The sequence below is a fragment of the Breznakia blatticola genome (assembly GCF_004365815.1).
In the GTDB taxonomy this organism is placed as follows: Bacteria; Bacillota_I; Bacilli_A; order Erysipelotrichales; family Erysipelotrichaceae; genus Breznakia; species Breznakia blatticola.
Genome location: NZ_SODD01000014.1, coordinates 1 through 45736, shown reverse-complemented (window position 1 = coordinate 45736; position 45736 = coordinate 1). Strand labels below are relative to the sequence as shown.

Below are 45736 nucleotides of genomic sequence, written 5' to 3'. Positions count from 1 at the left end.
ATTCGTAACAATCAAGATGAGAATTCATAATAATATAACAAAAACACTAACAAATATGATGACTATGACAGTTGCATTAAGAATGCCATTCTACATAATACAGGAGCAAATACAGGATTAATTCTTAATGTTGATCCTACAAAAGAAGAATCTAAGAAATTAAGTGTTGGTGTAATGGATTACAACCCATCATCATTGACGGTTGTTGCTATTGCAACTCCTGCTACTGTAAAAGAAGCAAATACACTGGGTTCTGGAACGAAAACAAATATCACAACTGTTGTAGTTAGTGAAGATACATTTAGTAAAGTAAAAGCAGAGGTAAATTCAATTACTTATGCTTCTCAAGATCCAACAATTGCGACAGTAAGTTCAACTGGTGAAGTAACGGGTGTAAAAGCAGGTACTACAAAAATTGTTGTAACTGCTACAGATATGTTTGGTAATACAATAACTAAAGAAGTAGATATTACAGTTAACTCAAACAAATTGCCAGAATTAACATTATCTACAGCAACAGCTACTCTTGAAGTAGGAGATGCATTTGATCCACGTTCATACATTACAAGTGCTACAGATGTTGAAGATACTGCATTAGCTACAAGCGATGTAGTAATTACAAACTTAACTGATGCATTGGTTGATAAAAATAACAAATTAAATGATACTGGATCATTCACATTGAAATATAAAGTTACAGATAGTGATGGTAATAGTGTAGAGAAACAAATTGCATTTACTGTTGAAGATAAAACAGTCCCTACATTTACAACATCAACAAAAGAGTTAATCCTTGAATTAGGAGCAGCTGATAAGTATACAGTTGCGGATGTTGCAGCGTTGTTAAGTGATGTTGTGATTGATGACAATAATCCAAACTCATTACCTATGACAATTCAAGCGAAAAACTTTGGTGATATTAAACAAGATGAAGTTGATACAGTAGGTAAAAAAGTAGTATTCTTTGTTACAGATGCAGCAGGATTAGAAACTAAACAAGAAGTACTTGTGAAAGTTGAAGATACAACTGCTCCTACATTTGATGTAGAAAACAAAACAGTAACAATTGAAGCTAGTGAAAACATTGATTTAGATGCGTTTGTTACTAAATACTTAGGTACTATTACAAACACAGATAACGATAAAGCATATGCTGGACAAATTGAGTCAACTGCATTTGCAAGTCTAGATCAAACAAAAGTAGATAAAACAGGAAAAGATATTATCTTAACTGTAAAAGATGCTTCAAACAATCCATCTAGCGTAACTGTAAAAGTTAAGGTAGGAGATACACAAGCACCTACATTATCTAAAACTAAAGATGACTACGTATTGGAAGTTGGAAAAACTATTGGTTTAGCTGATTTAATTAGTGCATCTGGTGTTACAGCAAGTGACAATGATAAAGGATCTACACTAGAAATTAAATCAGACAACTTTACAAAACTAAAACAAGATGAAGTTAACAAAAACGGTACAACTGTTATTCTTTATGTAGCTGACAATTCAGGTTACAAAGCAACTACTGATGTAGTTGTGAAAGTTGTTGATACAACTGATCCAAAATTCACAATCGAGAAAAATAAAGCAAGATTGGAATTAGGAAAGAACTCAACACTTCAAGATGTAATTGATCAACTTGGAACAATTACAAAATCAGATAATGATCTAGCATCTACAAATAGCATGGATATTACATCTGCTGAATTTGGAAGTATTAATTTAGATGAACCAAGTGTTACAACTATTTATGTAACTGTGACTGATAAATCTGGAAACTTTACATCACTTCCAGTTGAATTAACGGTATCTGATACTACAAAACCAACATTCGATGTTGAGAAAAAAGATATTACAATTGAAGCGGGTGTTGTAACTACAGCTGCTGAATTAGAATCACTACTTGGAAAAATTACAATCGAAGATAATGATCCAGCGATGGTGAAAACAATTGATTACTCTGATTTTGCTAAAGTTGATCAAACTCGTGTTGATAAAGTAGGAAAAGATGTTACGTTAACTGTAACAGACCCAACAGGTAACAAAAAATCAGTAACAATTAAAGTGAAAGTTGAAGATACAACTGTACCTACATTAACAGTAGATACTAAAGAATATGTATTAGAAGTAGGAGATACAATTACTCTTGCTGATTTAACTACAGCATTAAATGCAGTATCTAATGATAATGATGAAGGTTCTAAACCACTTGAAGTTAAATCTGCTGACTTTAAAGATTTAAAACAAGGTGTAGTTAATGAAGATGGTACAAAAGTAACATTATATGTTGAAGATAAAGCTGGACTAACAGCAACTGTAGAGGTAACTGTAAAAGTTGTTGATACAACTGATCCAGAATTTACAATTGAAAATGATGAAGCAAGATTAGAATTATCAAGTGATTCAACACTTCAAGATGTACTTGACCAACTTGGAACAATCACAAAGTCAGATAATGACCCAGCATCTACTGATGACCTAGAAATCACATCAGTTGATTTCAAAGATATTGATTTAGATGTAGTGGATGAAACAGGAACAGTGATTACATTAACTGTAACTGACAAAACAGGAAACTCTACATCACTTTCAGTTACTGTAACAGTAACAGATACAACAGATCCAACGTTTGAAGTTGAAAATGAAACTGTTGAATTTGAAGTGAATACAGAAGTAACTTATGAAGATTTCTTAAAAGCAGTAAATGTTACAAAAGCTGAAGATAATGATGTCTTAGCAGATGTAAACGTAAAAGCTACAAACTTTGCTGACTTAGATACAAGTGTAATCAAAGATGGAACGGTAATTACATTATATGTAACTGATCCAACAGGAAATACAACATCAATTGATATTACAGTAAATGTAATTGATACAACTGCACCAGTTGTTGATAGTGACTTAGTAACTATTTCATATCGTGCAGAAAGCGAAGTAACTGAAGCAGAATTCTTCGAACAAATCGGATTAGTAGTAAGTGATAATTCATTATTAGCACCAACTGTTACTTCTGACTTTGCTAAAGTTGACTTCAACCCTGAAGATTTAAAAGAAATTAAACCATTCCTTGTAACAATTACAGTAACTGATTCAGTTGATAATGTTACAACTAAAACAGTACAAGTGAATATCGTGAGAAAAGCACTTTACTATATTGAAGGAAATGACATTACATTAGAAATGAGTGAATTAACTTCACACATTGAAGATGGAACAGTTGAAGCATTTATTATTAATAAAGCAGGAGCGAAAGCTTGGAAAGATGATTATTTAGATGGAATTACAGATTTACCTGTATACATCAAAAACATGGATGCTTTAAAAAATGCAAAAGCTGGAGAAGATGTAATTCTTGACTTAGTATTAACAAGTCCTACTTCTGCTAAAGCAGCAAGAATGCTTGTTAGTGAAGAAGATCTTGAAGTTGTTGTTGGACAAGTGAAAGTAACAATCAAAGAAGAAGTAAAAGCAAATCCATCAACACCAGGTAAAGATAAAGACAAAGATACATCAGGTGATCCTGCAACAGGAGTTAATTTATCATCAACAATTAATGAAATGATGGCATTACTATTAATCTCTCTTGCTGGTATTGCAATCTTCACAAGAAGAAGACGTACAAACAAATAGTCATTTAACATAGATCCTATACTAACTATGTATGATGAATGGTGATATTCACCAATACCCAAAAGGTTGGCACTAGTGTCAACCTTTTATTGGATTTGTAATACAAATATGGAGATTATAAAGTTTTTGTGAAGTGCGTGTCAGCAAGAGTTGATAATCCGAACATTACGCAACAAATCATCATTATTCTCACTGAAATACAATTGAGTGCATTGGCGAGGATATTTATGATTTATATAGTGGGGTTGCAAATGAGAGAATTTGTTTACTGTATGTGTAAAAAATTCTATTGTTGGCAAGTAGAACGCATATCGAAAAGTGTGTGTATGTAGATGATAGTTCGATGTATTATCTAGGAAAGGAAAGAAGAAATGAAACGAACGCAAAGTAGTTTTATTCGCAAGCTATTTACGGTAGCAATTATTATGTTTGTGGTAATAGGGCAAGTAAGTAACTATTCAGTAATGGGTAAAGCGAATGAGGAAGTGGTTGAAGAGAATCCACAAGAAGAAGGTACTCCAGAAAATGGAAGTACTCTTGGTGAATCGGAAACAGCAGAAGAGATTGTTATAGTGGAGGAAGAAATAGTTGATGAACCAATAGAAATTCCAGCACTAGAAGATGAGATAAAAGAATATGAAGAAAAGACGGATGCACAAGATTCATCACAAAGTGAAAACAATGTAGAAGAATCAAAAGAAGGTGCAAAAGTTAAACAAGTCAACACGGGTGATGTGGCTAGAAAAGTTCAACCAAGAACTGGGGTTGTAGCAGAAGCTGATAGTGTATTAACATATACATTTTCAACAGATGGTACTAAGACAGCAACAGTAACGGGAACAAAAGATGCTGCATATGCTGGAGATTTGGTGATTCCATCAAAAGTTTTAGCAACAACAGATGGTGAAGAATATACAGTAACTAAAATTGGTGCGATGGCCTTCTATAAAGATACTGGAAGGACTTTTACTGGAAGCCTTGTATTTCCTTCAACAATTACTGAAATTGAAGACTATGCATTTACTCTTGTAAATGGATTTACAGGAGACATCGTAATTCCTAGTACAGTGAAGAAAGTTGGAGACTATGCATTTTATTGTTTTGGTAGTTATAAAAAGCCGATTAATGGGAACGTGACAGTAAATAGTGAAACGATATCTGAGCAAGCATTTTATGGCAGCGTTTTTACAGGTTCATTAACTATTGGTCCTGAGGTAAAGGATATTGGTGAGTATAGTTTTAGCTATACAGGGTTTACAGGAGATTTTGTTCTTCCTAGTACAGTAACTTTAGTCAATAAGTACGCATTTTATTATTTTGGGTATTATGGGAAGGTGCAAAATGTTGATATAAATTGTTCACTTCCAAAGTCAAATGTCTTTCAAAGTGCAAATATCAATGGAAAAGTGACCTTTGGGCCAAACGTAGCGTATATTGGAACAGAGGCTTTTCGCCAAGTGAAAAACGCTACAGGAGATTTAGTACTACCTTCCACAGTTAAAGGTGTTGGAACGTACGCGTTTAGAGAGTTTGGAGTTAATGGAAAACCAGGAAACTTAACAGTAAATTGTGATTTGTCTAAACCAGCTGTTTTTTATCGTAGTGGATTTACAGGTGCGTTAACGATTGGTGAAAGTGTAAAAACTATTGAAACGCAAAGTTTCTATCAGGCAACAGGGTTTACAGGAGATTTAGTGCTTCCTTCAACTCTTAGTTTAGTAAAATCATGGGCGTTCTATCAATTTGGAACAGTTGGAAGACCAAACAATTTAACAGTAAACTGTAATCTTGATGAAACTGCCGTGTTTCAAGAAAGTGGATTTACAGGAACACTAACAATTGGTAACTCTGTAAAGACTCTTGCAAAGCAATCGTTCAGAGGGGCAACGTCATTTAGTGGAGACTTAGTTTTACCTGAGACTTTGACATATGTTGGAGAGTTTGCATTTGAAAAATTTGGAACAGTTGGAAGTCTAAACAATTTAACAGTAAACTGTAATCTTGATGAAATTGCCGCGTTTCGAGAAAGTGGATTTACAGGAACATTAACGCTTGGAAATGCAGTAAAAACAATTGGGCATTATGCATTTGCAATGACAAAGTTTACTGGGGATTTGGCATTACCTTCTAGTATAGAGTATGTCGGAGAAGCAGCGTTTCATCAGTTTGGTAAAAATGCGACAGTTAAACCACGAAACTTATTTGTAGATTGTGACTTGACAGAAAGATCCATCTTTTATGAAAGCGGGTTTACTGGAACTTTGTCCTTCGGTGAAAATGTTGAACATATTTCAGGAATATATATTTTTGCATTTTGTGATTTCACTGGAGAACTAGTTATTCCAGAAACAATAAAAACTTTCCATGGACGTGCGTATGAGGGATGTTTGGGTATATCTAATGTTATTCATAAAAAATTAATGACATTAACAGGAAGCCTTCCAGATGTTAATACACCTCCGGTTGGATATCCTGAGGTTAGTGGATATGAAAGTACTGCGCAAAACTATAGTGGAGATGTAATGCTGCAGTCTTCTGCGAAGTGGACAAATGATGCTTTAAATGAAGCAGAACTTCGTGTGGATTTTGCACGTTCTAAATTAAATACGAGACTAGATTATGTATTCGTGCTCGATTATAGTGATTCTATGCTAGTTCCAAAAAACATTTCGGGTACAGATGATAAGTATCCTAGATCATTAATTATGGAAGATATTTTATCTGATGCATATGATATGATTTTGGAAAAAAATGGTGAAGGATACGACAATAGAATCGCTTTAACAGCTTTTGGAACAGATTCATTATGGAGTACAGATGGATTCCTTGAAGATGGAGATGCGTTAAGAGCAGAAAAAAGAACGTTGATTGAAAGTAATTATACAAATTACTCGGAAGGTTTGCTTGCGGCAAAAGAATTGATTGATAATAGAGAAGATACAAGTAGAGAAGCAGTTATTATTTTCATAACTGATGGAATTCCAAATGTTAAGTTAGAAGATGGAACAAAACTTCCAAAAGAAGAATGTGATGGTGTGGCTGAAGCTGCAATTTTACGTGATGCAGGTGTCAGGGTATATCCTCTTGGTATTGCTTCAATTGAAGCAGAATACGAAAAGAACTTGAAAGATATTTCATTTGATAACGAAACATTCTATCTTGCAAAAGATGACAACGAATTTACAGAACTTCTATCAGAAGCGATTCAGTATATTAATGAAGATGAACTTCCGATTACATCTCAAGTAGAAGTGGATTTATCAAAATACTTTGACTTCTTGAGTGGTACAGATGCTGATATAGATGTTCTTACTGAAAATAGTTCAGCAAGAATTGAAGGAAATAAACTGATTTGGGATATCGTTGAAGCTAAAAGTGGTACAGTAAATTCAGTTACAGTACAACTAAAACTAAGGGATGGAAAAGAAGATGCAACGGGTAATCTTCCAGTAACTGCTAGTGTTGTTGGAGATAAAATAGCTGCAAAAAATCATCCGAAATTAAATAGATACTATGCATATCATGAATTTGTAAGTGTTACAAAAGGAAAAGAACTTCCTGAAAGTATTAAGAATATGGCGCCAGAAGCATTAGGTGCATTTAGAACAGGAACAACAGTACACGCTACAGAATTTAGTAGTGATCCGATTGTAATCGGAGAAGACCGTTGGATATTCCAAGGGTGGAGTACAACTAGTACAACGCTTGAAAACAGTAACTATATTTTTGCTGGTGCATGGAAGTGCGAGCGTGATGATTACCAGGTTGTATTTGAAAAAGGTGACAGTGGTATTTTGGTTGGCGATGATAATAAGGAAGCGGTAACAATTGATGAGCGTGTGTTATTCAACACATCTGTCTCATATGTTCCAGTTGTAAAGCCAAACGAAAGATACAAGTTTGTAGGTTGGTTGCTTAAAGGAACTGAAGATGTATACAGTAGTGAGAAAGTTAAACAAATGTTGATCACAGAAGATGTAACATTTATTGCACAATATGAGAAACTACCAGAAGACAGTAAACCTAATGTTGCAACTAGCAACACAGTGAATTCAGGAGATACTACTGATGTAAACGTGTATTTGTTGCTTGGACTAGTAGCAGTACTTGCTCTAGGTGGATTTGGATGGAGTAAAATAAAACGTTCTAAAAAATAACAATAGAGTGAATAAAGATAATGAAATGTGGGGTGTATACAGTAGTGTATACCTCGCATTTTCAATTAAGTAGAAGTTATGGTTCATAAAACACATAAAACAAACAAGAAAAAACTTGTTTGTCAGCGATTATCTTTATACACTTATGATGTTGGAGTCTAGATTTCTAGACATAGAGATAGAGATAGAAATGAAGAGAGGAACATAAAATGAAAAAGATTATAAGTGTTGCACTTGCAGTGGTTATTGCATTTGCAGCGATTTTCACTGTTGAACAGCAATCAATACGAGCAAGTGCTGATGTGATTAAAACATCAGACTATAGTGCTAGCAGTGTGTTTAATTATAGAAGTGTATCAGGAGGGATAGAGATTACCTCTTTGAACAAAAGTTGGTACATTTCGGTTGCTGGTAGTGAATCTACCCTAAAAGATGTGGAACTAACAATTCCAGATGAAATTAATGGTTCGAAAGTAGTGTCTATAGGTTCGTTTGCATTTGCAAGAAATGGAAGCGTTCCAGGTTGGACTGGCTCATACATGCCATATACAATTACAAAGACAGATATGACACAACCAACAAAATTAACTACAATCAACTCAAGCGCGTTTAATGCACAGTATCAAATGACATCTTTAGAGATGTCGGATAGCGTGACAACATTACAAACAAAAGCCTTGCATCAAACTGGTTTGAAGCAAATTACTCTGTCAGATAATATTACGTTTATTGGCGAGTTAGCATTAGGTTCCATTGGTGCAGTAGAATATATAAAGGTCAACGGAAAAACCACAACTTCAGCCATTACTTTACCGTCTAAATTGGTGACAATCGGTAATAACGCATTTTCTTTTCAGATGATACAAGATGGAAGTTCAGTGTTTTTTGCGATTCCAAGTACAGTTACTTCTGTGGGAAATGAAGCGTTTAAAATAAATACGATTAGTCCATTCAAAAGTGTTCAAATCATAAGTGAAACAGTTGGGGCTTCCTATACATCTACATCTTTTAATATAAGCGGTACGAGTTCTTCTGCGGTTGCAAACAGCATGGTTGTTTTTTCAAATAAGTCTGAGTTTGATAGAGTAAATGCGCTTTCAGGAACTGATGCAAATTTAAAGAAGCAATTTACATATGAAGTAGAACTTCAAGCACAAGATACAAATGGAACAGTACTAAGTAGCGAAAAGAAACTATATAATCAATCACTTCAGTATACGAAAAATACAACAACTTCTTTTTGGGAAGTCAACACAGCGTATACATTACCTTCGCTTGATGGTGTAACACTATCAGCTGGATATCAAGCGAAGTGGTTATATAAGGACACAGCAAAAAAAGTAGAAACGACAGATATATTATCTGGGACATATCTTGATGCAGCTGGAGTTGTAGCTCTAACGCCTGGAGTGTATCCAATCGAACCTGTAATTAAGCCTACGGTAAATGGTCAAATTGTTGACGCAATAGGAACAGGAAATATTACATATGATCTTAATGTTCAATTACAAAATGGAAATCAGAAAGTTGGAGTCGACGTTTATCATCCACTTCTTTTGAGTGAGTCTGGAAGTTTAACAGGTGGATATGTTGAGTTTGAATATTACTGGATAGATATTCAAACAGTTGCAATGGGTGGTTCGTGTTTCTTAACGAATGGTACTCGTAACTATGATTATACTGATGGGTTTAGTAAACTAACAAAAATAAACGAAATTAAAATACGTAGTGAGCAGGATCTAAGAAGTTTTAGACAAGTGACACAAACATGTTCTGGAGACGAATTTTATCGAGTAGCTATACGTGGAACGTATTATGATGGAAGTGGTGCAAAAGAAGTATTCTATAATGCAGGTACGGGAAGTATAGGTGGCAATACAGTAGGAAATACTACCAATACACATTTTGATTTAATGGTATACGATCAAGTAGTAGTTGCTGATATTACATATGATTTGAATGGTGGAAATATTGCAGGTTCTGAAGCAGATGTAAAATGGACACAAGTGACAGACTATGAAACTTTAGGTGATTATGAAACTGCAATGAATCCAACTCCAGACTACAAACAAGTAATAAGAGAAGGTTATCGTTTAGTGGGATGGGAAGATAAAGCATATGGAGCAATTATTTACCCAAAAGCAATGGACAAACAACCAATTGTTGGTAATAAAACATATACAGCTGTTTGGGAGAAAAACGGAACGGCGACAGTCATATTTAACTATGATGGTGGAATTGATGATAATGATGAGAAGATTACAATTGTAAGTGGTGAACCAAATGAAACCTATACAGTTCCTTCAGTTACGAAGGAAGGTTATGAATTCATCGGTTGGAATGTAGAGCCAACTAAGAAATTTGGTGATGCAGGAAGTACAACAATTTACACAGCACAATGGAAACGATTATCATATAACGTAACATTCAAACAAGGAGATAATGGTACACTCAGCAATAAAACGGGAGATACGGCCTCTACAGTATCAGAAAAAGTAAAAATTAGTGATACAGTCACGTTTGTGCCAGGTGTTACGGCAAATACAAATTATGAATTTGTTGGTTGGAAACACGCGGGCACTGGGAAAATCTATTCTAATGAAGCGATTGAGAAATACAACGTAACTGAAGATGTGACATTCACTGCAGTATATAAAGAAATAGATAATGCAACAGTTATCTTTAACTACAATGGTGGATTAGATGATGACTCAAAATTCATGAAGACAATCAATGGAAAACCAGGGACAGCATATGCTACACCAGTTCCAACAAGAACAGGTTATGAATTTGATGGATGGAATGAAACTCCAACATTAGTGTTTGGTGAAGCAAATAGTATAAGTATTTATCATGCACAGTGGACACCAATTTCATACAAAGTTACCTTTGAAAAAGGAGAACATGGTGTACTAACAAATGAAGCAAATGATACTGTTGATACAGTGGAAACAAGGGTAGTATACAAAGAAAAAATTACCTTTGTTCCATCAGTGACATCTGATGCTTCATACAAGTTTGTTGGTTGGTCAAAAGATGGAAGTGAAATATTATACACAAGTGATGAAGTTAACGATCTAAAAGTCACAGGTAATGTGGTATTTACTGCAATTTATGAAGAGATTGGCGAAGTAACAGTTATCTTTGATTATAAAGGTGGAGTTGACGATAACTTAGAATATATGAGTGTAATCGTTGGGAAACCAGGAACAGCGTATATATCACCTTCAATCATAAAAGACGGCTATACGTTTGCTGGGTGGGATAAACAGCCTACATTAGTATTTGGCAGTGCTGGTAGCACAAGTGTTTATACAGCAATTTGGGAAACATCATCTCTTGAAGTAACATTCCTACCAGGTGAATATGGAGATATGTTTGATGCGGACGATGCAAAAATTGATACATATGCAGAAGACGTGAAATATCAAGATACAGTAACATATGTGCCGGAGATTAAAGTATACGAGGGACATACATTTAAAGGATGGTCTTTAAATGGTTCAAGTACGTTATATGCTAGTGAAGATATTGCAAAAATGAAGATTACAAAAAATTCTGAATTTGTTGCGCAGTATGAAGAAGTAGACAATGCAACGGTAATCTTTATGTACGATGGTGGAGTTGATTCACAAGGAGCATTTGGAAGTTACGTAGAAGGAAAACCTGGAAAAGCTTATGAGGTTCCAGAAGTAACGAAAAAAGGATTCGCATTTACAGGATGGGATGTAGAACCTACAAAAGTCTTTGGAAAAGCAGGTAGTACAACTGTTTATACAGCAACATGGAGTGCAGATGAACTGCTTGTCGTGTTTGAACAAGGAGAACAAGGAATCTTAGTAGATGCTTCTGGTAATACAACAAATACGATGAACGAACAAGTAGTATTTGGAAATCAAGTGTCCTATGTTCCATCAGTAAAGAGTAATGAAAACTATGAACATATTGGATGGTCGATGAATGGATCGTCAAGTGTATATTCAAGCGAAGATATCGCAAAAATGAATATGGAAGAAAGCACAACATTCACAGCGGTATATCGTAAAATAGATGTTTGTAATAGTCTGCCAAATGAAGGTGGTAATACACCAGATAAACCAAGTGCTAATTTACCATCAAAAGATTCAAAACCAAATGGAAGTGCTAATTCAAATCAAACACCAAATTCAAAACCATCAATTGAAACTGGTGATACAAGTAGTGCATCGAAATTATTGCTTACGCTATTTATGGCAGCAGTTAGTGTTGCGTTATTAATACGGAATAAGGTGCGATCACTTTATAAGACTGAAAATTAGTTTATAAGACTTGCGAATAGACGCAATGAATCAACGTCTATACGTAAGTCTTTTTTTGCGAAAATCGATAAAATAAGTTGGAAAAAATGAATCTAGAATTCATCATTCGTTATCGTTGACAGTTTATATATAATAATTTTAAAATGTAAACATAACTTAGGTAAGGGGCTATGAATTAAAAAATATTTATTATGAATTAATTGTATGGATTGTTCAAAAAATGCGTTAAAAGACACAGAAATAACGTTGAGTAAAAACGAGAGAATCGATATAGTTATTCTATATGATTTTCGTTAATTAATTATGTTTAATAAACTTATTCGAGAATGAATAATGAAATGAAGGGAAAATAAATGAGCGAATTGAAAACAAAGAAAATGAAAAATACATCGACAAAGCACAAAGTGTTGACGATTGTAGGAATTATTATGAGTATCATCTTAATTCCGATATTGATTATCAATGTGACATTAATAGTTAAGAGTTATACAGAACCGGAAAAAGTACCAAGTATTGGTGGAATAGCACCAATGATTGTGTTAACGGATTCGATGTACCCTGAGATTCAATCAGGTGATTTAATTATCTGTAATGTGACAGATGCGAAGAAAGTTAAAGTAGGAGATATTATTACTTACTTTGATCCAAAAAGCGAAAAAAATGCAGTTGTAACTCACCGTGTAGTTGAAATACAAGATGTAGAAGGGAAATTGGCATTTATCACAAAAGGGGATGCCAATAATACAAATGATGCAGATCCAATACCAGAACAAAACTTAGTTGGAATTTATGATTTCCGTATTGGTGGTGCAGGGAACATTGCAATGTTTATGCAAACAACACAAGGTTTGATTGTCTGTGTTGTTGTTCCATTATTCTTACTTGTCGGATATGACATCTTTAGAAGAAAAGGTTTTGAAAAAGCAAGTGCTAATGAAACTGAAGCACTTTTAGCAGAACTAGAAAAGCTAAAAGCAGAACAATCTAAAGAAGATAAGTAATTAGTGTGGTTTCACCTGTTTTGCTCCACAACAAAACAGTGAAATATATAGTTTAAAGAGTAAAGGATGTATGTTTAATAGGAGGAAAAAAGATTAGATGAACAATTTGAAAACGAAAAAAGAATTAAAAAAGAATAAATCGATGCGTCTTGCATCAGGATTATTAGTTGTTACATTATTAACAACAGCGATTGTAAGTGGAACTTTCGCAAAATACACTACAACAGCAGTTGGTGAAAATACTGCACGTGTTGCTAAATGGGGTGTTGTGATGACCGCTGACAATAATATCTTTGGAACAGACTACAAAGATGCAGCGAATGGAAATACAATTACAACTGATGTAACTGATAACTCGATTAGTGTATCAGCATTAGCTAACTCTGATAAGACTAGAGATAATGTACTGGCACCAGGAACAAAAAATGATACGTTTAATTTGAATTTAACAGGAACACCAGAGGTTGATGGTGTTATTACTGGAGAATTGAAAACACAAAATTTCCGTATTCGAGGTGATAAGTATTTTCAAATGAAAAAAACAAGTATATCTACAGAAGCGGAGTATAAAGCGTATTCAGGCGAATATGATTTATATGTTCTTAGAGATAGCGATAGTTACTATGCGAAAACAAATGGATACACAAAAGATGGTGATGTTTTTTATGAAGCTGTAGAAATTGCAAACTTGGAAAAATCAGATGGAAACGCAGGTCCAGACTATTATCCGATTACATTTAAAATGACGAACCAAGATGGAACAGATTGGAATGGATTTACAAACCCTACAGGGGCGAGTGCATACCAACAAGATACGCTAGAACTGATTGCAAATAAGTTTAACGCTGTTTATAAGACTTCAGGTGTAAATTTTGAATCAGGTACTGACCTAAGCCAAGCTGCATTGCCTAAAATCACATGGGAGTGGGCATTTACACATGACGATTCAACTACAAACGGAAAATACGATAAAGTAGATACCATGATTGGAAATGTAATGGCAGCAAATAGAGGAGATACTGATTTTGATGTAAATTGCTTTGCTTCAACAGGATTTAATGGGATGCAAGGTGAGTTTATGAAAGAAAAAGGATTAGACGGTGCATATTTAGGGAAACCATTTGGTCCATCATCATTTAAAGTGATGTTTAATTTAAACCTTACTATAACTCAAAGAGACTAGTTTATAGTTTATGTTATATAGCCCTTGGTATGCGCTAAGGGCTATATTTAAAGAAATAGCAAACAATTGACAGATTGTTTGTTGCTTCTTTAAAAGGAGAACTATGCAAAATAGAAAAGGAAAGATTTGGCTATTGGTATGTGTGCTTTTCATCTGTGTTGCAATTACAGTAAGTGTGATAGGAAATCATCTTATTTACATATCACAGATTGAAAAAGAAGCAATTTCATTGTTTCCATCAGTTGCAGTGGAATCTGATGAAACAAACGATGAAGGCGGTAGTTCATCTATTGCAATTACAAACAATGCCAATGGGGTAGGAACACAACAAAATACAGAGGGGATTGAAACCTTTGATAATAAACAAACTTGGTCAACAGAAACAGATGTTGAAATTTTTAAGCTTACATATACAAATGATGATGGAAAAGTAAGCGTAGTAAGTTCAAATGGAGAAGAAGTAATCGCTCCAGGAACAGAAAATGAGTACACCTTTCATATCAAAAATAATGGATCAACTACTGTAAAATATCAAATGACCTGTGAAGTACTAACAAGTCCAAGTGATGTTGATTTCCCTGTAAACATTGCGATGAAAAGTTATACTGGTGACTATCTTTTAGGTAGTGATCAAGGAATGGAGCGTCTAGCAAAGGGCAGTTTTATTCGTGATGAAGCTAGTCTGTATGCTAAAAACTATGCGTATTACACATTGTTTTGGGAATGGCCATTTGAACAAGGTGATGATGACTTTGATACCTATTTAGGCAATCGTGCAGTCGATGAAGACTTAACTGTAACTGTCGTGATTCGTACCTATGCATGGAGTGATGAAAATTCACAAATTGCGGATGGTGGACTACGTAATCCAAACACCGGAGATACAACAAATGTAATGTATTATCTTATGTTAGGTGGAATTGCTGTTGTACTTGTAGCATGCATAATTTGGAAAAAGAAGAAAGATGGAGAACATGATGAAGAGTAGAAAATCACGCATTTTGCGTACACCAATTCTTATCATTGTTGGAATCTATATTGGATTTACTGTGTATTTATATAATGCACAGTCCATCGTAGGTAATGCACTACCAACTCCATTTGGTTATGGTGCATCCGTTGTGTTATCGGGAAGTATGCAACCTGCATTAGAAAAAGATGATCTTATTATCGTGAAAGATACAACAAATGTATCTATTGATGATATTGTGGTGTATCAAGATGGGTATGAACTTATCGTTCATCGTGTTGTAAGTATAGATGAAGATAATATTTACACCAAAGGTGATGCAAATGGAATGGTTGATGATCCAATCACAAAGGAAAACATCAAAGGGAAAGTCATTTGTAGTATTCCTTTTGTTGGAGCGATTATCAATGTGATGAAACATCCACTTGGAACCATAAGCGTATTGTTGTTAGCATTTCTATTATTAGAAATGTCATATGCAAAAGAAAAGCAAATCAAACAAGAGGATCTTGAAACGGTCCGTTTAGAAATAGAAAGATTAAAGCAAGCGAAAGCGGAAAGAGAGGTAAGCAGTGAATTGGATACATAAACATGCAAAAAAACTAGTGGCAATTATACTACTTGCCTCATTAATTGTATTACCCATAACAAGTGGGGTACTTGGTCGGTATGTGACACAAGAAGAAAATCAAAACTCTGCGCGTGTTGCATTATGGGGAACTGTAGCTACAGCTGAAGGTAAATTATTTACAACAAAAGACACGCTTGGTAGAAATATTGTCTTACCAGGAGAAAGTAATGATGATGGACTTCATATATCAATTGATGGAAAACCAGAAGTAGATGGTGAATTGACATATGAATTGAACCAACAAAATATATTCTTAGGAAATGGGTTTTGGGCAATGATGAAACCTGTAGATTTTATGCAATACACATATGTACCACAAACCTACTATGTTTGTGAAAACGATGCATGTACCTTAGATGAAGGTCCATATGATAGTGCAAAAACATACTATATGTTAGAAAATGCAGTACAAGTCACAGAGACTAATGGATATTGGCCAGTTATCTTTACTTTAAAAGGGGAAGGTATTCAAACATTTGACAGTGCACTAAGTACACAAAATTCATTAGGCACAATCAAAGAGCGTATGGATAAAGCACTTATTGATACTACATTTACACCTGGTGAAGATTTAGGAAAACTATACGGACTTAAAAACCAAACGCTTACATGGAAGTGGGATAACTGTATAGATGGTACAAATCTAAATACAATTGATGTACAAGATGGAAGTGCTACGTTGTGTGATGCATGTAAGAAAGATCGAATCTTACAACAACTGATGCAAGAGTATGAGACAAATAATACGTCTGTCTATGTTATGCATGATGCAACAAAAGGGTTTGTAAAACCAAAGGCAGCTACACAAGATGGAAACTATGCAAATAATGATTATCACTTATTTGTGAATTTCGATTTTAAATTATCAATACAACAAGTAGACTAAAGAAACATGGGTAAAACTGTGTTTCTTTTCATGTAAGGAATTATGAAAGGTGAGTATTCCATACTCATTTGAAATATCTCCGTATTCATATATTGGAGAAAAATTGTTAAAAAGAAGGATTTGTAACGTTGTATTATAAGTATATAGATGAGGTGAAAAGATGATAAAACAATTGATTAATGAAATTCAGGATACAATAAAAAATGATGAAAAATTTAAAAGCGAAATAATAAAACTAGTATTTTAATTATTCTAATGCTTGTGCTGAAGGGGTTAGAACAGATTTTTGCAAGTGTAAAGATATGCGAACATGTATTATTGATTATGGATCTTATAATCAAAATGCTTGTTTTAGTAATTTTTGTACTAGTTGTTTATATTGCTTTAAGATACATCGCTAAAATTACGAAGAGAGATATTTTGATTTCTACTACGTGTCTATTGATTTGGATTATTATAAATCTGTTGGATTTGTTTGGGAGAAATGCGGAACTTTATTCTTTGATCTTTTTCACAATAATTGGGGGGTTATTTGGTAGATATAGAGACATTAATTTTCAAACTAAGAAAAATGATATAAGTAAAATACAAAAGTTGAAATTGTCCTCGGAAGAGGAGTATAAGGTATATTATGAAAAAGAAACGTTTGATTTGGTTGGATTGTATTATATCATTGTACTTTTTGTGTTTGTTGCCGAAAAACTAACATATGGTAAGAACTGTCCGCTAGATATAACCATCTACTCACAATTAGAATATTCATTATTGAATGAGCTATCATTTATAATGGATAAGTCCATAAATACGATGTTTTGGGGTATACTTGCTGCTTTCGTTGCGACATTGTTTTGGATTTTCTTGCTTAAGTGTTTCATTGAAAGGAAAAAAGTTATAAAGTAGTTAGTTGGTGTAGTTTTGATCAAGTAGAAAAATGAAAAATATGAATATTTCAATATAGCCTAGTCATAAGACTAGTGGTTTAGTTTTTCTATATTTCCCAGGAAATATAGGTTTGATAATAAGCTGTTGCATTGTACAATAAGGATACTGTGAGGATAAAGACATGAATTATAAAGTAGTAGATATGAATGTATATAAAAGAAAAGATCATTTTACATATTTCAAAAGTTTGGCAAATCCATATGTAGGATTGACTGTACAAGTAGATATTACAAAGTTTATACAGGTGGTAAAAGAAAAGAAGTTACCCTTCTTTTTAACGTTTAATTATTGTGTGGCTAGAGCTGCAAACAGTGTGCCTGAATTTCGTCAACGTATAATGAATGATGGAATTGCTGAATATGCGGATTGCAAAACATCGCATACAGTTGTATTAGAGGATGGAACGTATTGTTACTGCACATTATCAACAAATATGCCTTTTAAAAAGTATCTTCCTTATGCTATAAAGGCGCAAGAAGATGCTAGAGAAGCAAGAAGTACAAGTGATGATGAAGAAGATGCAAACGAATTACTGTTCATCTCAAGTCTTCCTTGGCTTTCTTATATTGCATTAAGTAATCCAACGCCATCTCCTGCTGATAGCAATCCTCGGATTACATGGGGGAAATATACATCTCAAAATGGTAAAGTGGAAATACCAGTTACAGTACTATGTAATCATGCACTTGTTGATGGATTGCATATTGCTCAGTTTTATCAAGCATTGGATGAATATCTAGAAAATGTAATAAGTTAGTAACTTGTGAATTTTGATTTTGCTCTAGTATTTTATGTAGAAATTGATATACTAATAAAACGACTTTAGGAAACTTGGTTTTCTAAATTGAAGTAGTTGAAGTGGTGTTGTACAATAGATACATAACGGAGGGACGGATAAAGATGGCAAGTAAAGAACGCGCAATAATTACATCACGCTATACTGGGAAACCAGAAAAAGAAGAACTTGTATATGATCTAATTCGTTCCATTCGCTTAAAAGATGGACAAATTTCAGTGATTGTGCAAAGTGATTTGTCAGTGTCGATTGTGGCAAACAAGAACTTGAGCGTAGATGAAATCAATGAAATTGTATGTGTACAATATCGTGCCATTCAAGATGAAATTGCGCGGGTTCGTAGAAAGGGGTTAAAAGAAGAATGAAATTAATAGTTGGACTTGGAAACCCAGGAAAACAATATGAAAAAACAAGACACAATGCAGGGTTTATGGTAATGGATGAAATTGCTAGAAAACTCGGTGTTGAGATAAACCAAGAAAAGTTTAAAGGATTGTATACCCAAACCTTTGTAAAAGGGGAGAAAGTATATTTACTAAAACCGATGACGTTTATGAATAATTCAGGAGAAAGTGTTATTGCTATTGCAGATTACTTTGATATTCCTGATGAAGAGATATTGCTAATCTATGATGATTTAGATATGCCAGTAGGAAAATTACGATTACGAGAAAAAGGAAGTGCAGGAGGACAAAATGGTGTAAAAAGCATCATACGTCATTTAGGTACTGATGAACTTCGCCGTATTCGTGTAGGGATTGGACGTGATCCACGTATCCCTACGGTAGACTATGTACTTGGTAAAGTCGCAAAGGAAGATCAAAGTGATTTCCAACAAGCTGTATCAAATGCAGCAGATGCTGCAATTGAAGCCTGTAATAAAAGTTTCAATCAAGTCATGGAAACCTACAACAAGAAGTGAGGTGTGAATGAATAACTTACTAAAAGTTTTATCGCACAATGATGCCTTCAAAGCTTTTGCAGCCAAGAGTAATCAACTTGGAAATCTAAGCGAAGTTGAAGAGAGTTTAATGATTGCTTCAACTTACCAAAAGCAAAAAGAAAGCATGCTTATTGTGAAACATAATTTATATACAGCACAGAAACTTTACGAGCGGTTATCCCCCCTCTTAAAAGATAAAGTGCTGCTTTTTAGCGTAGAAGAAAGTATGCGAATTGAAGCCTTAAGTCAAAACAATGAGGTAGTAGCTAATAAAGTAGAAATCTTATATCGCTTATTACATGAAGATGACTTAGTAATCATTACACATGTAGGAGCTTATACTAAGTTTTTGCCAAATCCAAAGGTGTTTGCAGAGCATATTATCGAATTAAAAATTGATCAAGAAATTGGTTATGACAGTTTAAAACAAACCCTATTTGAAGCAGGTTATGAAAAGGTTGGTTATGTAGATCAACCACTAACATATGCAACCCGTGGGGGAATTATTGATGTATTCTCGATGAATTATGATTTACCTATACGAATTGAGTTCTTTGATAATGTCATTGATAGTATTCGCTTCTTTGATATATCCACAAAGAAAACAGTAAAACAGATTCAAGAAGCGACGATTATTTGTGCAAGCGACATACTATTCTCGCAAGCTGAAGAAACACGAATAATCAATCAACTATCTACAAAGTTTGCTGATGATGAATTGCTTGAAGACATTAAAGAACGAATTGGAAAGAAAGCATTTCAACCAGCAGATCGTGCATTATATTCACTGTTGGAAGAAAACTACAGTATCCAAGATTATGGAAACTTTGGATATCGTATCTTAAGTAGTTATGAGGACTGTGAAGAATATCATAAAAAGATATTTGGTGAAAATATCGGTTATATTCAAGAGATGAGTGAAATTGGTGAAATGTTGCCAATTTATACGATAGCTTACGAATTTTATACATTCACTAGAAAAGATATGAAAATTCATCGCTTTGTCAGTGTAAAACAACCAATATTTTCTAATATTAGTGAACTACAAACATTAGATATTCCACTCGAAAGAAAAGTAGAAGAAATACGCACATATAGTCAAGACTATGAAGTGTATGTAAGTGTAAGTGAAATGGAAAAAGAACTTCTCTTACAAATTGACAAGTCATTAGAATCCTTATTTGCTTCACTTCCATTAATTAGTGGCTTTGTTGCAACAAATGAAAAGATTGCGGTTTATACATCACAAGAACTATTTGATACCGTACACTATAAAGCACGTTATCAAAATAAGTTTAAAGATGCTGAAGTCTTACAACATTACCAAGACTTACAACCAGGTGACTTTGTTGTACATAAACTTTACGGAGTCGGACAATACTTAGGAATTGTCACGAAAGAAAAAGATGGTATTCATAAAGATTACTTAAAGGTTGTCTATAAAGGGAATGATATACTATTTGTTCCGCTGGAACAATTTCGTTTAGTTCGTAAGTTTGTGTCTAAAGAAGGAGCAAGTCCTAAACTGAATAAGCTAGGAACGAAAGATTGGGAAAAAACAAAAGAAAAAGTAAGTGCGAATGTAAAAGAACTTGCTGAACGTCTTGTGAAATTATATTCGTTGCGTGAAAAGCATATTGGTCATGCCTATGCACCAGATAGTGAACTTCAAAAATCATTTGAAGATGATTTTGATTATTCACTAACTGTAGATCAAAAAACGGCTACAGAGGAAATCAAAAAAGATATGGAAAGTGAAGTGCCAATGGACCGCTTGCTTTGTGGGGATGTTGGTTTTGGAAAAACCGAAGTTGCTTTACGAGCAGCTTTTAAAGCAATTACCGATAATAAGCAAGTTGCATTTCTTTGTCCAACGACGATTCTTTCTTTGCAACATGTAAAAACAGCAGTTGCTAGAATGCGTAATTTTCCAGTTACAATCAAAGTTGTAAATCGCTTTGTTTCAACAAAGGAAATGACACAAATCAAAAAAGACTTAGCAGAAGGGAAAATCGATTTACTTATTGGAACCCATCGTTTACTATCCAAAGATATTAAGTTTAAAGACTTGGGATTATTAATCATTGATGAGGAACAACGCTTTGGGGTAGAACACAAAGAAAAGATTAAAGAATTAAAAAATACGATTGATGTATTAAGTTTATCGGCAACGCCAATTCCAAGAACGTTACAGATGTCACTTGTTGGAATTCGTTCTCTATCACAACTAAATACACCACCAGTCAATCGCTTAAGTGTACAAACCTATGTAATCGAAAAAGATTATAGTTTGATTAAAGAAGTCATTGAACGTGAACTTTCACGCAATGGACAAGTATTCTATGTCTACAATAAAGTAAAAAATATTTATAGTGTAGCTAGTAAACTAGCAAAAGACATGAAAGGTGTTCGCTTTGGTGTTGCTCATGGGCAAATGTCAAAAGAAGACTTAGAAGATGTAATGCTACAATTTACCAACAAGGAATACGATGTCCTAATTTGTACAACAATCATTGAAACGGGAATCGATATTCCAAATGCAAATACAATTTTGGTTGAAAATGCAGACACCTTTGGGTTAAGTCAGTTGTATCAAATCAAAGGTAGAGTCGGACGAAGTAGTCGTTTAGCATATGCGTACTTACTATATGCACCAAATAAACAACTTAGTGAAATTGCGACCAAACGTTTGCAATCGATGAAAGATTTTGCAAAGCTTGGTTCGGGTTATCAAATTGCATTACGTGATTTAACCATTCGTGGTGCAGGAGAAATGCTTGGTCCAAAACAAGCAGGATTTATTGATACTGTAGGTATCGATATGTATCTAGAAATGCTAAATGATGCCATCAAGGAAAGTAAAGGAATCAAAATCGAACCAGAAAAGGAAATCATTCGTACCAATGTAAAAGTGGATGCCTATTTTCCTGAAAAGTTCGAAGAGGAAGATTATGAAAAACTATCTCTTTACCAACAAATTGATGGAGTATCAACATTAGGTAAATTAAATCGTTTATATAAAGATACGTCAGACTTATATGGAAAACTACCAAAACAAGTCGGTATGTTATTTGAGAAAAAGCGTTTGGATTTATTGGTGAATGAGAAACACGTAGAAAGTTTTAGAGAAAAAGATCGCGATGTCGAAGTCAATTTCACTGAAAAATGGAGTAGTAGTGTAGATGGGGTTAAACTTTTCCAACTAGCAACGACCATCTCCAAAGAAATACGCATTGCATATGTAAATAAAAAGATTGTAGCAAAACTACCAAAAGTCAAAAACTATTTAGAGTTAATCATTGAATTTATTGCCCAATGTGGCAAATTATAGGAGAACTATGCGATTAGATAAATATTTGAAAGTAGCAAGAATCTTAAAACGTAGAAGTGTAAGTAAAGAACTTGCAGATAAAGAAAGAGTTATGGTCAATGGCAGAAGAGCAAAGCCAGCGACCAATGTAGAAATTGGTGATACGATTACCATACAATTTGGAAATCGTGAACTTACAGTAAAAGTACTTGATACACCAAAACAAGTATCAAAAAACGATGCAACCTTAATGTTTGAAGTAATTGAGGAAAAACGAATTGAAATAAGAAAGGAAGACTATGGAAACTGAAGGAATGAATATTGAATATTTGATTAATGAGATACTCTCAATTCCGATGTGTACACAATCAAAAGATGAGTTGGAAAAAATGTCATATATCGAATTATTGGATTTACGTGATTCACTATATGGTGTAAATGTTGAATTCTTCTAATAAAACAAGTAAACTATAACTACATAAAAAGGAGGTATACATGGCTCAAGCAAAGAAAAAAAGGAAACCATCACATTATGTTATTCTTGCATTGTTGATGATTGCATCGATATACTGCATTGCCCAAGTTGTAAAAGAAGTGCAATTAACACTTACTTTGCGTGAAAATATCTCCGGTTATGAAGAAGAATTAAAAACTTTGCGACAAGAAAAAGCAAAGTTTGAAGATGAAAAAAGCAAATTGAATAACGAAGAATACGTTGTCAATTATGCAAGAGGTAAATATAACTTGACCAAGGGTGATGGTGAGCAAGTATTTAAATTACCAGAAGATTAACTAGAGGAGGAGAATATGTTTAATCGTCAATTAGCGAAGGTGAGAGCAAAAAATATTTTGCACCGTAATATACTGTTTTTAGGTGCATTAGCAGCCATTCCTATTATTTTTAACTTTGTAGCAAATTTTTTTACACCAACATTTTCGATGGGAGCTAGTGCAACGTATGAATCGTTGACACAATCACAAGCGAACTTGGTTGTAAAAGCATACTTTAATTCATTGCTTGTTACAATACCGGTATCGTTTTTAATTTCAACGGTTGTAGCTTTCTTTAATTATTTTTTAATGTTATCTGCAGGATATCTTTCAAAACATACAGCAAGCGATGCAGTACCGTTTTCAAGTTTGGCATCATTTGGAGGATTTATTAACTTTGTATTAAAGGTGTTTGTTAAAAATGTTATAATAGCACTTGGATATATATTATTAGTTGTTCCTGGAATTTACTTAACTTTCCGTTTCTATTTGGTTGAACAAATCGCCGTAGATCAACCAGAACTTGGAATTGGTGAAACATTAACGGAATCAGGTATTTTAAGTAAAGGAAGTAAGTTGAATTTCTTTGTATTAGATTTATCATTTATTTTATGGGAAATGTTGGCTCTTGTTTCTTATGGTATTTCAAACCTGTATGTATTACCATATAAAACACTTACACAATTTGATGTGTACGAACAATTAAAATCAAAACTTTATCCAGATCAAGACTATTCACAAAATGCAAATGACAATCAACAAGATGATTTCGTGAATACAGTAGAATTTTAATAGAACTAAGCTCGTTATTACGAGCTTTTTATATACGATTTTCTTATGTGTTGATTACTTGATATCCAAAATGTTCACACAGGTTTCATTGCTTTTGAAAAAAGATGGCGTATAATTAAAAACATGAAAATATTAAAGAAAATAATGGTACTTGTTGCTTGTGTGAGTGTGCTACTTATTGGTTGTACAAACAGTGAAGAAGCAACAGGAGAAAATGCCATTCAAAAGCTAAATCGTGCAATCGCTAAAACCGATGATGCGACACATACAACTGGAAAAAGTATTATGGGATTAGAAATCCTAAGTGATACGGATGAAAATATGTATGTACGTGTAGATATGGATTTTATCTTAAATAACTTAGCGGATACAAAAACTGGAGAAGCTAAAGTCGTAATGGAAACGGATAATTCAGGGATGAAAGATTCGATTACTATGTATTGCAAAGATGGGTATATGTATACAGCTGCTAGTGGTCAAAAAGTCAAAACCAAACTAGATGAAGAAGATGATTCAGTAACCGAAACCACAAAACTTCAAAGTTTTGGGAAATCCAATATGGAAGATTTGACCATTGAAAAAGATGGAACCAATCAAAAGGCAAAGGTGAAATTAAAAGATGATGTGGTTAAAGAATTTATTGCGGATAGACTTACTGAAGCCTTATCAGGTATAGTTGTTACAGATGATATGATTGAACTGGATACAACGGTAGTAGAATATCGTATTGATACAAATGGATATGTAGATACACAAGATTTATCATTTTCATTTACCTTGAAACAAAATACGCAAGAATTGAAAATGAAACTCTACTATAAAAATACCTACAGTAGTTTTATGAAGAAATCGATAGATTTCCCTGATTTTAGTGATTATGAAGAACAGTAGTGAAGGTGAATACACACTCGCTACTTTTTTCTTTTGAGATACTTGTGCAAATGTATAGGTTTCTTGTTTCTCTTTCATTCAGGTAGTAAAAATAGTAAAATAGAGAAAGGTATACATATGAGAAAAACTAGGAATATTACAGAAGGAGCAATGATGATTGCAATGGTTGCCATCCTTCTGATTTTAAATCGACAATTTGCAGGAGTGCTAGAGGAAATGATTTTCTGGCTACTTAGTATTCCTTTAATTGTATATATGGTACGCTATGATATACAAAGTGGGCTGATTGTGGCTATATCATGCATCCTTTCTTCGATTCTATTTTCTACCTTTACCGGTATGGTACTTTTGATATCCGCGATGGTAAGTGGTGTATGTTATGGGATTGGATTAAAAAAAGGTTGGAAGAATGCATATTTACTTATACTAGCTATAGTTTCACAGTTACTTGTCAGTGCACTTACTGTAATCGTGTTTGGCCATATCTTTGGCTATGATATCATTGCAGAAGTTATGGATCTAACAAAGATGGTGGAACAAGCAGGAATTGCAAGTGGCGCAAGAACCTTAGCAATGTTAGTAGTACTCATTGTATATATTGGCTCTGCATTTATGCAAGGGATTGTGATCCATGTGGCAAGCCATGTAATTTTGGCACGTTTACGTATTCAAGTAGCACCATTAAAACCAATTACCCAAGTACGTATTCCAAAACAAGTAGGAATGCTAGCAACCGTTGGGTTAGTGATTTATGCGATTAGTCAATTTGTTAGTGTACCTGCCGCATACGAAGATGCAATTCTTGTGTTGTATTTGGTATGTATGATGATCGCTATCACGATTGGAGTTATTGAATGTATTAGCTATGGTGTCAAAAAGAGAAGTAGAGCGATTGTGCTAGGTGCATTAATTGCCTGTTTTATTCCTGTTATACAAAACATTATGATGTGTTTAGGCATCTATGTAAGTTTTGGTGGACATATTGAAAAAATAATTGAAAAGTAGGAGAGGAACATGAAATATTTCGATGGGATACGAATGCAAGTAGTCGTACTACTTGTACTTGAAGCAGTTGCCCTGATTTTATTATTAGCTGTTGGGTTAATCGATGCCGCAGTACCATTGATTATCATCTTTTTAGTGAATGCAATATTCGTGGCTTGGATTATTAATTCAATTCAAAATGCACGTGAAAATGAAGCAGTTAATATTTCAGAAATTTTAGGAAGTGAAGCTGGTGGTGCCTTTTCATTTGGGAAGGTTGGAATTATTACATACAACGAGCAATTTGAAGTATTGTGGATTTCCAATTTCTTAATGGATCGTGGCTATCGTAGTTTAATCGGTAAAAAGGTTACAACCTTTGTGCCTGAAATTGAAGAATTGTTACAAGGTGGTCAAGATACAGTTGTTGGCCGCAAAAAAGAATTCACATATGAAATTAGTCGTAAAGGACAAGAACATGTATTGTTTGTTCGCGATATTTCAAAATATTCTGACTTAAAAGAAACCTATAAGAAAGAATCATTAGTACTTGGACTTGTACATATGGATAACTACCAAGACATGCAAGCCTTTGAAGATGAAACGACAATTACCAATGTGAACCTAAATCTACGACAACCAATTGTCGATTGGGCAAACAAACATGGAATTTGTATTCGTCGTTTACGTAGTGATCGTTTCTTTATGGTATTAGATGAAGAAATTTATGAACATATTCTTGGTGAGAAATTTGATATTATCAATTATGTGCGTACCAAAGCTGCAGAGATTGATGTAAATATTACATTATCGATGGCATTTGCACGTGGTAGTGAGAAATTAAGTGAGTTAGATGGAAAAGTAAATGACTTACTTGAACTCGCGCAAAGCCGTGGTGGAGACCAAGTTGCTAGTCAACTAAATGATGCAGATGTAAAATACTATGGTGGAAAAAGTGAAGCGAAAAGTACACGTTCAAGAGTACGTGTGCGGGTTATGGCTCAAGCAATTAAAGAAGTGATGCAAGATAGCGAACAAATCTTTATTACGGGTCATAAAGAAATGGACTTTGACTGCATGGGAAGTAATCTAGCTTTGTCTAGACTTGCACAGTTTTATAAAAAGAAAACGTATATCGTAAGTCAAAGTGGTGGAATTGAAAAACATACCAAAGAAGCAATGGTATACTTTGGTTCAAGTTTAGAAAATCGTCACACCTTTATTACGCAAGAAGAAGCGTTACGCTTACGTAAGAAAAATGACTTAGTGATTGTGAGTGATTATCACAATCCGGCTCAAAGTAATGCCCAAGAACTTGTTGAAAAAGCAGATCGTATTCTGGTGATTGATCACCATCGAAGAGGACCTGACTTTGTGAAAAAACCACTGATTGTCTACTTAGAAAGTAGTGCAAGTAGTACATGTGAGTTAATGACAGAACTGATTGCTTATCAACCAGGGAAAGTAGATATCAATGATGCAGAAGCAAGCATTATGTATTTAGGTATTGTGATTGATACCAACCATTTCCAAATGCGTACGGGATTTAGAACCTTCGAAGCCTGTGCACAATTGAAAAAATGGGGTGTGGATCCAATGCAGGTAGAAACCTTATTAAAAGAAGATTACACGGAATTTGAAGAAAAGATCAATGTATTAAAATATGCCAAAAAGTACAATGATAATATTCTAATATCGTGTGTAGAAGATAGTCGCATTATGACACGTTCACTGATGTCCATTGGTGCAGATGAACTGTTGGCGATTAAAAATATCGAAGCAGCATTTGTGGTTGCTCGAATTAATGAAAATCAAGTTGCGATTTCTGCACGAAGTAAAGGTGTAGTTAACGTACAAGTAATTATGGAGGATATGAAAGGTGGAGGTCACTTCACCGCAGCCGCCGTACAAAGAGAAGGTATGACAAGCGAGGCATTATGTGATGAACTAAAAGATGCTATTCGCAATTATTTGAATCAGGAGGACACAAGCTATGAAAGTAATCTTACTTGAAGACGTGAAGAAAGTCGGTAAAAAAGGAGAAGTCGTTGAAGTTGCAGATGGATACGGAAGAAACTTTTTAGTTGCACGAGGACTTGCTGTTGTGGAATCAAATACAGCAAAAGCTGTATTGAAAAAACAAAACGATGAACATGCAGCAACAGAAGCGCAAAAAGAAGCAGATGCAGAAGCATTAAAAGAAAAACTGAAGAAATCAGTTGTAGAATTTAAAGTGAAAACTGGAGAAGGTGGACGTGTGTTTGGTTCCGTATCAAGCAAACAAATCGTTGAAGGTTTACGTAAACAACATAACATTAGCATCGACAAAAGAAAATTAGTGGATGTACATAATGTATCAAGTTTAGGAACAACACTAGTAAAAGTCGATTTATATAAAAACAAGGTGATTGGTGAGATCAATGTTCACCTATCAGAGAAATAGAAGGCAAGATGATGAACAATGTTTACCCACACAGTGTAGATGCTGAACAGGCAGTACTTGGTGCATTACTAATTTATAATGATGCAGTTGAAGTTGCCTACGAACAAGGACTACAAGAAGAAGATTTCTATCAAGAAGCGCATCGCACGATATATCGGGTGATGATGGATTTGATGGAAGTTGGACAACCCATTGATCCAAACAACGTAATTTCACGTTTAGAAGATCGAAAAGAATTAGCACTTGCTGGTAATGCGGACTACATTATTGATTTAATGAATACTGCAATCAGTAGTGCAAACGTAAAATCGTATATTGAAAACATTAAAGATAAAAGTAAACGAAGAATGATGATCGCAGTTGCTGATCGTATTCGTACCGAAGGTTTTGATACTTCATTAGATTTAGAAGAACTTCTTGATCAAGCAGAAAAACAAGTATTGAGTTTAACGCGTAATCGTCGTGTAAATGATTTTCAAAGTTCAAAAGTCGTTGTAAAAAACGTAATTGAAAATATAGAAATGTTAAGAAAATCACCAGGTGGGATTACCGGAGTAGAAACAGGTTATACTGAATTAGATAGTATTACCAATGGATTTCAACGTGGGGATTTAATTATTCTAGCGGCACGTCCATCGGTAGGGAAAACCGCATTTGCCTTGAATTTAGGATTAAATGCATCCAAACGAAACCGCGAAAAATCTGGTGGAGTTGTGGCAATTTTCTCTTTGGAGATGCCAAACGAACAATTGATCCGTCGTATGTTAAGTGCGCAAGGAAGTATCAAAGGAGATACACTTCGTACCGGTAAATTAAACAACGATGAGATGAATCGATTATTTGAAGCAGCTCAAACCATTAGTGCGATTAATTTATTTACAGATGATTCTTCATCGATCAAGATGGCAGAAATTTTCTCGAAATGTCGTAAGTTAAAAGCAGATATGGATGATCGCCTAGATCTAGTTATTATTGACTACTTGCAGTTGATTACCGGTAGTGGAAAACGTAGTGGTGAAAACCGCCAACAAGAAGTATCAGAAATCTCACGTAGTTTGAAGATGTTAGCTAGAGAGTTAAATGTACCAGTTATCGCCTTATCGCAATTATCGCGTTCGGTGGAACAACGTACTGGAGACAAAGCAAAACCGATGTTATCGGATTTACGTGAATCTGGAGCGATTGAGCAAGATGCCGATATCGTTATGTTCTTATCGCGTGATGACTATCAAAAAACAGACGATGCACCAGCAGATGATGAAGATAGTATCGATGTAGAAGTATCGATTCAAAAACACCGTAATGGTCGTATCGGTAACTTCAATTTGAAATTCCAAAAATCAATCAACAAGTTCGTGAATATTGTGAACACGAGATATGAAGGTGGTTATCAATGATAAAATTCGCTTTATTAGCCAGTGGCTCTAAAGGGAATTGTTGTTTGATTCGCAATGGACAAACAAGTATTGTGATTGATTGTGGTTCAACCAAAAAGTATTTAAGTGGTTGCTTTGAAAGATTGTCATATGATTATCATCAAGCAGATGCACTTTTTGTGACGCACACACATAGTGATCATATTCAGCAACTGAAAATGTTTGCCAATGTTGATACCTATGCAACTTGTCAGTTAGATACACAAAATTATTACCAAATGAAACCCTTTGATCGTATAGAACTACCAACCCTTGAAGTGCAAGCATTGCCAACCAGTCATGATGCACAAGATTCATGTGGATACGTAATCAAAAGTAATAGTGAAAAACTTGTATATATTACAGATACTGGATATATATCAGAAGCGATTAAACCGTATATTAAAAATGCAGATTATTATATCTTTGAAAGTAATCACGATTTAGAAATGCTAATGGCAACAAGTCGTCCAATCTTTGTAAAACAAAGAATTATTGGTGATATGGGCCATTTGTGTAATGAAGATAGTGCAGAGGTGCTAGCAGAAGTTATTGGAAATAAAACCAAAGAAATCGTGTTAGCACATATCTCAGAAGAAGGAAATACATACAAGCAAGCATGTGATACATTAAAACAAACATTAGTGGCACATGATGTTGATATTTCAAGCTTACGAATTGTTGCTGCACCGCAATTTGAAATCGTTCGCGGAGGTCATAACTAGCACATAAACACATATATGTTATAACAAACAATATATCTATTGTTTGGATTGCATGTCCTAGCCAAAATTGTTATATTCTATAAGAACAATATTGGAGGTAGGACCCATATTGTTTATGTATGCAGGACCCTTTCGCCTGCTTTTCAATTCCCTGCCCATCAATACATATTGGTGGGCTATTTTTTTATGTTGCGACGCAAAAGACGCAAATGCAACGCAAAAATTTACGTCGCATTTGCGTTGCAACGAAAAGTTATGCATGATACTATGTAATTGAGGTAAGTGAAATGAAAGAAAGTAGAACGATTGAATACAAAGAAAAAGTAAGCAATACATTTTTAAAAACCGTCTCTGCATATGCTAATTACGGAAGTGGAGAAATTATATTTGGAATTACAGATGAAGGAAAAACTGTTGGACTATCTAATCCAGAAGCTGTTTGTTTAGATATAGAAAATAAAATAAATGATGCAATAAAACCTGGACCTACGTTTACATTAACAATTAATCAGACAAATAAAACAGTAACATTATTTGTTGAAGAGGGAATTAGCAAGCCATTTTTGTATAAAGGAAAAGCGTATAAACGAAATGATACATCAACAATTGAAGTAGATCATATTGAATTGAAAAGATTAATAATGATTGGAGAAAATGTTACATTTGATGAGTTGCCATGTATTGAAGAGAATTTGACATTTGAATATTTGTACAAAAAGGTACAAGCAATCTTGGGTGTTGAAAAAACTAATGTAGATACCTTAAAAACACTTGGATTATTTGCCTCTTCACAAAAATACAATAATGCGGCGGAGTTACTAGCGGATAATAATAATTTTCCAGGAATCGATGTAATCCGAACCGAATCAAGTTTGAACAAAATAACATTTAGAGAGACGATTTCGAATGTCTCAATTTTAAAACAGTTTGATCGTATCGACGAAATATTTACTAATTTCTACAAAATAGAAGAAATTGTTGGTATGCAAAGAAATGAAGTATATATGGTTCCAAAAGAAGCATTTCGTGAAGCAATAGCAAATGCAATAGTACACAGAACATGGGATGTTAATGCACATATCCGTATAACAATGTATGAAGATAAAATTGAAATTATGTCACCTGGAGGATTGCCAGCTGGTATTTCGAAAGAAGAATATTTAAATGGATTTATTTCTACTCCAAGAAACCCAATTATTGCGAATGTTTTCTTTAGATTACATATTATTGAAATGTTCGGAACTGGGATTAGAAGGATTAAAATGTTATATAAGAATATTCGTCATAAACCAATTTTTGTGGTATCGTCGAATAGTATTTCTATTACACTTCCAAGCGTATATATGAAAGAACAGTTGTCAATTGATGAACAAATTATAGTGGATTTGTTATCAAATGGTTTACGCTTGTCAAGTAGTGAGATAGCAAAGAAAGTTGAATTTAGTAAAGATAAAGTTGTAAGGTTAGTTCATAATCTAATTGATAAAAACTATATTGTAAAAGAAGGGACTGGAAGAGGGACGAAATATCGTATAAATTAAAATATCCTTATAGATTAGTAAGGTAGTAATAGACATTTCATGCGACGTAAAAGATGCGAATGCAACGCAAAAATTTACGTCGCATTTATGTTGCAACGATATTTAGATTTCTCTTCTGCTTAAGGTAGGCTATAATATAAACATGATAAAAATAATCGCAATAGGAAAATTAAAAGAAAAACACTTATTAAGTCTATGTAATGAATATGTGAAACGAATGCAACCGTATCATAAACTTGAAGTCATAGAAGTGAAGGATGAAAATCTAAGTAATCTATCTTCAAAAGAAGAAGATTTAGTAAAAGAGAAGGAAGCCCAAGAAGCACTCAAAAAAATTAAAGATGGGGAATTTGTCATATTGCTAGACTTACATGGAAAAAGTATAGATAGTGAAAGCTTTGCCAAATTGATTGATGATACACTGACATATAAGACAAGTAACATTACATTTGTAATTGGTGGAAGTCTAGGTATCGGACCATCACTATATCAAAGAGCAGATTATCGTTTGCAACTTTCCAAGATGACGTTTTTGCATCAAATGACACGTTTGATCTTGCTTGAGCAAATTTATCGCGCATTTAAAATACGCGCAAAGGAGACCTATCATAAATGAAAGAGAAGATACTTGTTAGTGCCTGCTTATTAGGAGAGAATTGTAACTATCGTGGTGATTCCAATTATGATGAAGCGGTTATTAGCTATTTAAAAGATAAAGATATCGTTGCCGTATGTCCCGAAGTGCTTGGTGGATTATCTACACCAAGAGCCCCCAGCGAACGCATTGGAAATAAAATCATCAACAATCTTGGCGAAGATGTCACCAAAGAATTTTATGCTGGTGCAAATGCAGTTATCAAAATCGTGAAGGAACAAAACATCAAGAAAGCCATCTTGAAAGATTGTAGTCCAAGTTGTGGACTTGATGAAATCTATGATGGTACATTTCAACACAAAGTCATCCGAGGAGACGGTATTTTGGTCGAGATGTTAAAAAATATAGGTGTAGAGGTCATAAATTGCAAAAAAATTACAAATTAACATCAATTTGTTTGTAAGTGCTATCAAATTAGGTTAAAATAGGAATGATAAAATAATTAGGAGGATTACATATATGAAATCAATTACAGTAACTGTTATCGATCCAGTTGGATTACACGCTCGTCCTGCAACAGTGGCAGTACACGCAGCTGGAAAATTTAAAAGTGAAGTAAATATTTCTTACGGTGGACGTGAAGTAAACATGAAATCAATCATGGGTGTTATGTCTTTAGGAATCCCAACACAATCAGAAATTACTATTTCTTGTGATGGTGAAGATGAAGATGCAGCTATTACAGCAATCGAAGATGTATTACGCGCACAAAAAATTATTGGATAAATAATCTATTAAAAAGATGGCGTGTCCATCTTTTTTTAAACCTTGGGGAAAACATACTGGAGGAGAGGAAACATGTATAATAAACAAGAAGATAAACAGTATTTACGTTGGATTCAATCTGACAATCTAGACAAAAAACTAAGAAGTGAATTAGAAACTATGAGTGATGAAGAAATCCATGATAGTTTCTATACAAATATTGAATTTGGAACGGCAGGAATGCGTGGACTATTAGGTCCAGGAACCAATCGTATCAATGTTCATACAATCGCAAAGGCAAATGTTGGATTTGCCAAATATATTGCTTGCCAAGGGGAAGAGGCGAAAGCAAGAGGGGTTGCAATTGGCTATGATAATCGTCACATGTCATATGAGTTTTCAATGATTAGTGCACAAGTACTTGCAACGTATGGAATTAAGTCATATGTATTTGAAAGTTTACGACCAACACCAGAACTATCGTTTGCTGTTCGTCATTTAAACTGTTTTGGGGGAATCATGGTGACAGCAAGTCACAACCCAAAAGAATACAATGGATACAAGTTATATGATGAAAAAGGATGTCAATTAGTTCCTGAACTGGCACAACAAGTTATTGATCGTGTAAATGCAGTTGAAGATGAACTTGCAATTGATTTCCATATTGATGCAAAACAAGAAGAGTTAATCTCGATGATTGGTAGTGAAATCGATGAGATTTACTACAAAGAAGTATTAGCAATTCAAATGGCAAAAGACGTGAAAAAAGATGATGTAACAATTATCTTTACACCACAGCACGGAACTGCAAACATTCCAGTTCAAGAAGTATATAAGCAAGCAGGATATCACTATATTCCAGTTTTGGAACAATGTGACCCAGATCCTGATTTCTCAAATACAAAAACACCAAACCCAGAAGAAAGTGCATCATACGATTTAGCTATCGAATATGCAAAACGTGAAAATGCAGATATCGTACTTTCATGTGACCCAGATGCAGACCGTATGGGTGTTGTTGTAAATCAAAATGGAGAATTCATCTTACTAACAGGAAACCAAAGTGGTGCTTTACTACTTGATTATGTATGTATGCAACATGTAAAAAATAATACAATGCCACCAAAACCAGTGATGTTTAATACCGTAGTTACTGGTGATTTAGGTGAAAAAGTTGCAGATGCGTATGGAGTGGAAACAAAAAAGACATTAACTGGATTTAAATTCATTGGTGAGAAAGTAGCGAAATACGAAATCAACAATGAAAAACAATATGTATTTGGATATGAAGAAAGTTATGGAAGTTTAATTAAACCTTTCGTTCGTGATAAAGATGCAGTACAAGCCTGTTTATTATTAGCTGAAGCTGCAGCTTACTATAAAGCACAAGGAAAAACACTATATGATGTATTGCTTGAACTTTATGCAAAACATGGATTCTATGAAGAAAGCCAAGTTGCATTATCATTAGAAGGAAGTGCAGGAGCACAAAAAATCAAAGATATTCTTGCCAATTTACGTCAAAGCAAGGTGCAAGAAATTGCAGGTAAGAAAGTTGTGCGTTTTGAAGATTTCAAAGAATGTATCGTTCGTGAAAAAGATACAGAAACACCATTAACTGGATTTGCTGTGTCTGATGTACTGAAATATTTCTTGGAAGATGGTAGCTGGATTGCCATTCGTCCAAGTGGTACAGAACCAAAATGTAAATTCTACTACTGTGTAAAAGGCGACACTTTAGAAGATGCACATGAAAAAGGAAATGTACTAAAACAAGCAATGGAGATGTACACAAAATGATCCGCCATGTCGTGATGTGGAAATTCCATGAAGGTGTAGAAGTCAGTGATTTTGCACAAGACTTTCATGCCTACTTGGAAGAAACTGCACACCAAATGCCTGGTGTAAAAATTGATCAATTTAGTGCGTATCCATTACCATCTAGCAATATGGATATGATTTTGGTATCAACGTTTGTGGATGAATCACAAATTGAGTTATATCAAAACCACCCAATACATAAAAAAGCAACTGCACTACTTGAAGGAAAAGTCGCAAGTCGCAGTTGTGTAGATTACGAAATCAATATTCGATAAACAAATAAACAAAGGTCATTTCATAGAATTGGCCTTTGTTTTTTGAAGATGCGTGTACATATGATATAGTTATTTCTAATAAGAGAGGGACTGTTATGAATACAAGTATTGCAAGTAAAGATGGTTATACAATTCGTCTAGCTACAAAACAAGATGCGCTAAACTATTACCAGCAAAACTATTGTTCATTAGATAAAGATGTTGCCTATTATACAGGGTGTAAAGAAATGTTTACAAAAGATGAAGTCATTTCGTTTTTTATGAAATCATTAGAGGATGAAAATCGACGTTTCTTTTTGATTGTTGATGCAAAAGGAAATATTATTGGGGAAACAGTTATCAATGAAATTGATTGGGACGTGCGTTCTGCAAATTTTCGAATTGCATTATTTACACAAAGTGGACGCGATAAAGGAATTGGTTCATGGGCAACAAGAATTACACGTGATTATGCCTTTGAAGAGTTACATCTACACCGTTTATCACTGGATGTATTTTCATTTAACTTTTAGCGTCAGAAGTCGCCCACTTCAACGGCGATAAGTAAGTGGGTGATGAATGACACCTTATGTCTTTATTAACACAAATAAATGACACCCTTGTTTCAAGCAGTAAGGCGAATTATTGTGTGATAATTATTGTTGGTGATATTCCTACGTGGTATAATCAGTATGAAGGATATATCATTCTACATTAGAGGTTATATATATGATAAAACTAGATAATAATAATCATTCGGTGTTCGCACTATATTACCATCTAATTCTTACAACTATGTACCGTAGAGAAGTAATCGATGAAACTATCGCTAAGGAATTAGAGAACCACTTTATTCGAATTGCTAAAAACTACCATATCAAGTTGCAAGAATTCAACTTTGAAGCAGATCATGTGCATATTCTGTTTAAAGCACATCCCAACAGTGAACTTTCTAAGTTTCTAAATGCATATAAATCTGCTAGTTCCCGTTTGGTAAAGAAAGAACACCCAGAAATCAAAGACAAACTATGGAAGGAAATGTTTTGGTCAAAAACATTTTGCTTACTAACGACTGGTGGTGTCACAATTGACACAATAAAGAAGTATATTGAAAAACAAGGAGAAGCATAAGTCATCTACCTATGAAACAAGTGAAAAAAGCATTCGTATATCGTATCTATCCAAATGACTTGCAAAAAGAAATGTTTGCAAAGACTTTTGGTTGTGCTCGTAAGATATGGAATTTGATGTTAGATGATCGAATCAATAGTTACAAGCAGTACCAAGAAGATGCTACGCCAATAAAAGAAACAACACCAGCAATGTATAAGAAAGATTATCCTTACCTAAAAGAAGTGGATAGTTTGGCACTAGCTAATGAACAAATGCATCTACGTCGTGCGTTTACAAATTTCTATCGTGATTCAAAGAGTGTAGGCTATCCAAAGTTCAAAAGTAAGAATCGTGATCGAAACAGTTATACGACAAATAATCAAAATGGGACGATTTCCATCATTGATAAACAAGGAATCAAACTACCAAAGATTGGTGTAGTTTCGATGGACTATCATCGTGAACATACAGGAAAGATAAAAAGTGCAACAGTTAGTCAAGATGCAACTGGTGCCTATTATGTAGCCATCCTATGTGAAACAGAAGTAGAGGCATTTGCAAAAACAAATAGTAGCATAGGTATTGATATGGGTATACATCACTACGTTGTTCTTTCTGATGGTACCAAGATTGAAAATCCAAAGTATTTAAAAAAAGATATGCAACGACTACAGAAACTACAACGCAAGCTAAGTCGAAAAGCTGAAATCGCAAAAGCCAAAGGTATTAAATTAGAAGATGCTAAGAATTATCAAAAGTTAAAAATAACCATTGCTCGATTGCATAAACGCATTTACAATCGACGTCATGATTTTTTACATAAGTTATCAACCTATCTCATCAAAAACCACGATGTAATTTGTGTTGAAAAACTAAGTGTAAAGAAGATGTTAGAAAGTCATTTAGCACAAGCAATCACAGATGCAGGTTGGACAAAATTTCTTACGTTACTAAAGTACAAAGCAGAATGGTATGGAAAGTCAATCAAAGAAGTCGAGCCATACTATCCATCTACACAGATATGTCATGTTTGTGGGAGTAAGGAATCAAAAAAAGCGCTCCACATAAGAGAATGGGAGTGCAGTAGTTGTCATAGTTATCATGACCGTGATATCAATGCAGCAATCAATATCCATCAACATGGACTAGCTATATAATTGAATAAAACACAATAAGGTCTAGGAACAGACCTGTGGGGTATATAGGAGCAACCGCTGATACAATATCAAGTACACTCTGTTTCCACGAAGCTCACACTTCAAATCGTCAGATTAAGTGGGGGTAGTTCACTACACGCGCATACAAAGCATACACAAAAGCAGGGTTTAAAAAAGAAGGTGTCTTACGCGATGCCATTTTCGATGGTAAAACGTATGCAGATGATATTTTGATGTCAATACTAGAAGATGAGTGGAAAGAACTTAAGAAACAAGAAAGTGAGAATTAGAAAACAATGGCAAAAGTAAGTATAAAGCAAACTGTTTCATGTGATTGTAAAGATGTATGGGATATCTTACTTGCAGTAGACATGTACCCTACATGGCGTAGTGATGTAGAAAAAGTAGAAGTAGTAAGTGATCAAGTATTTATTGAATATGCAAAAGGTGGTATAGCAACTACGTTTACTGTACGTGTTAAAGATGCATGCACACGCTGGGAATTTGATATTGATAATAAAATGATTCAGGGACACTGGGTAGGTCTATTAAAAGACAAACGTAGTCATACCGAGTTAGAATTCACAGAAGATATCACACCAAAGAAATGGTATATGAAACCATTTGTAAAATCCTTTCTAATGAAAACGCAAAAACAGTTTATGGCAGATTTAGTTGCCTACATCAAATAATGGTTTTATAGTTCATTAGCAAATAATCTTTTATGATTTATGGTATGATAGTGCAAACAGGAGGGCTCTATGGAACAAAAACAATATGTGTGTCCAAAATGTGGGAACACGCAATATGAAAGTGATCAGTTTCAAGCAACCGGTGGGAACTTTGCGAAAATTTTCGATGTCCAAAACAAGAAGTTTATTACAGTTTCTTGTACGAAGTGTGGATACACGGAATTATTCAAAGGACAAACAAGTGATGGTTGGAATATACTAGACTTTTTGATAGGAAATTAACTCCTATCTCTTTTTATGTAATGGACCATTGCGATATATTTAAAGCAAGCAAGAATCATTAATATGATGAGGCTAATTTGTATATAGCGTATGTGCATATAGGAAAGTAGCATATAAAGAAGCACAAGCAAAATACATTCAATAAGAATGCATAAAGAAAGTAGTTTTCCTACATTTTGTTTGGTGAAATAGCGTGCTAAAAAATCATCAATGGTTTTAGTGGCTGGATGTATAAAACTAGCAAGATAGATACAACCGAAAACAAGTAAGCCATAAATTGTTTGGTATAGCATGATTAGCATGATACAAAATAGAATATCTTTCATGGAGGTATTGTATCATGGCAGGATTGTATTGCCTATAATGTTAGAGGTAGTATTGGTTGATTTATGGCTTGCTGTAAGCAACAAATCTAAGGATATGTCCTGTCTTAGAGTTGTAAGTGAACCATATTCCATGTAAAATATGAAGTAGGAGAATATGGTATGAAACAAAGAACAATAAACGCTTTTTTTGAGGGACAATCCATTAATGCATATGATAGTTTTGGGGCACATATGTGCTTCGAACAAACACAAGGTGTACGCTTCAGTGTATATGCACCACACGCACTAAATGTGCAAGTCATTGGTCAGTTTAATAACTGGAATGGTGAAGGTTATGAAATGCCAAAAGTTGATGATCGTGGGGTGTATTCATTATTTGTAGCTGACATAAAAGCAGGAATGTCATATAAGTATCGAATTACACAAGCACATGGTGAAGTAATTGATAAAATGGATCCATTTGCTTTTTATAGTGAGGTTCGTCCAGAAACCGCATCTGTGATTGCGAATACAAACTTTACATGGACAGATGATGAGTGGATGGAAAAAAGAACACGTAATTTCCATCAACCGATGAATATATATGAAATTTATTTAGGTGCATGGAAGTTTGATAAAAACGGTGGTGTAAATTACCGTAAAATCGCAAAAGAGTTAATTCGTTACGTAAAAAAGATGCACTATACACATATTGAATTCATGCCATTAAGTGAGTATCCATTTGATGGAAGTTGGGGATATCAAACTTCAGGTTACTTTGCGGCAAATTCACGCTATGGAACACTTGAAGATTTAAAATACTTAATCAACGAGTTACATACACATAATATTGGAGTCATTTTTGATTTTGTGCCTGTTCATTTCGTGATGGATAATTATGCATTACGTAAATTTGATGGAACCAATGTATTTGAATATCAAGATGAAAGCATTGCCGTTAGTGAATGGGGTACAGCAAACTTTGATTTACACAAAGAAGAAGTACGCTCATTTCTAATGAGTGCAGCTGCATACTGGATAAAAGAAATTCATGGGGATGGTCTTCGTATGGATGCCATCAGTAACGTCATATTCTGGCAAGGAAATAAAGATCGTGGAGTAAATGAAGGTGCATTAACCTTTATTCGTCGCATGAATTATTTATTGCATAAAAACTTTAATGATGTCATGTTGATTGCTGAAGATTCAAGTGACTATCCAAATGTCACAAAACCGATTGAACAAAATGGTCTTGGTTTTGACTACAAATGGGACTTGGGTTGGATGAATGATACCTTGAATTATTTAAAAGCAGATCCAATTTATCGTCAATATGAACACAATAAGATTACGTTTTCAATGGCGTATTTCTATAGCGAGAATTTCATTTTACCGTTTTCACATGATGAAGTTGTTCATGGAAAAGCGACGATTGTGCAAAAGATGTGGGGATTATATGAAGACAAGTTTGCGCAAGCAAGAATGTTATATACCTACATGTTTACGCACCCAGGGAAGAAATTAAACTTCATGGGTAATGAAATTGGACACATGCGTGAATTTGATGAACATCAAGAAAACGATTGGTTCTTACTAGATTATCCAATGCATGATTCGTTCCAAAAATTCATCAAAGATTTGCAGAAGCTTTATCTAAAAGAAGCTGCACTTTGGGAAGATGATTATAACTATGAAAGCTTTGAATGGATTGATGCAGATAATGCAAATGAGAATTTATATTCGTATATGCGTAAAGGGACAAATGAAACAATTATCGTCATACTAAATATGTCTGCAAATACGTATCGTGCACATCAATTTGGTGTACATGAAGCAGGGGTGTATAGCGAAATATTAAATAGCCAAAAGGATATTTATTCTGGAGTTGGTATTGTGAATGCCAAAGCCTTACGCGCAAAGAAAGGGTTTGTTGATTACAAGCCATATTACATAACAATGGATGTCGCACCATTTAGTGGAATTATTTTACGTCATAAACATAAGCCACAAAAAAGCGCAAAAGATTTTATCGAATAAACAAAAGATTAGAAAGTGGGATAGTATGATTTTAGATTTTACAAAAGATACATTCATGGAAGAGTATGCCAATAAAATGGTGGAACTCTACGGAGTGAGTGTAGAAGAAGCACATATCACAGAGAAATATTTAGTACTTGGTGAAGTGATTCGAGAATATATAAGTATTTCCTGGAAGGAAAGTAAAGAAGCCAACCGCATGTATCAAAAAAAAGAAGTATATTACTTCTCGATGGAATTTTTGATGGGACGTTTATTTACAAGTAACTTAATGAACTTAGGTATTTATGATGCGGTTAAAGATGGACTGGAAGCATATGGAATTGATATCAATATGCTTGAAGAACTAGAAAGTGATGCAGGGTTAGGAAATGGTGGTCTTGGACGACTTGCTGCTTGTTTTCTAGATTCTATTGCATCCACACATTATATTGGACATGGAAACTGTATTCGTTATGAGTATGGATTCTTTAAACAATTGATTAACGATAATAAACAAGTAGAAGTTCCTGATCTATGGTTGAAACTTCGTAATGTTTGGGAAATCAAAAAACCAAAACATACAGTTAAAGTTTGTTATGGTGGAACGGTACGTCAAAGCATTAACGAAAATGGGAAAGTCAGTGTAGAACTAGAAGATCCATTTGTGGTGAATGCTGTACCATATGATGTGCCGATTGTTGGTTATGATACAAAATTAACCAATACGCTTCGTTTATGGTCTGCAGAACCTGCTGAAGAATCATTGGTACAAGGACATGAGGATTACATTCAACAAGTACGTGCGATTTGTAACTCACTATATCCAGATGATTCAACACAAGAAGGAAAGATGTTACGTCTAACGCAACAATACTTTTTCGTGAGTGCAGGATTGCATACGATTATTCGTAATCATTTAAAAAATCATCCAAACTTAGATAGCTTACCTGAACATGTGGCAATTCAATTAAACGACACACATCCAGTGCTAGCTATTCCAGAATTGATGCGCTTATTACTTGATGATTATCAATATGAATGGGTGGATGCTTGGAATATTGTCACAAAAACGATGGCATATACAAACCACACGGTATTAAGTGAAGCATTGGAACGCTGGCCTATGGAATACATTCGTCAATTATTACCAAGAGTGTATATGATTATTGAAGAAATCGATCGTCGTTGGATGTATGATTTATCACATACACATTCACATCCAGAATTGGTACAAGCATGTCGTATTTTGAGAGATGGACAAGTGCATATGGCAAACTTAGCAATCGTCGGGTCGATGAGTGTGAATGGAGTTGCAGCACTTCACTCAAAGATTTTGATTGAAGATGTGTTCCGTGATTTCTATCAAGTATTCCCAGAAAAGTTCAACAATAAAACAAATGGGATTACGCACCGTCGTTGGTTGATGTATTCAAACCCGGAACTAACACATCTATTAGATGAAACGATAGGAACAACTTGGAAATTACAACCAAGTGATCTAACTAAACTAAATGCATACGTTGATGATGCAGATGTACAAGAAAACTTCTTGCGTGTGAAAAAACGTCGTAAAGAGATTCTTGCAAAATACATTAAAGATGTGTGCAATGTTGAAGTAGATGTTAATTCTATTTTTGATGTACAAGCTAAACGTCTACACGCATATAAACGTCAATTGATGAATGTGTTACACATTATGCATTTATACAATAAACTTAAAGAAGATAAAGACTTCACAATGTATCCACGTACCTTTATTTTTGCGGCTAAAGCAGCACCGTCATATGTGTTTGCCAAAAAGGTAATTGAGTTAATCAATAACTTAGCACAAAAAGTAAACAACGATCCAGATGTATCACGTTACATGAAAGTTGTCTTCATTCCTAACTACGGTGTTAGTATTGCAGAAATCTTAATGAATGCTGCAGATGTAAGTGAGCAAATCTCAACTGCTGGTAAAGAAGCAAGTGGGACCGGAAACATGAAGTTCATGATGAATGGAGCCATTACATTAGGAACAATGGATGGAGCGAATGTGGAAATTGTGGAACGCGTAGGTCGTGAATATGCAGAAATCTTTGGTTTAACTTCAGAAGAAGTAAATCACTTAAAATTTGAACATTCATATGATGTATGGCAAATTTACCACAATGATCCAAGTATTAAAAAAGTGATGGAACAATTACTTGATGTAAATTACTTTGATAATGGATCTACATACCGTGAAATCTATGATGAAGTACTCAACAAGAATGATGAATACCTTGTCTTAAAAGATTTCTGGAGTTACCATGAAGCACAAAGAAACATTGATACTCGTTATGCAAATCGTAGTGCATGGGCAAAAATGTGTCTTGTGAATATCGCAAATTCTGGTTACTTCTCAAGTGATCGTACAATTAAAGAATATGCAAATGATATTTGGCATATTGAAACATACTAGAAAGGAAGCGCGTCTTCCTTTTTTTTCACGATTTCATATCCATACTCACAAAGCAGTTAGTCTTTATGATTGATTGCTTTTTCACACCTAAAATTAGATTGGAGAGCTGATTATGAGAATGGTATAATGTGGATATGAAAAATAATAAATTTGAAGCTACGGAGGTATTCTATGAAACGAGAATTAGGAATTGCTAGATGTGGTCTTGCGTGTTGTATATGCACAGAAAATGTTGATTGTAATGGTTGTGGTTCAGATGGTTGTCCAGATAATGAGCTTTGTGAGAATAAAAAGTGTTCGATTGCAAAAGAAATTTCTCATTGTTATCAATGTGAAGAAAATTGCATGAAAGGATTATTAAGCAAAATTAAACCATATACATTTACTCTATTTGCTAAAAAATATGGGGAAGAAAAACTATTGGATTGTTTAGAGAGAAATGAAAAAAATGGAATTGTGTATCACAGAAGCGGCATAAATGGAGATTATGATGATTTTGATGATGTAGAACAGTTGATGAATTTTATTCTAACAGGAGTACGATAATTAAGTTTATATATAAACATAACGCTGTAGTCAAACCAATTACATCACAATGTAATAATTATATGGTTTGGACGGATCTAGATGGATAGGTTCAAATTAAATCATCTACAGGTGTTGTAGAGATAGATACAGGTGAAAGAACAGTAAAATATATTTCAACTTTAGCGCGTAAAGATGCATATGTTTTAGCAACCAGAATGATTGAAGAGGCATTTGAAATAACAGAGGATAATTCGGAAATCTTTAGTTAAGCAAGCAAAGGTATTAAATTGAACATATAGCAAAAGGAAGCATGTCTTTTTTGCTTCATGTGGTTTGATTCCATGAGAAAGGTGATGTAGAATAATAGCATGAAAGAAATATATGTAGCAGGTGGGTGCTTTTGGGGTACTGAAAAATATTTTGAAGAAATTGATGGAGTTAAACAAACAGATGTTGGATATGCAAATGGAAAAACAGAAAATCCGACATATGAAGATGTTTGTCACAACGATGCCGGACATGCAGAGACAGTACATATCACATATGATGAAAATGTAGTATCACTACCATTTTTACTAGATATGTATTTTGCGATAATTGATCCAACAAGTGTAAATAAGCAAGGAAATGATGTAGGTAGTCAGTACCGTACAGGGATTTACTATACAGATGATGGAGATGCAGCAGTGATTAATTATGCAATCCAGAAACTACAAAAACAATACGATAAACCGATTGCGATTGAAGTGGAACCATTAAAAAACTATTATCCTGCCGAAGCGTATCATCAAAAATATCTTGATAAGAATCCGACTGGATATTGTCATATTGGAAAGATTCATTTTGCCAAAGCAAAAAGTGCAAAAGATCCAATGAAAAAGGATTTAAAGAAACGTTTAAGTGCTTTGCAATATGAAGTGACACAATTAAATGCGACAGAACCTGCATATGATAATGAGTATTATGATACATTTGAACCAGGTATCTATGTCGATATTGTCAGCGGAGAACCATTGTTTGTTTCTACAGATAAGTTTGAATCCGGTTGTGGTTGGCCAAGTTTCTCAAAGCCAATCGATATGAAAATGATTCAACAGCATCGTGATCAAAGCCATGGTTTAGAACGTATTGAAGTCCGTTCAAAGCAAGCAAACTCTCATTTAGGTCACGTGTTTAATGATGGACCAGAGGAACTTGGAGGCATGCGCTTTTGTATCAATAGTGCAGCGTTGAAATTTATTCCATTAGCTAAAATGGAAGAAGCAGGATATAAAGATTTGATCTCTTTAGTTAAGGAACAATAAGAATTGCGGTGTATCTTTAGTTAGGTACACCATTTTTGGTATAATGGAATAAGCGAGGGTGCGCCAGTTCGGTGCATAATATATAATTGGGTGAAACTCCCAATCTGGTAAAGAATAACCAACAACCAGTACCTAGACTTGGAGCCGAA

Annotated in this window: 37 protein-coding genes; all 37 read left to right on the top strand. The window is 34.3% G+C overall.

The features are described 5' to 3' along the window. Nucleotides 1-174 precede the first annotated feature (174 nt). A complete protein-coding gene (locus EDD63_RS05570; protein WP_134169322.1) occupies nt 175-3630 on the top strand; it encodes a LapB repeat-containing protein in 3456 nt (1151 codons plus the stop codon). Nucleotides 3631-4001: 371 nt separating this feature from the next. Then, nucleotides 4002-7787 carry a leucine-rich repeat protein gene (locus EDD63_RS05565; protein WP_134169320.1) on the top strand — a complete coding sequence of 1262 codons (3786 nt, stop codon included), beginning with the start codon at nt 4002-4004 and terminating at the stop codon, nt 7785-7787. Nucleotides 7788-7996: 209 nt separating this feature from the next. After that, a complete protein-coding gene (locus EDD63_RS05560; RefSeq protein ID WP_134169318.1) occupies nt 7997-12085 on the top strand; it encodes an InlB B-repeat-containing protein in 4089 nt (1362 codons plus the stop codon). A gap of 353 nt (nt 12086-12438) precedes the next feature. After that, nucleotides 12439-13086, top strand: a complete 648-nt coding sequence (locus tag EDD63_RS05555; RefSeq protein ID WP_134169316.1) for a signal peptidase I — start codon at nt 12439-12441, stop codon at nt 13084-13086. Nucleotides 13087-13183: 97 nt separating this feature from the next. Further along, a complete protein-coding gene (locus EDD63_RS05550; protein ID WP_134169314.1) occupies nt 13184-14269 on the top strand; it encodes a hypothetical protein in 1086 nt (361 codons plus the stop codon). Nucleotides 14270-14372: 103 nt separating this feature from the next. Further along, on the top strand, nt 14373-15257 hold the full coding sequence (locus tag EDD63_RS05545) for an LPXTG cell wall anchor domain-containing protein (RefSeq protein WP_134169312.1): 885 nt from the start codon (nt 14373-14375) through the stop codon (nt 15255-15257). Beyond that, nucleotides 15247-15828, top strand: a complete 582-nt coding sequence (locus EDD63_RS05540; RefSeq protein WP_166667555.1) for a signal peptidase I — start codon at nt 15247-15249, stop codon at nt 15826-15828. The genes EDD63_RS05545 and EDD63_RS05540 overlap by 11 nt, the downstream gene beginning before the upstream one ends. Further along, nucleotides 15812-16756, top strand: a complete 945-nt coding sequence (locus tag EDD63_RS05535) for a hypothetical protein (protein ID WP_134169308.1) — start codon at nt 15812-15814, stop codon at nt 16754-16756. The genes EDD63_RS05540 and EDD63_RS05535 overlap by 17 nt, the downstream gene beginning before the upstream one ends. A 1063-nt stretch (nt 16757-17819) precedes the next feature. Beyond that, a complete protein-coding gene (locus tag EDD63_RS05530) occupies nt 17820-18455 on the top strand; it encodes a CatA-like O-acetyltransferase (protein WP_134169306.1) in 636 nt (211 codons plus the stop codon). 143 nt (nt 18456-18598) lie between these two features. Beyond that, nucleotides 18599-18859, top strand: coding sequence for a hypothetical protein (locus EDD63_RS05525; protein WP_134169304.1), 261 nt, complete (start codon nt 18599-18601; stop codon nt 18857-18859). Then, entirely contained in the window at nt 18856-19416 is a 561-nt protein-coding gene (pth, locus tag EDD63_RS05520; RefSeq protein WP_134169302.1) for an aminoacyl-tRNA hydrolase, read from the top strand. Before EDD63_RS05525 ends, pth begins: the two co-directional genes overlap by 4 nt. 7 nt (nt 19417-19423) lie before the next feature. Then, nucleotides 19424-22768 (top strand): transcription-repair coupling factor, encoded by a 3345-nt coding sequence (gene mfd, locus EDD63_RS05515; protein WP_134169300.1) that lies wholly within the window; start codon nt 19424-19426, stop codon nt 22766-22768. A 7-nt stretch (nt 22769-22775) separates the two neighbouring features. Continuing rightward, entirely contained in the window at nt 22776-23057 is a 282-nt protein-coding gene (locus EDD63_RS05510; protein WP_134169298.1) for an RNA-binding S4 domain-containing protein, read from the top strand. Then, nucleotides 23047-23202 (top strand): hypothetical protein, encoded by a 156-nt coding sequence (locus EDD63_RS11550; protein ID WP_166667554.1) that lies wholly within the window; start codon nt 23047-23049, stop codon nt 23200-23202. The genes EDD63_RS05510 and EDD63_RS11550 overlap by 11 nt, the downstream gene beginning before the upstream one ends. A 40-nt stretch (nt 23203-23242) precedes the next feature. Continuing rightward, the gene (locus EDD63_RS05505) at nt 23243-23539 is read left to right on the top strand and encodes a septum formation initiator family protein (RefSeq protein ID WP_134169296.1); all 297 of its coding nucleotides are present in this window, start codon (nt 23243-23245) and stop codon (nt 23537-23539) included. A gap of 15 nt (nt 23540-23554) precedes the next feature. Beyond that, a complete protein-coding gene (locus EDD63_RS05500; protein WP_134169294.1) occupies nt 23555-24310 on the top strand; it encodes a DUF975 family protein in 756 nt (251 codons plus the stop codon). 123 nt (nt 24311-24433) lie between these two features. Further along, nucleotides 24434-25201 carry a hypothetical protein gene (locus tag EDD63_RS05495; RefSeq protein WP_134169292.1) on the top strand — a complete coding sequence of 256 codons (768 nt, stop codon included), beginning with the start codon at nt 24434-24436 and terminating at the stop codon, nt 25199-25201. Nucleotides 25202-25318: 117 nt separating this feature from the next. Continuing rightward, a complete protein-coding gene (locus tag EDD63_RS05490) occupies nt 25319-26206 on the top strand; it encodes a DUF2232 domain-containing protein (RefSeq protein ID WP_134169290.1) in 888 nt (295 codons plus the stop codon). A gap of 9 nt (nt 26207-26215) precedes the next feature. Then, nucleotides 26216-28198 carry a GGDEF domain-containing protein gene (locus EDD63_RS05485; protein ID WP_134169288.1) on the top strand — a complete coding sequence of 661 codons (1983 nt, stop codon included), beginning with the start codon at nt 26216-26218 and terminating at the stop codon, nt 28196-28198. Further along, nucleotides 28179-28628: a 50S ribosomal protein L9 gene (gene rplI, locus EDD63_RS05480; RefSeq protein WP_134169286.1), complete on the top strand. Its 450-nt coding sequence runs from the start codon at nt 28179-28181 to the stop codon at nt 28626-28628. The genes EDD63_RS05485 and rplI overlap by 20 nt, the downstream gene beginning before the upstream one ends. A gap of 8 nt (nt 28629-28636) precedes the next feature. Then, the gene (gene dnaB, locus EDD63_RS05475) at nt 28637-30025 is read left to right on the top strand and encodes a replicative DNA helicase (RefSeq protein ID WP_481748724.1); all 1389 of its coding nucleotides are present in this window, start codon (nt 28637-28639) and stop codon (nt 30023-30025) included. Continuing rightward, on the top strand, nt 30022-30768 hold the full coding sequence (locus EDD63_RS05470) for an MBL fold metallo-hydrolase (protein ID WP_243833739.1): 747 nt from the start codon (nt 30022-30024) through the stop codon (nt 30766-30768). Before dnaB ends, EDD63_RS05470 begins: the two co-directional genes overlap by 4 nt. Before the next feature lie 287 nt (nt 30769-31055). After that, entirely contained in the window at nt 31056-32309 is a 1254-nt protein-coding gene (locus EDD63_RS05465) for an ATP-binding protein (protein ID WP_134169284.1), read from the top strand. A gap of 142 nt (nt 32310-32451) precedes the next feature. Beyond that, nucleotides 32452-32925, top strand: a complete 474-nt coding sequence (gene rlmH / locus EDD63_RS05460) for a 23S rRNA (pseudouridine(1915)-N(3))-methyltransferase RlmH (protein ID WP_134169282.1) — start codon at nt 32452-32454, stop codon at nt 32923-32925. Continuing rightward, a complete protein-coding gene (locus EDD63_RS05455) occupies nt 32922-33350 on the top strand; it encodes a 2-thiouracil desulfurase family protein (protein WP_134169280.1) in 429 nt (142 codons plus the stop codon). The genes rlmH and EDD63_RS05455 overlap by 4 nt, the downstream gene beginning before the upstream one ends. A gap of 73 nt (nt 33351-33423) precedes the next feature. After that, the gene (locus EDD63_RS05450; protein WP_067424797.1) at nt 33424-33690 is read left to right on the top strand and encodes a phosphocarrier protein HPr; all 267 of its coding nucleotides are present in this window, start codon (nt 33424-33426) and stop codon (nt 33688-33690) included. 72 nt (nt 33691-33762) lie between these two features. After that, nucleotides 33763-35469, top strand: coding sequence for a phospho-sugar mutase (locus EDD63_RS05445; RefSeq protein ID WP_134169278.1), 1707 nt, complete (start codon nt 33763-33765; stop codon nt 35467-35469). After that, nucleotides 35466-35765, top strand: coding sequence for a Dabb family protein (locus EDD63_RS05440; RefSeq protein ID WP_134169276.1), 300 nt, complete (start codon nt 35466-35468; stop codon nt 35763-35765). Before EDD63_RS05445 ends, EDD63_RS05440 begins: the two co-directional genes overlap by 4 nt. 95 nt (nt 35766-35860) lie before the next feature. Continuing rightward, a complete protein-coding gene (locus tag EDD63_RS05435; protein WP_134169275.1) occupies nt 35861-36277 on the top strand; it encodes a GNAT family N-acetyltransferase in 417 nt (138 codons plus the stop codon). Nucleotides 36278-36476: 199 nt separating this feature from the next. Further along, nucleotides 36477-36875, top strand: coding sequence for an IS200/IS605 family transposase (gene tnpA / locus EDD63_RS05430; RefSeq protein ID WP_134169323.1), 399 nt, complete (start codon nt 36477-36479; stop codon nt 36873-36875). Nucleotides 36876-36886: 11 nt separating this feature from the next. Then, nucleotides 36887-38014, top strand: a complete 1128-nt coding sequence (gene tnpB / locus EDD63_RS05425; RefSeq protein WP_134169273.1) for an IS200/IS605 family element RNA-guided endonuclease TnpB — start codon at nt 36887-36889, stop codon at nt 38012-38014. 296 nt (nt 38015-38310) lie between these two features. Then, on the top strand, nt 38311-38706 hold the full coding sequence (locus tag EDD63_RS05415; RefSeq protein ID WP_134169271.1) for an SRPBCC family protein: 396 nt from the start codon (nt 38311-38313) through the stop codon (nt 38704-38706). Between the two features lie 69 nt (nt 38707-38775). Then, on the top strand, nt 38776-38988 hold the full coding sequence (locus EDD63_RS05410; protein WP_134169269.1) for a zinc ribbon domain-containing protein: 213 nt from the start codon (nt 38776-38778) through the stop codon (nt 38986-38988). A gap of 485 nt (nt 38989-39473) precedes the next feature. Then, on the top strand, nt 39474-41330 hold the full coding sequence (gene glgB / locus EDD63_RS05405) for a 1,4-alpha-glucan branching protein GlgB (protein WP_134169267.1): 1857 nt from the start codon (nt 39474-39476) through the stop codon (nt 41328-41330). Between the two features lie 25 nt (nt 41331-41355). Then, on the top strand, nt 41356-43755 hold the full coding sequence (locus tag EDD63_RS05400) for a glycogen/starch/alpha-glucan phosphorylase (protein ID WP_134169265.1): 2400 nt from the start codon (nt 41356-41358) through the stop codon (nt 43753-43755). Nucleotides 43756-43926: 171 nt separating this feature from the next. Continuing rightward, nucleotides 43927-44301 (top strand): DUF3795 domain-containing protein, encoded by a 375-nt coding sequence (locus EDD63_RS05395; RefSeq protein WP_134169263.1) that lies wholly within the window; start codon nt 43927-43929, stop codon nt 44299-44301. Between the two features lie 350 nt (nt 44302-44651). Next, a complete protein-coding gene (gene msrA / locus EDD63_RS05390; protein WP_134169261.1) occupies nt 44652-45587 on the top strand; it encodes a peptide-methionine (S)-S-oxide reductase MsrA in 936 nt (311 codons plus the stop codon). Nucleotides 45588-45736 lie beyond the last annotated feature (149 nt).

What these genes read in the sequence shown, in the direction of transcription:
- EDD63_RS05545 (WP_134169312.1), top strand. Translation starts at nt 14,373, where the DNA reads ATGCAAAATAGAAAAGGAAAGATTTGGCTATTGGTATGTGTGCTTTTC.
- EDD63_RS05400 (WP_134169265.1), top strand. Translation starts at nt 41,356, where the DNA reads ATGATTTTAGATTTTACAAAAGATACATTCATGGAAGAGTATGCCAAT.
- EDD63_RS05505 (WP_134169296.1), top strand. Translation starts at nt 23,243, where the DNA reads ATGGCTCAAGCAAAGAAAAAAAGGAAACCATCACATTATGTTATTCTT.
- msrA (WP_134169261.1), top strand. Translation starts at nt 44,652, where the DNA reads ATGAAAGAAATATATGTAGCAGGTGGGTGCTTTTGGGGTACTGAAAAA.
- EDD63_RS05550 (WP_134169314.1), top strand. Translation starts at nt 13,184, where the DNA reads ATGAACAATTTGAAAACGAAAAAAGAATTAAAAAAGAATAAATCGATG.
- EDD63_RS05445 (WP_134169278.1), top strand. Translation starts at nt 33,763, where the DNA reads ATGTATAATAAACAAGAAGATAAACAGTATTTACGTTGGATTCAATCT.
- EDD63_RS05510 (WP_134169298.1), top strand. Translation starts at nt 22,776, where the DNA reads ATGCGATTAGATAAATATTTGAAAGTAGCAAGAATCTTAAAACGTAGA.
- EDD63_RS05495 (WP_134169292.1), top strand. Translation starts at nt 24,434, where the DNA reads ATGAAAATATTAAAGAAAATAATGGTACTTGTTGCTTGTGTGAGTGTG.
- pth (WP_134169302.1), top strand. Translation starts at nt 18,856, where the DNA reads ATGAAATTAATAGTTGGACTTGGAAACCCAGGAAAACAATATGAAAAA.
- EDD63_RS05530 (WP_134169306.1), top strand. Translation starts at nt 17,820, where the DNA reads ATGAATTATAAAGTAGTAGATATGAATGTATATAAAAGAAAAGATCAT.
- glgB (WP_134169267.1), top strand. Translation starts at nt 39,474, where the DNA reads ATGAAACAAAGAACAATAAACGCTTTTTTTGAGGGACAATCCATTAAT.
- EDD63_RS05560 (WP_134169318.1), top strand. Translation starts at nt 7,997, where the DNA reads ATGAAAAAGATTATAAGTGTTGCACTTGCAGTGGTTATTGCATTTGCA.
- EDD63_RS05525 (WP_134169304.1), top strand. Translation starts at nt 18,599, where the DNA reads ATGGCAAGTAAAGAACGCGCAATAATTACATCACGCTATACTGGGAAA.
- EDD63_RS05470 (WP_243833739.1), top strand. Translation starts at nt 30,022, where the DNA reads ATGATAAAATTCGCTTTATTAGCCAGTGGCTCTAAAGGGAATTGTTGT.
- EDD63_RS05435 (WP_134169275.1), top strand. Translation starts at nt 35,861, where the DNA reads ATGAATACAAGTATTGCAAGTAAAGATGGTTATACAATTCGTCTAGCT.
- EDD63_RS05540 (WP_166667555.1), top strand. Translation starts at nt 15,247, where the DNA reads ATGAAGAGTAGAAAATCACGCATTTTGCGTACACCAATTCTTATCATT.
- EDD63_RS05500 (WP_134169294.1), top strand. Translation starts at nt 23,555, where the DNA reads ATGTTTAATCGTCAATTAGCGAAGGTGAGAGCAAAAAATATTTTGCAC.
- EDD63_RS05455 (WP_134169280.1), top strand. Translation starts at nt 32,922, where the DNA reads ATGAAAGAGAAGATACTTGTTAGTGCCTGCTTATTAGGAGAGAATTGT.
- EDD63_RS05490 (WP_134169290.1), top strand. Translation starts at nt 25,319, where the DNA reads ATGAGAAAAACTAGGAATATTACAGAAGGAGCAATGATGATTGCAATG.
- EDD63_RS05450 (WP_067424797.1), top strand. Translation starts at nt 33,424, where the DNA reads ATGAAATCAATTACAGTAACTGTTATCGATCCAGTTGGATTACACGCT.
- dnaB (WP_481748724.1), top strand. Translation starts at nt 28,637, where the DNA reads ATGATGAACAATGTTTACCCACACAGTGTAGATGCTGAACAGGCAGTA.
- EDD63_RS05565 (WP_134169320.1), top strand. Translation starts at nt 4,002, where the DNA reads ATGAAACGAACGCAAAGTAGTTTTATTCGCAAGCTATTTACGGTAGCA.
- EDD63_RS05440 (WP_134169276.1), top strand. Translation starts at nt 35,466, where the DNA reads ATGATCCGCCATGTCGTGATGTGGAAATTCCATGAAGGTGTAGAAGTC.
- rplI (WP_134169286.1), top strand. Translation starts at nt 28,179, where the DNA reads ATGAAAGTAATCTTACTTGAAGACGTGAAGAAAGTCGGTAAAAAAGGA.
- EDD63_RS05555 (WP_134169316.1), top strand. Translation starts at nt 12,439, where the DNA reads ATGAGCGAATTGAAAACAAAGAAAATGAAAAATACATCGACAAAGCAC.
- EDD63_RS05465 (WP_134169284.1), top strand. Translation starts at nt 31,056, where the DNA reads ATGAAAGAAAGTAGAACGATTGAATACAAAGAAAAAGTAAGCAATACA.
- tnpB (WP_134169273.1), top strand. Translation starts at nt 36,887, where the DNA reads ATGAAACAAGTGAAAAAAGCATTCGTATATCGTATCTATCCAAATGAC.
- EDD63_RS05410 (WP_134169269.1), top strand. Translation starts at nt 38,776, where the DNA reads ATGGAACAAAAACAATATGTGTGTCCAAAATGTGGGAACACGCAATAT.
- EDD63_RS05395 (WP_134169263.1), top strand. Translation starts at nt 43,927, where the DNA reads ATGAAACGAGAATTAGGAATTGCTAGATGTGGTCTTGCGTGTTGTATA.
- EDD63_RS05485 (WP_134169288.1), top strand. Translation starts at nt 26,216, where the DNA reads ATGAAATATTTCGATGGGATACGAATGCAAGTAGTCGTACTACTTGTA.
- rlmH (WP_134169282.1), top strand. Translation starts at nt 32,452, where the DNA reads ATGATAAAAATAATCGCAATAGGAAAATTAAAAGAAAAACACTTATTA.
- mfd (WP_134169300.1), top strand. Translation starts at nt 19,424, where the DNA reads ATGAATAACTTACTAAAAGTTTTATCGCACAATGATGCCTTCAAAGCT.
- EDD63_RS11550 (WP_166667554.1), top strand. Translation starts at nt 23,047, where the DNA reads ATGGAAACTGAAGGAATGAATATTGAATATTTGATTAATGAGATACTC.
- EDD63_RS05570 (WP_134169322.1), top strand. Translation starts at nt 175, where the DNA reads ATGGATTACAACCCATCATCATTGACGGTTGTTGCTATTGCAACTCCT.
- EDD63_RS05415 (WP_134169271.1), top strand. Translation starts at nt 38,311, where the DNA reads ATGGCAAAAGTAAGTATAAAGCAAACTGTTTCATGTGATTGTAAAGAT.